47 protein-coding genes and 2 pseudogenes (1 of these 49 running past the window's edge) are annotated in these 57,671 nt (G+C 73.8%); 23 read left to right on the top strand and 26 right to left on the bottom strand.

The annotated features are described in order from the left end of the window. From AB0F77_RS34945 to AB0F77_RS34915, 7 genes are all read right to left on the bottom strand, one after another. Nucleotides 1-143 carry the start of a GntR family transcriptional regulator gene (locus tag AB0F77_RS34945; protein ID WP_361956049.1) on the bottom strand. Its footprint begins 553 nt before the window's first position, so the window shows 143 of its 696 coding nt (coding positions 1-143); the start codon lies at nt 141-143; the stop codon falls past the left edge of the window. Between the two features lie 25 nt (nt 144-168). Continuing rightward, on the bottom strand, nt 169-1,170 hold the full coding sequence (locus tag AB0F77_RS34940) for a proline racemase family protein (protein ID WP_361956047.1): 1,002 nt from the start codon (nt 1,168-1,170) through the stop codon (nt 169-171). A 13-nt stretch (nt 1,171-1,183) separates the two neighbouring features. Further along, on the bottom strand, nt 1,184-2,080 hold the full coding sequence (locus AB0F77_RS34935) for a dihydrodipicolinate synthase family protein (RefSeq protein ID WP_361956045.1): 897 nt from the start codon (nt 2,078-2,080) through the stop codon (nt 1,184-1,186). Between the two features lie 91 nt (nt 2,081-2,171). Continuing rightward, a complete protein-coding gene (locus AB0F77_RS34930) occupies nt 2,172-3,572 on the bottom strand; it encodes an FAD-dependent oxidoreductase (RefSeq protein ID WP_361956043.1) in 1,401 nt (466 codons plus the stop codon). Further along, nucleotides 3,565-3,864 (bottom strand): (2Fe-2S)-binding protein, encoded by a 300-nt coding sequence (locus AB0F77_RS34925; RefSeq protein WP_361956041.1) that lies wholly within the window; start codon nt 3,862-3,864, stop codon nt 3,565-3,567. The genes AB0F77_RS34930 and AB0F77_RS34925 overlap by 8 nt, the downstream gene beginning before the upstream one ends. Beyond that, nucleotides 3,861-5,048 carry an FAD-dependent oxidoreductase gene (locus AB0F77_RS34920; RefSeq protein WP_361956039.1) on the bottom strand — a complete coding sequence of 396 codons (1,188 nt, stop codon included), beginning with the start codon at nt 5,046-5,048 and terminating at the stop codon, nt 3,861-3,863. Before AB0F77_RS34920 ends, AB0F77_RS34925 begins: the two co-directional genes overlap by 4 nt. A gap of 66 nt (nt 5,049-5,114) precedes the next feature. Next, nucleotides 5,115-5,957: a hypothetical protein gene (locus AB0F77_RS34915; RefSeq protein ID WP_361956037.1), complete on the bottom strand. Its 843-nt coding sequence runs from the start codon at nt 5,955-5,957 to the stop codon at nt 5,115-5,117. Between the two features lie 341 nt (nt 5,958-6,298). Here AB0F77_RS34915 and AB0F77_RS34910 point away from each other — a divergent pair. The 3 genes and pseudogenes from AB0F77_RS34910 to AB0F77_RS34900 form a co-directional block, all read left to right on the top strand. Continuing rightward, nucleotides 6,299-6,409 (top strand): annotated as a pseudogene (locus tag AB0F77_RS34910) (glutathione S-transferase family protein); the annotation flags it as partial. Between the two features lie 308 nt (nt 6,410-6,717). Continuing rightward, a complete protein-coding gene (locus tag AB0F77_RS34905) occupies nt 6,718-7,920 on the top strand; it encodes an LLM class flavin-dependent oxidoreductase (protein ID WP_361956035.1) in 1,203 nt (400 codons plus the stop codon). Between the two features lie 20 nt (nt 7,921-7,940). Then, nucleotides 7,941-9,314 carry an NtaA/DmoA family FMN-dependent monooxygenase gene (locus AB0F77_RS34900; RefSeq protein WP_361956033.1) on the top strand — a complete coding sequence of 458 codons (1,374 nt, stop codon included), beginning with the start codon at nt 7,941-7,943 and terminating at the stop codon, nt 9,312-9,314. 157 nt (nt 9,315-9,471) lie between these two features. On the opposite strand, the gene AB0F77_RS34895 is transcribed toward AB0F77_RS34900, so the two are convergent. Further along, nucleotides 9,472-11,016: a M1 family metallopeptidase gene (locus AB0F77_RS34895; protein ID WP_361956031.1), complete on the bottom strand. Its 1,545-nt coding sequence runs from the start codon at nt 11,014-11,016 to the stop codon at nt 9,472-9,474. Between the two features lie 198 nt (nt 11,017-11,214). Here AB0F77_RS34895 and AB0F77_RS34890 point away from each other — a divergent pair, with 198 nt between their 5' ends. Further along, nucleotides 11,215-13,434 carry an NADP-dependent isocitrate dehydrogenase gene (locus AB0F77_RS34890; RefSeq protein ID WP_361956029.1) on the top strand — a complete coding sequence of 740 codons (2,220 nt, stop codon included), beginning with the start codon at nt 11,215-11,217 and terminating at the stop codon, nt 13,432-13,434. A 285-nt stretch (nt 13,435-13,719) separates the two neighbouring features. Here the strand turns inward: AB0F77_RS34890 and AB0F77_RS34885 are convergent, their stop codons facing one another. Further along, a complete protein-coding gene (locus AB0F77_RS34885; protein WP_361956027.1) occupies nt 13,720-14,061 on the bottom strand; it encodes a DUF5713 family protein in 342 nt (113 codons plus the stop codon). Nucleotides 14,062-14,145: 84 nt separating this feature from the next. Between AB0F77_RS34885 and AB0F77_RS34880 the strand changes: the two genes are divergently transcribed. Then, complete coding sequence (locus AB0F77_RS34880; RefSeq protein WP_361956025.1) at nt 14,146-14,946, top strand: N-formylglutamate amidohydrolase; 801 nt, start codon at nt 14,146-14,148, stop codon at nt 14,944-14,946. Nucleotides 14,947-15,264: 318 nt separating this feature from the next. On the opposite strand, the gene AB0F77_RS34875 is transcribed toward AB0F77_RS34880, so the two are convergent. The 3 genes from AB0F77_RS34875 to AB0F77_RS34865 form a co-directional block, all read right to left on the bottom strand. Then, a complete protein-coding gene (locus AB0F77_RS34875) occupies nt 15,265-15,744 on the bottom strand; it encodes a hypothetical protein (protein WP_361956023.1) in 480 nt (159 codons plus the stop codon). A gap of 14 nt (nt 15,745-15,758) precedes the next feature. Next, the gene (locus AB0F77_RS34870; protein ID WP_361956021.1) at nt 15,759-16,334 is read right to left on the bottom strand and encodes a sigma-70 family RNA polymerase sigma factor; all 576 of its coding nucleotides are present in this window, start codon (nt 16,332-16,334) and stop codon (nt 15,759-15,761) included. Between the two features lie 62 nt (nt 16,335-16,396). Then, entirely contained in the window at nt 16,397-17,833 is a 1,437-nt protein-coding gene (locus tag AB0F77_RS34865) for a S8/S53 family peptidase (RefSeq protein ID WP_361956019.1), read from the bottom strand. A 124-nt stretch (nt 17,834-17,957) separates the two neighbouring features. On the opposite strand from AB0F77_RS34865, the gene AB0F77_RS34860 reads away from it, so the two are divergent. Then, nucleotides 17,958-20,561 carry a CHAT domain-containing tetratricopeptide repeat protein gene (locus AB0F77_RS34860; RefSeq protein WP_361956017.1) on the top strand — a complete coding sequence of 868 codons (2,604 nt, stop codon included), beginning with the start codon at nt 17,958-17,960 and terminating at the stop codon, nt 20,559-20,561. Between the two features lie 102 nt (nt 20,562-20,663). On the opposite strand, the gene AB0F77_RS34855 is transcribed toward AB0F77_RS34860, so the two are convergent. Continuing rightward, complete coding sequence (locus tag AB0F77_RS34855; protein WP_361956015.1) at nt 20,664-22,460, bottom strand: LuxR C-terminal-related transcriptional regulator; 1,797 nt, start codon at nt 22,458-22,460, stop codon at nt 20,664-20,666. Between the two features lie 94 nt (nt 22,461-22,554). Here AB0F77_RS34855 and AB0F77_RS34850 point away from each other — a divergent pair, with 94 nt between their 5' ends. Further along, entirely contained in the window at nt 22,555-23,640 is a 1,086-nt protein-coding gene (locus tag AB0F77_RS34850) for a M12 family metallopeptidase (RefSeq protein ID WP_361956013.1), read from the top strand. A gap of 132 nt (nt 23,641-23,772) precedes the next feature. On the opposite strand, the gene AB0F77_RS34845 is transcribed toward AB0F77_RS34850, so the two are convergent. The 3 genes and pseudogenes from AB0F77_RS34845 to AB0F77_RS34835 form a co-directional block, all read right to left on the bottom strand. Beyond that, nucleotides 23,773-24,870: a mechanosensitive ion channel family protein gene (locus AB0F77_RS34845; protein WP_361956011.1), complete on the bottom strand. Its 1,098-nt coding sequence runs from the start codon at nt 24,868-24,870 to the stop codon at nt 23,773-23,775. Nucleotides 24,871-25,191: 321 nt separating this feature from the next. Continuing rightward, nucleotides 25,192-25,281 (bottom strand): annotated as a pseudogene (locus AB0F77_RS34840) (enoyl-CoA hydratase); the annotation flags it as partial. Between the two features lie 97 nt (nt 25,282-25,378). Then, nucleotides 25,379-26,311, bottom strand: a complete 933-nt coding sequence (locus tag AB0F77_RS34835; protein ID WP_361956087.1) for a lysylphosphatidylglycerol synthase transmembrane domain-containing protein — start codon at nt 26,309-26,311, stop codon at nt 25,379-25,381. A gap of 168 nt (nt 26,312-26,479) precedes the next feature. On the opposite strand from AB0F77_RS34835, the gene AB0F77_RS34830 reads away from it, so the two are divergent. From AB0F77_RS34830 to AB0F77_RS34790, 9 genes are all read left to right on the top strand, one after another. Then, the gene (locus tag AB0F77_RS34830) at nt 26,480-28,366 is read left to right on the top strand and encodes an ABC transporter ATP-binding protein (RefSeq protein WP_361956085.1); all 1,887 of its coding nucleotides are present in this window, start codon (nt 26,480-26,482) and stop codon (nt 28,364-28,366) included. A gap of 210 nt (nt 28,367-28,576) precedes the next feature. Continuing rightward, nucleotides 28,577-29,956 carry a lectin gene (locus AB0F77_RS34825; RefSeq protein WP_361956009.1) on the top strand — a complete coding sequence of 460 codons (1,380 nt, stop codon included), beginning with the start codon at nt 28,577-28,579 and terminating at the stop codon, nt 29,954-29,956. A gap of 116 nt (nt 29,957-30,072) precedes the next feature. Beyond that, the gene (locus tag AB0F77_RS34820) at nt 30,073-32,238 is read left to right on the top strand and encodes an RICIN domain-containing protein (protein ID WP_361956083.1); all 2,166 of its coding nucleotides are present in this window, start codon (nt 30,073-30,075) and stop codon (nt 32,236-32,238) included. A gap of 328 nt (nt 32,239-32,566) precedes the next feature. Continuing rightward, nucleotides 32,567-32,758, top strand: a complete 192-nt coding sequence (locus AB0F77_RS34815) for a hypothetical protein (protein ID WP_361956007.1) — start codon at nt 32,567-32,569, stop codon at nt 32,756-32,758. Nucleotides 32,759-32,886: 128 nt separating this feature from the next. Beyond that, a complete protein-coding gene (gene lanKC, locus AB0F77_RS34810) occupies nt 32,887-35,643 on the top strand; it encodes a class III lanthionine synthetase LanKC (RefSeq protein ID WP_361956005.1) in 2,757 nt (918 codons plus the stop codon). After that, nucleotides 35,640-36,935, top strand: coding sequence for an MFS transporter (locus AB0F77_RS34805; protein WP_361956003.1), 1,296 nt, complete (start codon nt 35,640-35,642; stop codon nt 36,933-36,935). Before lanKC ends, AB0F77_RS34805 begins: the two co-directional genes overlap by 4 nt. Then, nucleotides 36,932-38,005 (top strand): MsnO8 family LLM class oxidoreductase, encoded by a 1,074-nt coding sequence (locus AB0F77_RS34800; protein ID WP_361956001.1) that lies wholly within the window; start codon nt 36,932-36,934, stop codon nt 38,003-38,005. The genes AB0F77_RS34805 and AB0F77_RS34800 overlap by 4 nt, the downstream gene beginning before the upstream one ends. Further along, nucleotides 38,002-38,502 carry a flavin reductase family protein gene (locus tag AB0F77_RS34795; RefSeq protein WP_361955999.1) on the top strand — a complete coding sequence of 167 codons (501 nt, stop codon included), beginning with the start codon at nt 38,002-38,004 and terminating at the stop codon, nt 38,500-38,502. Before AB0F77_RS34800 ends, AB0F77_RS34795 begins: the two co-directional genes overlap by 4 nt. Before the next feature lie 101 nt (nt 38,503-38,603). After that, on the top strand, nt 38,604-39,674 hold the full coding sequence (locus tag AB0F77_RS34790) for an MsnO8 family LLM class oxidoreductase (RefSeq protein WP_361955997.1): 1,071 nt from the start codon (nt 38,604-38,606) through the stop codon (nt 39,672-39,674). Between the two features lie 161 nt (nt 39,675-39,835). Here AB0F77_RS34790 and AB0F77_RS34785 read toward each other — a convergent pair whose 3' ends face one another. The 7 genes from AB0F77_RS34785 to AB0F77_RS34755 form a co-directional block, all read right to left on the bottom strand. Continuing rightward, nucleotides 39,836-40,447 carry a GAF domain-containing protein gene (locus AB0F77_RS34785; protein ID WP_361955995.1) on the bottom strand — a complete coding sequence of 204 codons (612 nt, stop codon included), beginning with the start codon at nt 40,445-40,447 and terminating at the stop codon, nt 39,836-39,838. Further along, entirely contained in the window at nt 40,444-41,289 is an 846-nt protein-coding gene (locus AB0F77_RS34780; protein ID WP_361955993.1) for a S8 family serine peptidase, read from the bottom strand. The genes AB0F77_RS34785 and AB0F77_RS34780 overlap by 4 nt, the downstream gene beginning before the upstream one ends. A gap of 1 nt (nt 41,290) precedes the next feature. Next, nucleotides 41,291-45,280: an adenylate/guanylate cyclase domain-containing protein gene (locus AB0F77_RS34775; RefSeq protein WP_361955991.1), complete on the bottom strand. Its 3,990-nt coding sequence runs from the start codon at nt 45,278-45,280 to the stop codon at nt 41,291-41,293. Nucleotides 45,281-45,321: 41 nt separating this feature from the next. Further along, a complete protein-coding gene (locus AB0F77_RS34770) occupies nt 45,322-45,546 on the bottom strand; it encodes an aroma-sacti cluster domain-containing protein (protein WP_361955989.1) in 225 nt (74 codons plus the stop codon). A gap of 5 nt (nt 45,547-45,551) precedes the next feature. Beyond that, on the bottom strand, nt 45,552-46,319 hold the full coding sequence (locus tag AB0F77_RS34765) for an iron-containing redox enzyme family protein (protein WP_361955987.1): 768 nt from the start codon (nt 46,317-46,319) through the stop codon (nt 45,552-45,554). A 257-nt stretch (nt 46,320-46,576) separates the two neighbouring features. Further along, nucleotides 46,577-47,686 (bottom strand): radical SAM protein, encoded by a 1,110-nt coding sequence (locus AB0F77_RS34760; RefSeq protein ID WP_361955985.1) that lies wholly within the window; start codon nt 47,684-47,686, stop codon nt 46,577-46,579. A gap of 164 nt (nt 47,687-47,850) precedes the next feature. Beyond that, entirely contained in the window at nt 47,851-49,995 is a 2,145-nt protein-coding gene (locus AB0F77_RS34755; protein WP_361955983.1) for a BTAD domain-containing putative transcriptional regulator, read from the bottom strand. A 208-nt stretch (nt 49,996-50,203) separates the two neighbouring features. Between AB0F77_RS34755 and AB0F77_RS34750 the strand changes: the two genes are divergently transcribed. The 5 genes from AB0F77_RS34750 (at nt 50,204) to AB0F77_RS34730 (ending at nt 53,795) form a co-directional block, all read left to right on the top strand. Continuing rightward, a complete protein-coding gene (locus AB0F77_RS34750) occupies nt 50,204-50,632 on the top strand; it encodes a helix-turn-helix domain-containing protein (RefSeq protein ID WP_361955981.1) in 429 nt (142 codons plus the stop codon). Nucleotides 50,633-50,695: 63 nt separating this feature from the next. Beyond that, nucleotides 50,696-51,250, top strand: coding sequence for a ParH-like protein (locus AB0F77_RS34745; protein ID WP_361955979.1), 555 nt, complete (start codon nt 50,696-50,698; stop codon nt 51,248-51,250). Beyond that, nucleotides 51,243-52,469 (top strand): MAB_1171c family putative transporter, encoded by a 1,227-nt coding sequence (locus AB0F77_RS34740; RefSeq protein WP_361955977.1) that lies wholly within the window; start codon nt 51,243-51,245, stop codon nt 52,467-52,469. The genes AB0F77_RS34745 and AB0F77_RS34740 overlap by 8 nt, the downstream gene beginning before the upstream one ends. 180 nt (nt 52,470-52,649) lie before the next feature. Further along, nucleotides 52,650-52,961 carry a hypothetical protein gene (locus tag AB0F77_RS34735; RefSeq protein ID WP_361955975.1) on the top strand — a complete coding sequence of 104 codons (312 nt, stop codon included), beginning with the start codon at nt 52,650-52,652 and terminating at the stop codon, nt 52,959-52,961. Nucleotides 52,962-53,360: 399 nt separating this feature from the next. Next, nucleotides 53,361-53,795, top strand: coding sequence for a VOC family protein (locus AB0F77_RS34730; RefSeq protein WP_361955973.1), 435 nt, complete (start codon nt 53,361-53,363; stop codon nt 53,793-53,795). 143 nt (nt 53,796-53,938) lie between these two features. On the opposite strand, the gene AB0F77_RS34725 is transcribed toward AB0F77_RS34730, so the two are convergent. Continuing rightward, nucleotides 53,939-54,286, bottom strand: coding sequence for an ATP-binding protein (locus AB0F77_RS34725; protein ID WP_361955971.1), 348 nt, complete (start codon nt 54,284-54,286; stop codon nt 53,939-53,941). A 6-nt stretch (nt 54,287-54,292) separates the two neighbouring features. On the opposite strand from AB0F77_RS34725, the gene AB0F77_RS34720 reads away from it, so the two are divergent. Next, nucleotides 54,293-54,790, top strand: coding sequence for a hypothetical protein (locus AB0F77_RS34720; RefSeq protein WP_361955969.1), 498 nt, complete (start codon nt 54,293-54,295; stop codon nt 54,788-54,790). Nucleotides 54,791-54,798: 8 nt separating this feature from the next. Here AB0F77_RS34720 and AB0F77_RS34715 read toward each other — a convergent pair whose 3' ends face one another. Next, nucleotides 54,799-56,061 (bottom strand): ISL3 family transposase, encoded by a 1,263-nt coding sequence (locus tag AB0F77_RS34715; RefSeq protein WP_361955967.1) that lies wholly within the window; start codon nt 56,059-56,061, stop codon nt 54,799-54,801. 29 nt (nt 56,062-56,090) lie between these two features. After that, nucleotides 56,091-56,231 (bottom strand): transposase family protein, encoded by a 141-nt coding sequence (locus AB0F77_RS34710; RefSeq protein ID WP_361955965.1) that lies wholly within the window; start codon nt 56,229-56,231, stop codon nt 56,091-56,093. Nucleotides 56,232-56,740: 509 nt separating this feature from the next. On the opposite strand from AB0F77_RS34710, the gene AB0F77_RS34705 reads away from it, so the two are divergent. After that, complete coding sequence (locus AB0F77_RS34705) at nt 56,741-57,541, top strand: hypothetical protein (RefSeq protein WP_361955963.1); 801 nt, start codon at nt 56,741-56,743, stop codon at nt 57,539-57,541. The last annotated feature ends 130 nt before the right edge of the window (nt 57,542-57,671 follow it).

Here is a 57,671-nt window from a genome sequence, read left to right as displayed (position 1 = left end):
ACCTCGCCCGGCCGCAGTTCGCCCGCGATCAGGGCCGCCCGCAACGCGTCGGCGACCCGCTCCCGGTAGCTGCTGCGGCGGCCGTCGAGCCGGGGCAGTTCCGGCCCGCCCGGCGCGGCCGTCCCCTGTGCCATGTCACGCATCGTCCGAGTGTATGCGGGTGCCGTCCTAGAGGACGAAGCCCTCGGGGAACGGATCGGTGGGGTCCAGGAGGTACTGGGCCGTGCCCGTGATCCACGCCCTGCCGGTGAAGCTCGGCAGCACGGCCGGGACGCCGGCCACCTCGGTCGTGCCGAGCAGCCGCCCGGTGAACCGCGTCCCGATGAACGACTCGTTCACGAACTCGGTGTGCAGGGGGAGTTCGCCCCGCGCGTGCAGCTGTGCCATGCGCGCGCTGGTGCCCGTGCCGCACGGCGAACGGTCGAACCAGCCGGGGTGGATGACCATGGCGTGCCGCGAGTGCCGGGCGGTGGAGCCGGGCGCGTAGAGGTGGACGTGGTGGCAGCCGCGGATCGACGGGTCCTCGGGATGCACCGGCTCCGCCTCGGAGTTGACCGCGTCCATCAGGGCCAGCCCCGCCGCCAGGATGTCGTCCTTGCGGGCCCGGTCGAAGGGCAGGCCGAACTCCTCCAGCGGCAGGACGGCGTAGAAGTTCCCGCCGTAGGCGAGGTCGTACGTCACCGTCCGCCCGTCGGCCAGCACGGCCTTGCGGTCCAACCCGGCCGAGAACGACGGCACGTTGTGCAGGGTGACGTCGCGGGCGGCGCCGTCCTCCACCGCGACCTCGGCGACGACGAGCCCGGCCGGGGTGTCCAGCCGGATGGTGGTGACGGGCTCGACGACCTCGACCATCCCGGTCTCGACCAGCACCGTCGCCACCCCGATCGTCCCGTGCCCGCACATCGGCAGATACCCGGAGACCTCGATGTAGAGCACACCCCAGTCGCAGTCGGGACGGGTCGGCGGCTGGAGGATCGCGCCGCTCATCGCGGAGTGCCCGCGCGGTTCGTTCATCAGCAACCGCTTGACGTCATCGCGGTGTTCGCGGAACCACAGCCGCCGTTCGTTCATCGTCGCGCCCGGGACGGTGCCGATGCCCCCGGTGATCACCCGGGTCGGCATGCCCTCGGTGTGCGAGTCGACGGCGTGCAGGACGAGTCTGCTGCGCACGGTCGGTCCCCTCTCAGCCCAGGCCCGCGGCGAGGGCCTTCTCGGTGGCCGCGCGGACGGCCGCCTCCTGTCCCGGCAGCAGCGCGGCGCGCGGTGGCCGCACCGGTCCGCCGTACCGCCCCGCGAGGTCCATCGACACCTTGATGGCCTGCACGAACTCGACCCGCGAGTCCCAGCGCAGCAGCGGATGCAGCTGGCGGTACAGGGGGAGCGCCGTGCCGAGGTCGCCGGCCACGGCCGCCCGGTACAGCGCGGTGCAGGAGGCGGGCAGCGCGTTCGGGTACCCCGCCACCCAGCCCTTGGCGCCCGCGACGGCCAGCTCAAGGAGTACGTCGTCGGCGCCCACCAACAGGTCCAGTTCAGGGGCGAGTTCGGCGATCCGATAGGCGCGGCGGACATCGCCGGAGAACTCCTTGACGCCCTGCACGTACCCCTCCCCGTGCAGCCGGGCGAGCAGTTCGGGCACGAGGTCGACCTTGGTGTCGATCGGGTTGTTGTACGCCACGACGGGCAGGCCCGCCCGCGCGACCTCGGCGTAGTGCGCGAGCACGGAACGCTCGTCGGCGCGGTAGGCGTTGGGCGGCAGCAGCATCACCGAGGCGCACCCGGCCCCGGCCGCCTGCTCGGCCCAGCGGCGGGCCTCCGCGGAGCCGTAGGCGGCGACGCCCGGCATCACCCGCGCCCCGCCGACGGCCGCCACGGCCGTCTCCACGACCCGGGCGCGCTCCTCGGGGGTGAGGGTCTGGTACTCGCCGAGCGAGCCGTTGGGCACGACGCCGTCACAGCCGTTCGCCACCAGCCAGGCGCAGTGCTCGGCGTACCGGTCGAAGTCCACGGTGAGGTCGTCGCGCAGGGGCAGGGCGGTGGCGACCAGGACGCCCCGCCAGGGACGGTGCTGCGGATCGGACATGGGCGGTTCCCCCATCACTACGGTGTGACACGGCACTGAATGCGCACGGCTCCGGACTCACTCCAGGGCCTCCTCGCGCCCGGCATCGGACTCACTCCAGGTGCTCCTCCCGTCCCGCGAGCACCCCCAGCGGCACCGGCCGGGCCAGCGGACGGCGGGCCGGCACGAGCGGGCAGCCGGTGACCGCGGCGACCGCGGGCCCGCACATCCGGCCCTGGCACCAGCCCATTCCGGCCCGTGTGAGCAGCTTGACGGTCCGCAGGTCCCCGGCCCCCCACTCCTCGGTGGCCGCGCGGACCTCACCGGCGGTGACCTCCTCGCAGCGGCACACCACCGTGTCGTCCGGAACCGAGCGGGCCAACCCGGCGGGCGGCGCGCACACCGCGTCGAGCGCGGTGAAGAACGCGCGCAGCCGCGTCCGGGCCCGGTCCGCCGCCACCCAGGTACGCGGGTCCGGGACGGCGCCCCGCAGCCGGGCGGCGATCGAGCGGCCGGCGATGTGCCCCTCGGCCAGCGCGAGCGCGGCGCCGCCGACACCGGTCGCCTCCCCGGCCGCCCAGACGCCGGGCACGTCGGTGCGCTGCTCGGCGTCGACCCTGACGCCCATGCCCTCCAGGGCGCAGCCCAGGGTCTCGGCGAGGTCGGTGTGCGGCAGCAGACCGTGCCCCACGGCCAGGGTGTCGCACGGAAGACGGCGTGCGCTGCCGGGCCGGGTGCGCCCGCCCGCGTCGAGCGCGGCCACGGTCACGGCCTCCAGCCGGTCGCCGCCGTACGCCTCGACCACCGCGTGCCGCACCAGCACCCGCACCCGGTGCCGCAGCAGCCCCGCCGCGTACCGCGCGCCCTCCGCGAGCTTCTCGGGCCGTGCCACGAGGGCCGCCGAATGCCTCGACAGGGCCCGGGGGTCGGCGGATTCGACCAGTGCGGCCACCCGCGCGCCCGCCGCCGCGAGCCCCGTCGCCACGGGCAGCAGCAGCGGCCCGGTCCCGGCGACGACCGCCGTACGCCCCGGCAGCACGAGCCCGCCCTTCAGCATGGCCTGCGCCCCGCCCGCGGTGACCACGCCGGGCAGCGTCCAGCCGGGGAACGGCAGCACCGTCTCGTGGCCGCCGGTGGCGAGCAGCACCGCGTCGGCGCGCACCACGACCCCGTCCTCCTGGGCGGGCCCGAGCAGCGCGTGCACGGCGAACCCGGCCCCCGCCGACTCCCGCTCCACGCCCCACACATGATGATCCGTCAGATGCCGTACCCGCCCGGCCGCGAGCTGCCGGTCGAGCCCGGCGCGCAGCCGCTCCCAGGTGCGCCACTCGTGGTGCAGGGCCCCGGGCCTGCGGGCGCCGAGCGCGGCGGCGGGCTGCCGGTAGAACTGGCCGCCCGCCTGCTCGCCCGCGTCCACCAGCGTCACCCGGACGCCCCGCGTGGCCGCCGCCAGCGCCGCGGCGAGTCCGGCCGGGCCCGCCCCGACCACGGCGAGGTGCGCTCGCTCAGCCATCGTGGCCCGTCCCCTCCTGCGTACGGATGTCGTCGCCCGGCCGCGCGAGCACCAGGCAGGCGCGCACGCCGGGGCGGCCGTTGACGGTCACCAGACAGTCGAAGCACACCCCGGTCCCGCAGAACACCCCGCGCGGGCGGCCCGCGCCGCGGGTGGTGCGCCAGGCCGTCACCCCCGCCGACCACAGCACGGCGGCGACCGTCCGGCCCGGCAGCGCCTCGACGCTCCGCCCGTCGAACGTCACGGTGAACGCGGGGCCCGGCCGCGCGCCTGCCAACTCCAGGGGATTCACGCCTGGTTCGCCTCCTGTCCCGGGAACGGGAACGGGTCCGGATCGTCGCCGAAGCGGTCCGGGCGGAACGGCGCGAGGTCGATCTCCGCCGCCTTCCCGGTCAGCGCCCGCGCGACCGACTGCCCGGTGCCGGTGGCCAGCCCGATGCCCGCGCCCTCGTGCCCGCACGCGTGGAAGAGGCCGAGGACCCGGGGGTCGGGGCCGATCGCGGGCAGGTGATCGGGCAGATAAGGCCGGAACCCGGCGTACGCGCGCAGCGCCCGCACCTGCTCCAGGAACGGGAACAGCCGGGTCGCCCCGAGCGCCAGCGCCCGTACGACGGGCAGCGCGAACGACCGGTCGAAGCCCACCCGTTCGCGGCTCGCCCCGATCAGCACGGGGCCTGCCGCCGTGCCCTCGACCACGGGCGAGGTCTGGAGCGCGGCCGAGTCGCTGGCCACGTCGGCCACGTAGTCCGCCGCGTACACCTTGTGCCGGATCAGCCGGGGCAGCGGCTCGGTGACCAGGACGAAGCCGCGCCGGGGGAGCACCGGCAGCCGGACGCCCGCCAGGGCGGCGAGTTCACCGCCCCAGGTGCCGGCCGCGTTGATCACGGCCGGGGCGTGGACGTCCCCGCCGTCGGTGCGCACGCCCCGCACCGCGCCCCGGGCCGTGCGGGGCACCCCGGTCACGGTCCGGCCCGTGCACAGCCGGGCGCCGGAGGCGCGCAGCAGCCGGGCGGCGGCCAGCGCGGGCATCACCTGCGCGTCCTGCGGATAGCGCACGCCGCCGGCCAGGCCGGGTGCCAAGTGCGGCTCCAGCGTGCGGAGTTCTCCGGCGTCCAGGGCGTCCGTGACGACACCCGCGGCGCGTTGGTCCGCCGCGAGGCGCGTGAGGGAGGCCAGCGCCCCGGGGGAGGAGGCGACCACGATGCCGCCCTTGGGCTCGTACTCGACCGCGCTTCCGAACTCCTCGGCCAGCTCCGCCCACAACCGGCCGGACAGCAGGGCCAGTTCGAGTTCGGGCCCGGGTTCCTTGTCGGAGACCAGCAGATTGCCCTCGCCCGCGCCGGTGGTGCCGCCCGCCACCGGGCCCCGGTCCACCACGACGACGTCCAGGCCCGCCCGCGCCGCGTACAGGGCACAGGCCGCGCCCACCATCCCGGCGCCGACCACCACGACATCGCAGGTCAACCGCTTGGTCACGCCAGTACTATGTCACATGGCGCTGTTCTTGGGGAGGGTGCGCGCACGGCCTCCCGCGCCCCTCCGTCAGTCGAACTCGCTCGGGTTCGACGTCGGTGTGTGGCCCGCCAGCACGTCCTGGAGACGCTGTGCGCCCTGCTGCACCGCCATCTCGGTGCTGTCGTGATCGGCGCCGGACAGACCGCCGTTGGTGACGGTGGCACCGGAGGCGCCGACCCGCAGCGCGGCCACGTCCGCGGTGAGCGTCGTCGGGTTCCCGTCCGTGGTCCCCTGCACGGTCACCGTGATGCCCTCGCGGGCGTCGCCCGCGTCGGGCAGCGAGGACTCCACGACCTGGACCGTGCGGTCGCCGCCGTCGGAGCCCTTCGCCGTGAACTGGTCGCACTTCTGCGGAAGGCTCTTGATCCAGGCCAGGGACTTGTCCAGGGACTCCTGGCCGTAGTCGCCGACCTGGTAGAGCAGCCGCGCGTCGTCGTCGGTGAACCCGGTGAGCGCGGACGCGCCCGAGGCGCGGCCCAGCAGGCTGTCCGAGTAGAGGCTGTCGAGCAGCTTCTGGCAGTCCTGGGCGTCGGTCCTGGCGTTCAGGAACGCGGCGGCGTCCACGGTGCCGATCAGCATCTTGTCCCGCCAGGACGCCGCGTCGGCGGCCTGCGTCCAGTTGTCCTCGATGTCCGCCTCGGTGATCAGCGCGGCCTTCGCCCCGGCCCCGGTGAGCGTCCGCGTCGAGGTCGGGCTCGGGGACGGACTCCCGGTGGGGCTCCCGGCCGGGTCCGGGGAGCGCTCGGCCGCGGGGGAGGCGGGCGCCGCGGCGGTGGCCTCCCCGTCGTCCGAACAGGCGGTCACGGCCAGCAGCGTCGCCGCCGCCAGGGCCGGCGCGAGAACACGCACAGGACGGGACGGACGGTTCATCGCGGTGGCCTCCTCGGAACACGGAACGTGACTCCACGCCACCACCGCCCGCCGCCCGGGACCAGCAGGGCGCGCCGTTCGGGTGAGCGGCCGTCGCGCACCGTGACCGGCCGGGCGGTGGCGCGCGGGCCGCGGTGGGCGGTGGCGCCGGGCCACGGTGGGCCCGGGGTGTCCGCCCCGCGGTACGCCCGGTGTCCCAGGCGTGGACGCCCTCTTGACGCCGTGCGGGACTCGATCGAAACTCCGGACGGGAAATCCTAGTGAAAAGGTAGGGAATCATGGGGCGCCCAGGGACCGGCACCGGCCGCACACGCCGCACGCCGCCGTCGCCCCTGCGCACCTCCCGCCGCCACCACGCCCGTTGCGCCGGTCCGGAGGCCGCGGGCGCCGCCGTCCAGATCCTGGACCGGGCCGTGCACACGACGCCCCTGCCCGACTCCCCGCGCAGGTGACGGCCATCGACACCGGTCCATCCCGCGGACGGGCTCGCGCGGCCGGGAACACACACGGCGGGCGCGGTGTTGGTGCCGGCGACGAGATGTGTGCCGCGACCGCCGTTCGGCGGGACGTGGGCCCGACGGACGGAGGTGTGGACATGGTCCGCCTCCGCCGTGCCGTCCGTCTCCACTCCCGGTCGCACATCGATCTGCTGCGCGTGGCCGGCGCGCTCTGTTGTTCCTGACGCCGCCCCAGCCGTAGGACCCGCCGCGCCGTGCGCGGGCCCGCGCTCTCGTACGGACATCCAGGAAGGCACCCACCCGTGGCCCCATCTTCTTCCGCACCCCTGCATCTCGCCGTCGCCCTGGACGGCACCGGCTGGCACCCCGCCTCCTGGCGCGAGCCGGCCGCCCGCCCCCGTGACCTGTTCACCGCCGGACACTGGGCCGGCCTGGTCGCCGAGGCCGAGAGCGGACTGCTCGACTTCGTGACCTTCGAGGACGGCCTCGGCCTCCAGTCCTCGCACCTCCTCGACCCCGACGACCGCACCGACCAGGTGCGCGGCCGACTCGACGCCGTCCTGGTCGCCGCCCGCGTGGCACCCCTCACCCGCCACATAGGTCTGGTGCCGACCGTAGTGGCCACGCACACAGAGCCGTTCCATATCTCCAAAGCGATCGCCACCCTCGACTATGTGAGCACCGGCCGCGCCGGACTGCGCGTCCGGATCGACGCCCGCCCGAACGAGGCCGCCCACTTCGGCCGCCGCACCGTCCCCCGGATCGACGCCTACGACAGCCCGGCCGCGCAGGACCTGGTCACCGACCTGTTCGACGAGGCCGCCGACCATGTCGAGGTCGTGCGCAGGCTCTGGGACAGCTGGGAGGACGACGCGGAGATCCGGGACGTCGCCACCGGCCGCTTCGTCGACCGCGGCAAACTGCACTACATCGACTTCGAGGGCCGCCACTTCAGCGTCAAGGGCCCCTCCATCACCCCCCGCCCGCCCCAGGGCCAGCCGCTCGTCACCGCCCTCGCCCACGGCACCGTGCCCTACCGGCTCGTGGCCCGGCAGGCCGACGTCGGCTACGTCACCCCGCACGACACCGGCCAGGCCCGTGCCGTCGTGGACGAGATCCGCGCCGAACAGGCCGCCGCGGGCCGCGCCGGCGAACCGCTGCACGTCTTCGGCGACCTCGTCGTGTTCCTCGACGACGACCAGGACGCGGCCGAGGAACGCCGGGCCCGGCTCAACGACCTCGCCGGGGAGCCGTACCGCAGCGACGCCCGGATCTTCGCCGGCACCCCGGCCCGACTCGCCGACCTCCTGGAGGAGTTGGCCGAGGGCGGGCTCACCGGCTTCCGGCTGCGGCCCGCCGTCCATGCGCACGACCTGCCCCGCATCACCCGCGGCCTGGTGCCCGAACTCCGGCGCCGGGAGCGCTTCCGGCACGCCTACGAGGCCGACACCCTGCGCGGACTGCTCGGGCTCGCCCGGCCCGCCAACCGCCACACCGCCGTCTGAGCCGAGGGGACCGCACCGAGATGAGCAAGCCGCAGAAGCAGATCCACCTCGCCGCGCACTTCCCCGGCGTCAACAACACCACCGTGTGGAGCGACCCGGCCGCCGGCAGCCACATCGAGTTCGGCTCGTTCGCCCACTTCGCGCGGACCGCCGAACGCGCCAAATTCGACTTCCTGTTCCTCGCCGAGGGCCTGCGCCTGCGCGAACAGGGCGGCCGGATCTACGACCTGGACGTCGTGGGCCGCCCCGACACCTTCACCGTGCTCGCCGCGCTGGCCGCCGTCACCGACCGCATCGGCCTGACCGGCACCATCAACTCGACCTTCAACGAGCCCTACGAGGTGGCCCGCCAGTTCGCCAGCCTCGACCACCTCTCGGACGGCCGCTCCGCCTGGAACGTCGTCACCTCCTGGGACGCCTTCACCGGCGAGAACTTCCGCCGCGGCGGCTTCCTCCCCCAGGACGAGCGCTACTCCCGCGCCAAGGAGTTCCTGGCCACCGCGAACGAACTCTTCGACTCCTGGCGGGGCGACGAGATCCTCGCCGACCAGGCCACCGGCACCTTCCTGCGCGACGCCAAGGCCGGCGCCTTCGTCCACCAGGGACAGCACTTCGACATCCACGGACGGTTCGACGTCCCGCGCTCCCCACAGGGCCGCCCGGTGATCTTCCAGGCCGGTGACTCCGACGAGGGCCGCGAGTTCGCCGCCTCCGACGCCGACGCCATCTTCAGCCGCTACGCCACCCCGGACGAGGGCCGCGCCTTCTACACCGACGTCAAGGGCCGCCTCGCCAAGTACGGCCGCCGCCACGACGACCTGCTCATCCTGCCCGCCGCGACCTTCGTGCTCGGCGACACCGACGAGGAGGCCGCGGAACTCGCCCACGAGGTCCGCAGGGCCCAGGTCAGCGGGGCCACCGCCATCAAGCACCTCGAATTCGTGTGGAACCGGGACCTCTCCTCGTACGACCCGGACGGACCGCTGCCCGACATCGACCCGCACGTGGGCGACGAGCACATCTCCCGGGGCCGCGCCCAGGTGCGCATGTACCGCGACCCGCTCGCCGTCGCCCGGGAGTGGCGCGAACGCGCCGCGGCCCACGGCTGGTCCATCCGCGACCTGGTCATCCAGACCGGCAACCGGCAGACCTTCGTCGGCTCCCCGGCCACCGTCGCGCGCACCATCAACGAGTTCGTGCAGGCCGGCGTCAGCGACGGCTTCATCCTCGTGCCCCACATCACGCCGGGCGGCCTCGACACCTTCGCCGACACCGTCGTCCCGCTCCTCCAGGAACGGGGCGTCTTCCGCGCCGACTACGAGGGCACCACCCTGCGCGACCACCTCGGCCTCGCCCACCCCGACGGGCCCCGCGCCGAGCGGACCGCGTCCTGACGATCCGCGCGAGCGCCCACGGCCGCCGACGGCGGCCCCGCGCGGGGCGGGAGGACGGGTCCTCCCGCCTCCCGCCCCGCGCGAGGTGTCGAGCGAGCATCCGCGCCGAACGCCCTTACAGCGTCAACGGGGTGTCGAGCATCCCCGCCGAACGTCCCTACAGCGTCGCCGAGTTGTCGCCGTGGCGGTGGGTGTCGCGCGGGCGGCGCGGCGCCGCGCCGGCGGCCGGCGGCACCACCGTCCAGTCCGGGTGCCCCGGCATCCGCGGCGTCCTCGTGCCGTACAGCCAGTCGCGCAGGAAGCCCGACAGGTCCTGCCCGCTCACCTCCGAGGCGACGGCGATGTAGTCCTCGGTCGACGCGCAGGAGTTGCGGAAGCGGTCGAGGAACGTGGTCTCCACGGCGCGGAAGGTGTCCTCGCCGATCAGCTCGCGCAGCGCGAACAGGACGAGGACACCGCCCAGGTAGCGCTGGTCGTCGAAGAGGTTCACGGCGTTCGGCGCGGCGACCGGCCCGGAGTCGCGGCGCCACTGGTCGCCGCGCGCGTAGGTGTCCCGCATCCGGGCCTCCAGGGTGGTGAGCCCCAGCGAGTCCGGCCAGCCCTTCTCGTAGCGGTACAGCAGCCCGTAGAAGTCGGCGTGGCCCTCGTTCAGCCACAGGTCGGCCCAGGTGGCGGGGGAGACCAGGTTGCCGAACCAGGAGTGCACCAGCTCGTGCATCATGTGCGAGCCGATGCTCCGCTCGGGCTGGAGCAGGAAGTTCGGCTTGTACAGGGTGAGGGTCTGGGTCTCCAGACCGGTGAAGTCGAACGCGCTCGGGTCGTCGGAGTTGCAGGGCAGCAGCCCGTACGTCTCGAACGGGAACGCGCCGAGGCGGGCCTCCAGCCAGGTGATCTGGCCGGGGGTGAGCGCGAGCGCCGGTTCCAGGGCGGCGGCGCGGGCGGCGGGGACGACGTCGCGCAGCGGCAGCCCGTGCGGGCCCTGCCGCTCCCGCACGACGTAGTCGCCGACGGTGATCTGCACGAGCTCGGTGGCCATCGGGGAACGCGACGCGTACGAGTGCGCGACCCGCCCGTCGGCCAGGGTCTCGACGCCGGTGAGCAGGCCGTTCGCCACACCCCGCAGCCCCGCCGGGACCGTGATGCGGAAGGTGAAGTCGGCCTTGTCCGACGGATGGTCGTTGCAGGGGAACACGGTGTGCGCCGACTCCGGCTGCGCGCACACCGCGAAGCCGTCCGGGGTGGACACCCAGCCCGTGTGCGGCAGGGCCCGGCGCGGGTCGGCGGTGTACGTGACGCACACCGTGGTCCGCGTCCCGGCGCGCAGCCGGCCCGCGGGCGTGATCCGCAGCTTCTCCCCGGCCTGCTCGAAGACGGCGGCCCGCCCGCCCACGGATATGGAACGTATGTCCAGGCCGAGGGCGTCGAGGGAGAACCGCGTCAGGGCGGCCGTGGTGCGGATGCGCAGGGTGGCGCTCGCCTCGACCAGGCCCGTGGCCGGGTCGTAGGAGAGGTCGAGGTGGTAGGCGTGGACGCGGTAGCCGTCGTTGCCGAGGGCCGGGTAGACGGGGTCGCCGAGGGTCTCGGGTCCCGGGCCCGCCGGGGCCCCCGTGGCGGGCAGGGCGTGGACCGCGGGGGCCGCGGCCAGGACGGCGGCGGTGCCGATCAGCGCGGCCGGGGCCGTCACTCGGGTGCGATATCTCATGGTCCGCTTTCGCTCGGGCGGTCGGCTGGTCGGGCCGGCCGTCGGTTCGGTGGACGATCACCAGACATGACCACCGGGGCGGGTGATCGGTTGTGTCCGAGCACACGCCTTTCCGAGCCACGGGCCCCTGTCGAGCCGGGGCCGGTCACGAGATATCTTGATGTCGAGCAATGTTGCAGACGTGGAGCGGAGCACCCGGTGACTGACTCGACCATCATCTACACCTACACAGACGAGGCCCCGGCCCTCGCGACGCATTCGTTCCTGCCGGTGATCCAGGCCTACGCCGCGCAGGCCGGTGTCTCCGTGGAGACCCGCGACATCTCGCTGGCCGGACGCATCATCGCCGTCTTCCCGGAGTACCTGACCGAGGACCAGCGCACCGCGGACGCCCTCCACGAGCTGGGCGAACTCGCCAAGACCCCCGCCGCCAACATCGTCAAGCTGCCGAACATCTCGGCGTCCATCCCGCAGCTGCGGGCCGCCGTCGCCGAGCTCCAGGCCAAGGGCTACGCGCTGCCGGACTACCCGGACGACCCCAAGACCGACGAGGAGCGCGACATCCGCGCCCGCTACGACAAGATCAAGGGCTCCGCGGTCAACCCGGTCCTGCGCGAGGGCAACTCCGACCGCCGCGCCCCCGCCTCGGTCAAGAACTACGCCAAGACCCACCCGCACCGCATGGGCGCCTGGTCCCCCGAGTCCAGGACCAACGTGACGACCATGGGCGACAACGACTTCCGCACCACCGAGAAGTCGGTGACCATCACCGAGGACGGCGCGCTGCGTATCGAGCTGGTCGGCGACGACGGCACCACCACCGTGCTGCGCGAGTCGGTGCCGGTGCTCGCCGGTGAGGTCGTCGACGCCTCCGTGCTCCGCGTCGCCGCGCTGCGCGAGTTCCTGACCGCGCAGATCGCCCGCGCCAAGGAGGAGGGCGTCCTGTTCTCCGTGCACCTGAAGGCCACGATGATGAAGGTCTCCGACCCGATCATCTTCGGTCACGTGGTGCGCGCCTTCTTCCCGAAGACGTTCGCGAAGTACGCCGAGAGCTTCGCCGCGGCCGGCCTGACCCCGAACGACGGCCTGGGCGGCATCTTCAAGGGCCTGGAGAGCCTGCCCGAGGGCGCCGAGATCAAGGCGTCCTTCGACGCCGAGCTGGCCGAGGGCCCGGCCCTCGCCATGGTCGACTCCGACAAGGGCATCACCAACCTGCACGTCCCCTCCGACGTGATCGTCGACGCCTCCATGCCGGCCATGATCCGCACCTCCGGCCACATGTGGGGCCCCGACGGCCAGGAGGCGGACACCCTCGCGGTGATCCCGGACTCCTCCTACGCCGGTGTCTACCAGGCCGTCATCGAGGACTGCCGGGCCCACGGCGCCTACGACCCGTCCACCATGGGCTCGGTGCCGAACGTCGGCCTCATGGCGCAGAAGGCCGAGGAGTACGGCTCCCACGACAAGACCTTCGAGATCCCGGTGACCGGCACGGTCCGCCTGGTCGACGCGTCCGGCGAGGCCGTGCTGGAGCAGACCGTCTCCGCCGGCGACATCTTCCGCGCCTGCCAGACCAAGGACGCCCCGATCCGCGACTGGGTCAAGCTGGCCGTCACCCGCGCCCGCGCCACCGGCGACCCGGCCGTCTTCTGGCTGGACGAGACCCGCGCGCACGACGCCGCCCTGATCGCCAAGGTCCGCCAGTACCTGCCGGAGCACGACACCGAGGGCCTGGACATCCGCGTCCTGTCCCCGGACGAGGCGGCGCAGCTGTCCGTGGAGCGCATCCGCCGCGGCGAGAACACCATCTCCGTCACCGGCAACGTGCTGCGCGACTACCTCACCGACCTCTTCCCCATCCTGGAGCTGGGCACCAGCGCCAAGATGCTCTCGGTCGTCCCGCTGATGGCGGGCGGCGGCCTCTTCGAGACCGGCGCCGGCGGTTCCGCGCCCAAGCACGTCCAGCAGCTGGTCAAGGAGAACTACCTGCGCTGGGACTCGCTCGGTGAGTTCTTCGCCCTGGTGCCCTCCCTGGAGCAGTACGCCGAGACCACCGGCAACACCCGCGCCAAGGTCCTCGCCGACGCCCTGGACCGCGCCACGGCGACCTTCCTCGACGAGGACAAGTCCCCGACCCGCCGGGTGGGCGGCATCGACAACCGCGGCAGCCACTTCTACCTGTCCCTGTACTGGGCGCGTGAGCTGGCCGCGCAGACCGACGACGCCGACCTCGCCAAGGCGTTCGGCCCGCTCGCCGAGACGCTGTCCGAGAACGAGGGGCGGATCGTCGACGAGCTGCTCGCCGTGCAGGGCTCCCCGGCCGACATCGGCGGCTACTACCGTCCGGAGAAGGACAGGGCCGACGCGGTGATGCGCCCGTCGACCACCTGGAACGAGACGCTCGCGTCCCTGAACTGACGCACCCCGCACCGCTCCTCACACCGCGCCCCGCCCGGGACCACCCCGGCCGGGGCGCGGTCGCGTCAACGGGTCTCGGCGAACGGCGCGAACGGCGCGGACGAGGCGGGCCGTTCGGGCCCGCAGTGCCTGCGCCCGCCGTGCCTGCGTCGGCGGCGGACGGACGCCGGACGCGTCCGGACCCCCGGCCGGGCCCCTTCCGCGTACGGCGGGCGCGCCGCCGACCCCCGTGCGCACCCCGGCCCGTCGGCCCGTGTTTTCGCCCCCCTCGCCGGGAGGCGGCCGTCACCAGTCCCGCGTGGCTATCAGTTGCTCCACGTCCGCCTCCGGGAAGCCGTACGCCGATGCGATGAACCAGAAGTCCTCGGCTATCTCCTCCCGGGCCACCGTCTCGATCTCGCTGCCCGCCGCCACGAACACCTCCTGGAGGTCGTTGAACTCGTCGGTGGCCTCCTGCGTCAGGACGTAGAGCGAGGCGAGGTCGGCGGGCCGCTCCTCCTCGATCCGCTCGCACAGGCGCAGCAGGACGTCCCGGCCCCGGTCCACCACGTGGTCCGGGTAGTACGAGGAGCGGTACAGGGCGTGCAGGAACGGCCGGTCGGCCGCCTGCCGGTTGCTCACGGGCATGCTGTTCCCCCCACGGGAACTCGTTGATCGATGTGGCACCTTTGATCCTGCACCACGCCACTGACAACGCCCCCGGAGCAGCCCATGGCCCCCGCCGCCACCCCCTCCTTCGAGCTGCTGCCGGGCGACGCCGACAGCCCCGTGATCCTCCACGTGCCGCACTCCTCGCGCAACATACCGGCCGCCGTGCGCGCGGACATCGTCCTCGACGACGCCGCGCTGGAGGAGGAGCTGGACCACATCACGGACGCCCACACGGCACGGATCGCCGAGGTCGCCGCCGCGCTCGCCGACCGCACGCCCTGGCGGTTCGTGAACCGGCTGTCGCGGCTGGTGGTCGACCCGGAGCGGTTCCCGGACGAGCGGGAGGAGATGCGCGCCGTCGGCATGGGCGCGGTCTACACGCGCACCACCCACGGCGCCCGGCTGCGCGCGGCGGAGACCGCCGAGGAGCCGCTGGTCGAGCGCTACTTCCGGCCGTACGCGCGGGCGATGACCGAGGCGGTCCGCGACCGCCTCGCGGCCACCGGACGGGCCGTCGTCGTCGACGTCCACTCCTACCCCGCCCGCCGGCTGCCCTACGAACTGCACGGCGAGGGCCCGCGGCCGGCGGTCTGCCTGGGCACCGACGCCTTCCACACCCCGCCCGAGCTGACCCGGTCGGCCCGGGAGGCGTTCGCCGGGTGCGGCGGGACCGGACTCGACAGCCCCTTCGCCGGGGCCTACGTCCCGCTGGAGTTCCACGGCACCGAACCCCGGGTCGCCGCCCTCATGGTGGAGATCCGCCGGGACACGTACATGACCGAGCCGGGCGGCCCGCCCGGCCCCGGACCGACCCGGCTCGCCACCGCCCTGGCGGCCCTCGCCGACGCCGCCGCCCGCTGACCGCCGCCCGGAGCACTCCCGCAGGAGCGGACGGGACGCGCGAGGGCACGGGATGCGCGACGGCCCGCCGGCCCTCCCGCACGGCTGCCCCGTCTCGCGCGAGACATCGGCGGCTCGCGCACGGCGATCACGCCCGCGCCCCACCCGGCCTCCGTGGACCCGGGCCGCCGTACACCCCGGCGCCGCGGCATCGGCGTGTACGACGCGGCGTCCGGCCCCCCACAGCCGGGCCTCACGCACCCCGGGCGGGACGTCGTCGGCCCCGGGCCGGTCGCCCGGGAGCGCCGAGCCGCGCGCTCCCCGGTGTTCGGCGGTGGATCAGGCCCGCAGCCACTCCGTGACGATGACGTCCCCGCCGGTCCGCAGCCGCAGGGCGAACGGCCCGGAGGGCGGTGTGTCGCTGGTGAACCGGCCCAGGTCGTCGACCGCGACCGGCGAGGCCGCCTGCGGACCGCCGAGCACCTCGATCCGGGCCCGGCTCGGCGGCAGCACCTGCCCCATCAGACCGTCCACGGTGACCTCGACGTCGACGGTCACCCCGCCCGCGCGGAAGGTCAGCATCCGCGGCACGTCCGTCGCGCCGCGCACCGGCAGCGCGTCCACCAGGGAGTCGAAGGTCAGCTCGGCGATCCGCGCGTCCAGGTCGTGCAACGCGTAGGCCGCCACGGCCAGTTGGTGCAGATCGGCCGGGACCGGGTCCAGGACCGCCGCCGCCCGGCGCAGCTCCTCCTCCAGGAGCCCGGCGTCGAACTCCGCGTCGTCGAAGGCCCCTTCGTCGGGGGACCGGTCGTCGCTCATGTCGTCCATGCCCCTCACACCGCTCCCCGTGCGTCCAGTCGAGCCCTCAGCCGACGCAGACAGCGCTGGCGCAGTGGTCCGATGCTGCCCACCGCGATGCCCAGCGCCGCGGACACCTCCACATAGCTCGGCGGCGGCGTGGACATCAGGACGCGCAGCAACTGGCGGCAGCGCTCGCCCAGTTTCTCGAACTCCTGCCACAGCCGCCGGATCCGCTCGGCCTCGGCCGCGGCCTCCTCCGAGTCGATCAGCGTCTGTTCCGGCGTACGGTCCTCGCTGACCCGGTCGAGGAGCTGCGGATCGTCCGTCGGCATCAGCCGGGTGAGCCCCTTGATGACCTTCAGGCACTCGTGCCGCGCCGTGCTCGCCAGCCACGACCCGGCCTTCTCCGGCTCGCGGATCCGGCCGAGGTGCTGCGCGAAGCGGAACCACACGGTCTGGTACACCTCGTGCCCGTCGGCGTCCGAGAGCCGGTGCGCGCGCACCACCGACCACACCAGCGGGCTCAGCCCCTCCACCAGCGCTTTCCAGGCCGCCGCGTCACCGTCGACAGCTGCCCGGACCAACACGCCGACCTCTGTTCGGTCCACGGCCGCCCCACTCCTCGTGTACGGCATGTCATCGTACGCCGTGACGAGGGCCGTTCCCGCCCTCATGCCGGCGGGGCCAGGCGCACGACCGGCACCGGGCGCCAGCCGGCCGGCCTGAGCGCCGGCACGTGCGCCCCGCGCACCTCGGCGTACTCGGTGTTCGTCTCCAGCAGTTGCCTGCGGGCCGCGCGCGGGTCGGACTCCTTGTGCGCGCTCATGTGGGCGGCGACGAGACCGGCCACGACCGGGGCGGCGAACGAGGTGCCGCTCCACTGCGCCAGACCCGTGAAGCTCACCTCGTCGGGCCGGGTGCCCGTGGTCTCCCGCGTCTCGCTCAACACCCCGGTGTGGTGCGGCGACTGGCAGGTGCAGGCGTAGGTGAAGCCGAACCGGCAGGCGTCGTACGTGGAGTGCTGGTACACGTACGGCACCGGGGTGCCGAAGCCGGTGAGGGCGCTGGTGAGGCGCTCGCCGGGGGCGTACGCGGTCACCCAGGGGCCGTGGTTGGTGAAGCAGGCCCCGAACTCGCCGTCGCCGCGCAGGGCGCCCACCGACAGCACCGCGTCCTCCCAGCCGGGCAGCGCCGCGTAGGCGGCGGGCCAGAACGGGGTGGCGCTGGAGTTGTTGCCGGCCGCGGCCACCAGCAGCGTGCCCTGGTCGCGCAGTTCGCGCATGAAGGCGTCGATGCCCAGCAGTCCGTCGGTGCGGCCGTTGGAGGTGCCCGCGGAGAGGCTGATGATGTCGGGCCAGCCGTCGCGGTCGACGGCCTCGAACAGCTTGGCGCCGAACTCCGACTCCAGGATCGCGCCCGCGTCGTTGAGGGTGTTGCGCACGGTGACGTCGGTGTTGGGCGCGACGGCGGCGAGCACGCCGGCGATGAACGTGCCGTGGCCGACGTACTGCTGGAGGACACCGCTGTCGTCGGTCTCCCGCAGCTGCGGATCGCCCTGGGTGTGGGCGAGCTGCGGGTAGGAGCGGTAGTCGTGCATCAGACCGGTGTCCACGACGAGGACGCCGATCGCCGTGTCCGGGTCGTGCGGGGTGCCGTCGGCCGCCGGGTTGGCCGTCTCGCCGGCCGCGGCCGGCACGGGCTCGTCGCCGGGGCAGGCGTTGACCGCGATCGACACCACGTGGTTGCGGCTGACGAGACGCCGCCCCTGACGGCCCTCCGCCTCCCGCAGGGCGCGCAGCGCGTGCGCCACGGTCCGGTCGCCGCCGCGGTCGCCCTCGCCCGGGTCGCCGACCCGGATACGGGTGATGCCGGTGCGGTTGGTCTCCGGGCCGGCCCGCCGCACATGGTCGGCCACCAGGTCGGGGGCCTCGGTGAAGTGGGCGCGCACGGTGTCCTCGACCACCCGTGCCTCCTCGCCGTCGCGCGCGAGGACGACCCCCTTCTCGTAGAGGAACTCGCCCGAGTCGTCGGGGCCCATCGCCAGGGGGACGTCGGGCAGGGAGCGCTGGATCTGGTCGAACTGCTCGTGGAATCTCTGCGGTGCCATGGAAGGTCCTCCCACTGAGGCGGCGGTCGTCAATTCAGAGTCGCTGGACGCCTCGTTGATACAGCCGGGGCGGACCATGCCAAACGTGTATGACGGGCATCGCGGGACCACTACTATCCGAGGGGTGACAGCGGGAAGCGACTCGGTTCTCGAACTGCTGCCGATGGTGTTCGCCGCCCCCAACGACGCGCTGGCGCGGGCGGAGCGGGTACTGGAGACCGGTCCGCCCCCGTTGCACGCCTCCGTGGCCCATCAGGTGATCGGCATCTGGCAGCGTGACTTCGGCGACCTGCGGATCGCCCTGGGCCATCTGCGGCGGGCCCGCGCCCTGGCGGCGCACGCGGACTCGGCGGAACGCGAGGCGGACGTCCTGGCCACGCTCGGCGTCGCCCTGGTGCACGCGGGCCGCACCCGGGAGGGGCTGACCGCGTTCGAGCGGGGGGTGGCGCGGGTCACCGGCCACACCCGGGCCCGGGTGCTGTACCGGCGGGCGTACGTGTGGTGGGTGCTGGGGCACCACCGGGAGGCGCTGGAGGACGTACGGCGGGCGATCCCGGTGCTGCGCCAGGCCGACGACGTGATCTGGACGGCGCGGGCGCTGACGCTGCGGGCGACGGTGCACCTGGCGCTGGGCGCGGTGGAGCGGGCGGACGCCGACTTCGCGGCGGCCGAGCGGCTGTGGGAGACCACGGGCCAGGAGCACGACAAGGCCGACTCGGTGGAGAGCCGGGGGCTCGCCGCGTTCCGCTCGGGCGACATACCGGCGGCCCTGCGGCTCCTCGACGAGGCCGCGGAGCGGTACGCGAAGCTCGGCACGCCCACGTTCATGCTGTCCGTGCGGCGCTGCGAGGTGCTGATGGCGGCCGGGCTCGCGCCGGAGGCCCTGGCGGAGGCGGACGCGGCGATCGCCCTGCTCGACCGCATCGGCGGCCAGTCCACCCGCAAGGCCGAACTGCTGCTGGCCGCGGCGCGCGCGGCCCGCTCCGCGGGCGACCCGCACACCGCGATCGCCCGCGCCGCCGTCGCCGTACGGCTGTTCACGGGCCAGCGGCGCACCTGGTGGGAGACGCACGCGCGGCTGGTCCTCATCGAGGCGCGGGTGGCGACCGGCCGCTCCTCGGGGCGGCTCGTCGGGGACGCGGCATCACTCGCCGACCGGCTGGCGGCCTTCGGTTCGCCGTCCGCGCCGGAGGCGTCGCTGCTGGCCGGCCGGATCGCGCTCGACCTGGGCTGGACGGCGGACGCGGAGCGGCACCTCGCCGTGGCCGCGCGCAGCCGCTCGGGCGGGCCGCCGCTGGCCCGGATGACGGGCTGGGCGGCGCAGGCGCTGCGGGCGCGGGCGGCCGGTTCGGGACGCGGTGTGCTGGAGGCGTGCCGGCGCGGCCTCGATGTGCTCGACGACCACCGTACGACGCTCGGCGCCTCGGAACTGCGGGCCCGCGCGACCGCGCAGGGCGCCGAACTGGCGGCGCTGGCCCAGCAGGCGAGCCTCGCCCGGGGCGGGCCGCGGCGGCTGCTGGAGTGGAGCGAGCGCTGGCGGGCCACCGTGCTGTCCGCGCCGCCCACCCGGCCGCCCGCCGATCCGGCGCTGCTGAGCGGCCTCACCGCCTTCCGGGAGATCGCCGCCCGCGCGGAGGCCGCCCGGATGGACGGCCGTCCGGTGCCCGCCCTCGAGCGTGAACAGCGGCGCCTGGAACGGGAGATCCGCTCCCGCACCCACCACATGCGCGGCGACTCCCCGGGCGACGGCAGCCGGTTCGACACCGGTCGGCTGCTGGAGCGGCTGGGCGACGCCCGGCTGGTCGAACTCGCGGTGCTGGACGGGCGCGTGCACGTGCTGCTGTGCGGGCAGGGCCGGGTGCGGAGGTTCGTGGGCGGCGCGCTCGCGGACGCGGTGGCCGAGGCCGAGCACGTGCAGGCGGGACTGCGGCGGCTGGCGCATCCGGGGGCGGAGGCCCGGCTGCCGCTGGTGGAGGCGGCGGGACGGCGCCTGGAGGAACTGCTGCTCGGCGACGCGGCCTCCCAACTGGGCGGCGGGCCGGTCGTGGTGGTGCCGCCGGGCGCGCTGCACCGGGTCCCGTGGGCGCTGCTGCCCTCGCTGCGCGAGCGGGTGCTCAGTGTGTCGCCGTCGGCGAACAGCTGGCTGCGGGCGCGGGAGACCGAGCCGCCGCCGGGCGGACGCCATGTCCTCGTGCGCGGTCCCGGGCTGGCGACCGGCGGGGCCGAGGTGCCCGAACTCGCGGGCCGGCACGGCGCGGCCACCGTCCTCTCGCACGAGGAGGCCCGGGTGCCGAGGGTGCTGGAGGAACTGGACGGGGCGGAGCTGGCGCACATCGCGGCGCACGGCACGTTCCGCGCGGACAGCCCGCTGTTCTCCTCGCTGCGGATGGCCGACGGCCCGCTGATCGTGCACGACTTCGAGCGCCTGGACCGCAGCCCGTACCGCATCATCCTCTCCAGCTGCGACACCGCCCGGCTCGCCTCCGTCGGGGCGGACGAACTCCTCGGCCTGGTCACGGCGTTGCTCCCGCTGGGCACGGCCGGGGTGGTGGCGAGCAGTGCCCCGGTGAACGACGAGGCGGTCGTTCCCTTGATGCTCGCGCTGCACGAGGGCCTGGAGCGGGGGCTGGGGCTGGCCGAGGCCCTGCGGGACGCACGTGCGACGTTGCCGGGGGACGTGGTGCACCGGGCGACGGGGTGGGCCTTCGCGGCGTTCGGAGCGGCGTGACGTTTCGCTGGGGAGCCCTTTGACTCCGTCTGCCGTGTGTCGTCTGCTGCGCCGTTGTGGCTGGTCGCGCAGTTCCCCGCCCCCCTTCAGGGTCCGCTGTGCTCAGGCCGTTGCCGTGTCCGGGAAGTCCACCAGGAGAGGTAGGGCGCCTCGGTCGGCCGCGCCCAGGCGGGTGTAGGCGCCGTAGAGGTGGTTGCCCACCGTGCGGACGGACAGGGTGAGTTCCCGGGCGATCTCGCGGTTGCTCAGCCCGGCCGCGGCCAGGGTGACGACCTGGCGCTGGCGGGCGGTGAGTTCACCGAGGACCAGACCGGCCAGGGCCGGGGTGCGGGCGCCCTGGCAGCGGCGGGCCAGCGCCAGGGAGCGGGTGCGGGACACGCGCGCGGCACGCGGGTCCCGGTGCGCCCGTACGGCCTGGGCGTGCGCCTCGGCCGCGAAGAGCAGGAAGCCGCGGTCCGCCAGGTCCCGCGCGGCCCGGTCGAGACCGGGGCCGTCCTCGCGGGCGAGGGCGTCGGCGTGCCGGGCCAGCACACCGCCCTCCGGGAGCCGCCCGAGGGCCGGTCCCGGAGCGCCGAGGCGCACCGCGTCGTACCGGGTGTACGGGTCGTCGCCCGCGAGCGCCCGGACCGCGCCGTCCAGGTCGCCCCGCGCGGCCGCAGCCCAGGCCGCCGCGTCCCCCTGCGCGGCGGCCCGGCCCCCCGACTGCGCGGCGGCGAGGGCGCGTTCGCGGCGGCACGCGGCGTCGTCCGGCGCCGTGCGCAGCCCCTCCCTCGCCCACGCCGCCGCTTCCCGCAGCTCCCCCCTCAGCCGCGAGAACCTGGCCCGCACCGCCGCGTAACCGGCCGGCACGGGCTCGGCCTCCTCCGCCAGCCGGTCGCCCACCGGCGCCGGCAGGGCGCGTACGTCCGCCTCCTCGATCCGCCCCTCCAGCGCCCGCCGTTCGGCCGCCAGGGCCGGTGCGCAGCGCTCGGGGTCGCCGGTCAGCCGCCGGGCCCGCAGCCGGCCGGCCGCGGCGCGCAGCACCGGGCCGTGCAGGGGATGGGCGAGGCGGACGTCCCCGTGGTCGTCGACGTGCAGCAGACCGTCGGCCTCCAGGCCCTCCAGGACGTCGAGGTCGAGGCCGTCCGGGCGCAGCGGGAGGGGCTCGGCGAAGGCCAGGCGCTCCAGGACGTCACGCGCGGGTCCGGAGCGCTCCAGGACCGCCGCCGTGCGCTCGCGGACGGCGGCGGTCACCGGCAGCGGGCCGCGCCACTCCCACTCGTCCGTGTCCGGTACGCGGGTGAGGCGGCCGGAGCCGTGCAGGGCGCCCACCAGGTCGCGCAGCAGCCGCAGATCGCCCCCGCACAGCCGGTGCAGCCGGCGCACGGTCAGCGGCTCCGTCGGGCCGCCCGGGGCGAGCAGCCGGGCCGTCTCCGCGCGGGGCAGCGGCTCCAGGGCGAGCCGGGGCAGGAGTTCACCGGTCCACAGCCGGGACACCGCGCCGGGCACCGGTGCGCCGTCGTCGGCGACCACCACCAGCCGGGTGCGGCCGTGCACGGCGAGCTGGTGCACCAGGGCGGCGGACGCCTCGTCGAGCAGATGGGCGTCGTCGACGACCAGGAGCCGTACGCCGGACAGGAGTTGGACGGCGCGGTGCAGGGAGACGGTCTCCGGCAGCAGGTGCGCGAACGCGGCGAAGGGCAGGTCCCGGGCCTCGGGCGTCGCGGTGACCCGGGCGCAGTCGGTGCCGCGCACGGCCTCCGTGACCAGCCGGGTCTTGCCGCGGCCTGCGGGTCCCGTCACCGCGATGCCGGGCCGGCCCGCGCTCAGGCAGCGGCGCACCAGCTCCAGTTCGGCCTCCCGGCCGGTGAACGGCCAGGGGAGTTCGAGGGTCCCGGTCTGCGGTGGGTAAGTCGTCACACGAGAAGGAGCCCGCCTACTCACGTTTGATACAGGGCGACTTGAGTAGCCCCCGACTCAGGCACGAGGGCGGGCCGGGCGGCAGGCTTGGGCCATGACTCACCGCTACTGCTCGCTCCCGCGGCAGTCGGCCCCCTCGTATCCACCGGGGCTGACCGCAGAACGGCTGAGCGCGCTGCTGGGCGGGCGGCGGATGTGGGTCAACGGCACGGTGCTGCACTACTGCTTCCTCGACGCCGACACCGACGGCTCCGTGATCCCCGTCCCGGGGACCGGGGAGACCCGCTGGGTGCCGTGGGCCGGGGCCAAGGAGCAGCAGGACGTGGTCCGGGAGTGCTTCCGCGAGTGGCAGGAGCTGGGCATCGGCGTGCGGTTCGCCGAGGTCGGCGACCGCCGCGAGGCGGAGCTGCGCATCGGCTTCCAGGCCGGTGACGGCTCCTGGTCGGCGGTGGGCCGCGACGCGCTCGCGGTCGGTCTGAACGAGCGCACGATGAACCTGGGGTGGGACCTGACCGTGCCGGGCCGGCGCGGTTCGGCACTGCACACGATCGGACACGCGCTGGGGCTGCTGCACGAGCACCAGAGCCCGTTCGCCGGCATCCACTGGGACGACGAGGCCGTGTACGCCGAGCTGGCGGGGCCGCCGAACTTCTGGAGCCGGGAGCGGACGCACTTCAACGTCCTGCGCGAGCTGGACCCGTCCGAGGTGAACGGCACGGTGTGGGACCCGCAGTCGATCATGGAGTATCCGTTCGCCCCGGGGCTGATCCTGGAACCGGAGCAGTACCGCGGAGGGGTGTTTCCGCCGGGCACGCTGTCGCCGGCGGACAAGGAGGTCGTCCTGCGCTGGTACCCGCCCGGCTGTCCGGCCCGTCCGGACGCGCTGGTGCCGTTCCGTTCGGCGCCGCTGCTGCTGGGGCCGGGCGGACAGGCCGACTTCACGGTCGAGCCGCCGGAGACCCGCCCCTACCGGGTGGGCACCTTCGGGGACGCCGACCGGGTGCTCGTGGTCTTCGAGGAGCGCGACGGGGAACCGCGCTACCTCGCGGGCCGGGACGACGGGGGAGCACCGCACGACGCCACGCTGGACGTACGGCTCGTCAAGGGCCGCCGCTACTTCGTCCGCGTCCGCCTGTACTCCACGTGGGGTTCGGGCGAGACGGCCGTCATGTGCTGGTGACAGCACGGGCCGCGACGCGGGCGCCCAGACCAACGGTCCGGCACCGGGGGAGCGGCCGGGGACGTCGCCTTCGGGGGAGGGAGACGTCCTCGGCCACGCCGGTGCTCCTGCGGGCCGGCGGGCCCGCAGGGGTCAGTCGAGCCGGCCCGCGGGCGTGGTGTCCTGCTCGGACGCGCCCGAGCGCTGCTGCGGTATGACCACCGCGCCCTGCTGGATGGCCACCGTGCGGGCGGGGGCCGGGATGCTGATGCCCTCCGCGCGGTAGCGCCGGTGCAGGCGCTTGATGAACTCGTGCTTGATCCGGTACTGGTCGCTGAACTCGCCCACGCCCAGGATCACCGTGAAGCCGATCCGGGAGTCGCCGAACGTGTGGAAGCGGATGGCCGGTTCGTGTTCCGGCACCGCGCCGGTGATCTCCGTCATGACCTCGGTGACCACGTCCGAGGTGACGCGCTCCACCTCGTCCAGGTCGCTGTCGTAGCTCACGCCGACCTGCACCAGGATCGTCAACTGCTGCTCGGGACGCGTGAAGTTGGTCATGTTGGTCTTCGCCAGCTCACCGTTGGGGATGACCACCAGGTTGTTGGAGAGCTGACGGACCGTCGTCTGACGCCAGTTGATGTCGACGACGTATCCCTCCTCGCCGCTGCTCAGCCGGATGTAGTCGCCCGGCTGCACGGTCTTGGAGGCGAGGATGTGGATGCCGGCGAACAGGTTGGCGAGGGTGTCCTGGAGGGCGAGGGCCACGGCGAGACCGCCGACGCCCAGGGCGGTCAGCAGGGGCGCGATGGAGATCCCCAGGGTCTGGAGCACCACCAGGAAGCCGATGGCCATGACCAGCACCCGGGTGATGTTCACGAAGATCGTGGCCGACCCCGCGACGCCGGAGCGGGACTGGGTGACGCCCTGCACCAGACCGGCGATCACCCGGGCCGCGGACACCGTCACCGCGAAGATCAGCAGGACCTGGAGGGTCTGGTTGGTGGTGTGCTGGACGGTCCGGTTCAGCGGCAGCACCGCCGCCGCTGCCGCCCCGCCGGCCACCAGCGCCGCCCACGGCACGACCGTGCGCAGCGCGTCCACGAGGACGTCGTCGCCGCTCCAGCGGGTGCGCTTGGCGTGCTTGGCCAGCCAGCGCAGCAGGGTCCGCGACATGAAGGCCACCAGCAGGCCCGCGGCCACCGCGATGCCGGCGAGGATCAGGTCGTTCAGGGTCAGCGCGCGGGTCACCGGCCACCTCCGGGCGGACGGACGGCGGCGCCGGGAGGCGCCGGGGGCCGGACGGTCAGAGTCGTCACGTGGTTCACCTGCTCGCTAGCGGGACATGCCGGGAGCACCGGCCCCGTCGCACGTCAGGGACCGGCACGACCTCTCATCCTGCCGTATCCCAGGGGGAGTTCGAACCGCCTCGAACACGCTGCGGGCCGGAGCGGGGAGCGTGCCGTGGTCCCGCCGGCGGGCCGGGACGGCGGCTCACAGGTCCGTGAAGGAGCCGTGCCGGCCCGCGCCCGCCGCGAAGCGGGCCGCGCCCTCCAGGCCCCGCGCCGGCACGGCCGTGGGACCGTCCACGGCGTTGCGGACCGCGGGCCGCGAGAGGACGACCGTCGTGACGTGCCCCCGGCGCTCCAGCCGTACCGCCATCGTGGACTCCTCCTGCTCGCACCCGACGGGACGCCAGCAGGTTGCTCCGCGGTCACTTCGGGGCGGCCGGGCTCGCCGAACGGCCCGCGCGGAGGCGTCAGATGACCTTCAGCCGTACCAGCGCGCCCAGCGTCACCGCGCCCGGCAGCAGCGGCGCCCACACCGTGATGATCCGGTAGGCCAGCACCACCGCCGTGGCCACCGCCACCGGACTGCCGGCCGCCACCAGCGCCACGATCAGCGCCGCCTCCACCGAACCGAGCCCGCCGGGGGTCGGTATCAGCGCCACCGCGACCGTCGCCGCCAGATAGGCCACCGCCATGTGCGCGGGCGGCACCGGCAGCCCCAGGGCGATCCCCACCAGGACCAGCCCGGCCGCCTGGAGCGCCGGGAAGGCCAGCGAGCCGCCCCACAGCGCGAGGGCCCGGGTCGGCCGGGTGTGCACCAGCCGCGCCTCGCCCAGCGCGGTGCGCACGAAGGAGAACACCGCCGTGCGCAGCCGCCGTACGAGCAGCAGCACGCCCACCGCCAGCACCGCGGCCGCGCCGACCGCGAACAGCAGCGGACCGGTCGCGCCGTCGGGCAGCAGGGTGCCGAGGCGCAGCGCGTGCGGGAACACCGTGAGCAGCACGGCCAGCATGCCCACCCGGGCCACGGACTCCGCGAGCAGGAACAGCGCGAGCGCGGCCGAGGAGCGGGCCAGCGGCACCCCGCACACCGTCATGAACCGCAGGTTGACGGCGCCCGCGCCCAGCCCGGTCGGCAGCAGGTGGTTGGCCGCGCCCGCCGCGAGCTGGGTGGCCAGCAGCCGGCGCCGGGGCAGCCGCTCCATGACCGCGCCCTGCCGGGTGAAGGCGGCGGCCACCCACGTCAGACAGGTCGCCGCGGCGGCGGCCAGCAGCCACGGCCACTCCGCCCTCCGCAACTGGCGCAGGCCCTCGGCCAGCACGGACCAGTGCTGCGCCGCGATCACCGCGACGAGCACGACCGGGAGCAGCACCAGGATCTGCCGCACGGGGACACGTCGCAGGAGGCCACGGGGGCCGGAGCCGGGAACTCGAACCGCTGTCACGTTCGGAGAGGTTTTCCGCGCCGTGCCAACGGAGGGTTGCGGAAGCCGGGCCACCGGTTGACGGATCGGAAGCGGTCGCACGTTGACCTCAACGACGCTTGAGGTCCTACGTTCTGTCCCATGAGCATGGAGACCACCGCGTGGACCCAGTTGCAGGGCGTGCTGAACGCCCGGAGCGACCACCGCCCCCTCGCCCGCGCGACCCTGCGTCGCGTCGCCGCCTTCGCCCGCCCGCACCGGGCCCGGATCGTACGGTTCGTCCTGCTCGGGGTGGTGACCGCGCTGTTCGCGGTCGCGGCCCCGGTGCTGGCCGGGCGCGTCGTGGACACGATCGTGTCGCACGGCGACCCGGACACCGTGGTCCGGCTCGCCCTGCTGATCGCCGTGCTCGCGCTCCTGGAGGCGGCCCTGGGCGTCCTCGCGCGCCGCCTCTCGGCGACGCTCGGGGAGGGACTCATCCTCGATCTGAGGACGGCGGTGTTCGATCATGTGCAGCGGATGCCGGTCGCGTTCTTCACACGTACCCGTACGGGAGCGCTCGTCTCCCGACTCAACAACGACGTCATCGGCGCCCAGCGCGCCTTCAGCAACACCCTCTCCGGTGTCGTCGGCAACGTCGTCACCCTCGTGCTCACGCTCGCCGTGATGCTCACCCTGTCCTGGCAGGTCACCCTGCTCGCGCTCGTGCTGCTCCCGGTGTTCGTGGTCCCGGCCCGCCGGATGGGCGGCCGGATGGCCCGGATGCAGCGGGAGGCGGCCACGCTGAACGCGGCCATGGGCACCCGCATGACCGAGCGCTTCTCCGCCCCCGGCGCCACCCTGGTCAAGCTGTTCGGCCGCCCCGACGAGGAGTCGGCCCAGTTCGCCGAACGGGCCGCGCGCGTCCGGGACATCGGTGTGCGCACCGCCACCGCCCAGTCCGTGTTCATCACCGCGCTCACCCTGGTCTCCGCCCTGGCCCTCGCCCTGGTCTACGGACTCGGCGGCCGGCTCGCCCTGAACGGCGCCCTGGAGCCCGGCGCCGTCGTCTCGCTCGCCCTGCTGCTGACCCGCCTGTACGCGCCGCTGACCTCGCTCGCCGGGGCCCGTGTCGAGGTGATGAGCGCCCTGGTCAGCTTCGAGCGGGTCTTCGAGGTGCTCGACCTGGAACCGCTGGTCGTGGAACGCCCCGGCGCGCGCGAGGTGCCCGAGGGCCCGGTCGCCGTCGAGTTCGAGGACGTGCGCTTCGGCTACCCGTCCGCCGACCGGGTCTCCCTCGCCTCCCTCGAAGAGGTCGCCGTGCTCGACACCCGGGGCGGCGCCGAGGTCCTGCACGGTGTCTCCTTCCGCGCCGAACCCGGCCGCACCGTCGCCCTCGTGGGCTCCTCCGGCGCCGGGAAGTCGACGATCGCCGCACTGCTGCCGCGCCTTTACGACGTCGACGGGGGCGCCGTCCGCATCGGCGGCGTCGACGTGCGCGACCTGACGGCGGCCTCGCTGCGGGCCACCGTCGGCATGGTCACGCAGGACGGCCACCTCTTCCACGACACCGTGCGCGCCAACCTCCTGCTCGCCCGGCCGGGAGCGGACGAGGACGAACTGTGGGACGCGCTGATCCGCGCCCGCCTCGCCGACGTCGTACGGTCCCTGCCCGACGGTCTGGACACGGTGGTCGGCGAACGTGGCTACCGGCTGTCCGGGGGCGAGCGGCAGCGGCTGACCATCGCCCGGCTGCTGCTGGCCCGGCAGCGTGTCGTCGTCCTCGACGAGGCCACCGCCCACCTGGACAACACCTCCGAGGCGGCCGTGCAGGCGGCGCTCGGCGAGGCGCTGGCCGGGCGGACCGCGGTGGTCGTCGCCCACCGGCTGTCGACCGTGCGGGGCGCCGATCTGATCCTCGTCGTCGAGGAGGGCCGTGTCGTGGAACGGGGCACGCACACACAGCTTCTTGACGCGGGCGGGCGCTACGCGGCCCTGTACCGCGCGCAGTTCGAGGCGTCCGGGGACCAGGAGGCGCCTGTGGCGGCGAGTTGAGCGGACACGGCCGGGGGAGCGTTCAACTCCTTGCGGAGGTGCGGGACTTCGTAGCGTTTGTTGCTTCACCTCTTGACCATTGGTGGTCCAGACCTTTAGGTTCACCGGTCAATCAGGCTCCACGAATGCGCTCGACGTCCAACCCGTGAACGCTGTGGTTTCGGCGTTCACCCCCCACCGGCATCCCGCATGCGAAAGGCCACCTCCCCCATGGCCAGAAGAAACCTCCCCGCGGTCCTGTCCGCGCTCTCCATAGCCGCCGTCACCGCCGGCCTCCTCACCGCATCCCCCGCACAGGCGGCGACCGGTACGATCACCGGTCTGGGCGGCAAGTGCCTCGACGTGGCCGGCGCGAGTTCCGCCGACGGCGCCGCGGTCCAGCTCTACGACTGCAACGGCACCAGTGCCCAGCAGTGGACCGTCGGCAGCGACGGTACGATCCGCGCCCTCGGCAAGTGCCTCGACATCACGGGCGGTTCCACGGCGAACGGGGCGAAGGCCCAGCTGTGGACGTGTACCGGCGCGGCCAACCAGAAGTGGTCGGTCAGCGCCGCCCGGGACATCGTCAACCCGCAGGCGAACAAGTGCCTGGACGTCACCGACCAGTCCACCGCCAACGGCGCCCGCGCCCAGATCTGGACCTGCACCGGCACCGCCAACCAGAAATGGACCGCACCCGCGGCGGACGGCGGCGGCACGACCCCGCCCCCGTCCTCGTCCGCGCCGATGGCCGTCGCGCCGTACCTCTACAACGGCTGGGGCAGCCCGCCCAACCCGGCGACCATCACCGCCGCCACCGGCGTGAAGTGGTTCACGCTCGCCTTCGTCCTCAGCAACGGCTACTGCAACCCCCAGTGGGACGGCGGCCGTCCGCTCACCGGCGGCGTGGACCAGCAGACCGTCAACACCGTGCGCGCGGGCGGCGGCGACATCATCCCGTCGTTCGGCGGCTACAGCGGCAACAAGCTGGAGAGCTCCTGCTCCAGCGCGGGCGAACTCGCCGCCGCCTACCAGAAGGTCATCAACGCCTACGGGCTCAAGGCCATCGACATCGACCTGGAGGCCGACGCCTACAGCAACGGCACGGTGCAGCAGCGCACGGTCGACGCCCTCAAGACCGTCAAGGCCAACAACCCCGGCCTGAAGGTCTACATCACCATCGGCACCGGCACCAACGGCCCCGACACCAGCCTCATCAACCGGGCCGCGAGCTCCGGCCTGACCGTCGACGCCTGGGCCATCATGCCCTTCGACTTCGGCGGCGCCGGCCAGAACATGGGCAACCTCACCGTGCAGGCGGCCGAGGGACTGAAGAACGCGCTCAAGAACGCATACCACTACAGCGACGACCAGGCGTACCGGGACATGGGCATCTCGTCCATGAACGGCATCACGGACCAGAACGAGACGGTGACGGTCAATGACTTCCGCACGATCCTTGCCTACGCCCAGCAACACCACCTGGCCCGCCTGACGTTCTGGTCGGCCAACCGCGACCGGCCCTGCACCGGCGGCCCCGCCGACAGCTGCTCGGGCGTGAGCCAGTCCGCCTGGGACTACACACGCGTCTTCGCCGGCTACACCGGCTGACCGGCCCCCCACCGGCAGCCGTTCCCTCCCCCCGGCCCCGGGCCGGGGGGACCCCCTCTCGTTCCGCTCGGCAAGGAGTACCCGTGTTCCGACTCCCGCGCCCCACCACCAGATCCATGGCCGCGGCCCTGGTCACCCTGGCGGCGGCGTCCTTCCTGACGGCGGCGCCCGCGCCCGCCGCGACCGGCCGGGCCGCCGCCGCCCTCCCCACCGGTCCCACGACCCTCGTCAACGCCGCGAGCGGCAAGTGCCTCGACGCCAAGGCCGCCGCCACCGCCAACGGCACCGTCGTGCAGCAGTACACCTGCAACGGCACGACCGCCCAGCAGTGGAGCCTCACCCCGACCAGCGACGGCTACGTCCGCATCGGCAACGGCAACAACGCCGACCAGGTCGTGGACGTCACCGACGTCTCCACCGCCGACAGCGCGCCGCTCCAGCTGTGGACGTACAGCGGCGGCCTCAACCAGCAGTGGCTGCCCGTCGACGAGGGCGGCGGCGCCTACCACTTCGTCAACCGCAACAGCGGCAAGTGCCTGGACGACCCCGGCGCCTCGGCCGCCGACAGCGTGCAGTTCGTGCAGTACACCTGCAACGGCACCGCCGCCCAGCGCTTCCAGGCGGGCCCCGCGACCCCGCCCCCCGACGGTGTGGACCTCGGCCCGAACGTGGTCGTCTTCGACCCGTCGATGTCCTCCTCCACCATCCAGAGCCGGCTCAACTCGATCTTCCAGCAGCAGGAGACGAACCAGTTCGGCTCCCAGCGCTACGCCGTGATGTTCAAGCCGGGCACCTACAGCGCCGACGTCAACGTCGGCTTCTACACCCAGGTGCTGGGCCTCGGCCTCACGCCGGACGCGGTGACCGTCAACGGCCGGGTGCACGCCGAGGCCGACTGGTTCCAGGGCAACGCCACCCAGAACTTCTGGCGCGGCGCGGAGAACCTGTCCGTCAACCCGACCGGCGGCAGCGACCGCTGGGCCGTCTCGCAGGCGGCGGCCTACCGCCGGATGCACCTGCGCGGCAACCTCGCCCTCGACGACGGCGGCTGGTCGAGCGGCGGCCTCCTCGCCGACAGCAAGGTCGACGGCCAGGTCAACTCCGGCAGCCAGCAGCAGTGGCTGACCCGCAACTCGCAGCTCGGCAGCTGGACCGGCTCCAACTGGAACATGGTCTTCGTCGGCAGCCAGGGTGTGCCCGCCACCAGCTTCCCCACCCCGCCGTACACCACGGTCGCGCAGACCCCGGTCACCCGTGAGAAGCCCTTCCTGTACGTGGACGGCTCCGGCGGCTACCAGGTGTTCGTGCCGGCCCTGCGCAACAACTCCACCGGGACCAGCTGGGCGAGCGGCAGCCCGGCCGGCAGCTCGCTGCCGCTGAGCCAGTTCTTCGTCGTGAAGCCCGGCGCCACCGCCGCGCAGATCAACGCCGCCCTGGCCGCCGGCCAGAACCTGCTGGTCACCCCCGGCGTCTACCACCTGAACCAGACGCTGAAGGTCACCCGCCCCGACACCGTGGTCCTCGGCCTCGGCCTCGCCACGTTCGTCCCCGACAACGGCATCACCGCGATGACCGTCGCCGACGTCGACGGCGTGAAGATCGCGGGCGTCCTCTTCGACGCGGGTACCACCAACTCGCCCTCGCTCCTGGAGGTCGGCCCGTCCGGCTCCGCCGCCTCCCACGCCGCCGACCCGACCTCCCTGCACGACGTGTACTTCCGCGTCGGCGGCGCGGGCGTCGGCAAGGCGACCACCAGCCTCGTGGTCAACAGCGACAACGTCATCGGCGACCACATGTGGATCTGGCGCGCGGACCACGGCAGCGGCGTCGGCTGGACCAGCAACACCGCGGACACCGGCCTGATCGTCAACGGCGACAACGTCACCATGTACGGCCTGTTCGTCGAGCACTACCAGAAGACGCAGACCGTCTGGAACGGCAACGGCGGCCGCACGTACTTCTTCCAGAACGAGATGCCGTACGACCCGCCCAACCAGGCGGCCTGGATGAACGGTTCGACCCAGGGCTACCCCGCCTACAAGGTCGCCGACTCCGTCACCAGCCACCAGGCGTTCGGCTTCGGCAGCTACTGCTTCTTCAACGTCAACCCGAGCGTCACCGCCGCGCACGCCTTCGAGGCACCCAACAACGCGGGAGTCCGCTTCACCAGCATGCTCACGGTCTCCCTCGGCGGCACGGGCACCATCTCGCACGTCATCAACAACACGGGCGGCCCGTCCAACTCCGGCACCAACGTGGCCAACCTGCGCAGCTACCCGTAACCCCCGCGCACCTCTCGCGCACCCCCTCGAAGTCCCGCCCGGCGCACCGTCCCGGGCGGGACTTCCGCGTTCCCGCGTCCGCCCGCGGCCCGGCGCACAAGAGGTTCCCCGACGGCGGTTCGATTCCGTTCCCCGGCCACCCCGGAAACGGTAAATGCCCTGCTCACAGCCGGATTTGACGGCGATCGCGGACCCTCGCGACGCGGCGAGCGGCGCACATACCGCTCGCATACCGGCGTTTCACCGATCCCGGGTCGGCCCCTCCTAGCGTCCTCCTCACCGGCCGGCGCACGCCGGTCGGTCCGACCCCATCCACCGGAGGATCACCGTGGCCGACGAAATCGAGCCCACCGCCGAGGAGTCCGTGGCGCAGACCGAGGAGACGCCCGAGGTCGAGGCGCACTCCGCGGACGAGGTACTGGGCCTCCAGGGCATCGACGAGGCGTCGTCGACCGGCGTCGTCGACCCGGGCGCCGGCGCGGGCAGCTGCAGCTCCTGCATCGGCTCCACGTGCATGTGACCCCTGCCGCCTAGCGCGGAACCGGCCGGGCCCGTGGCACTCCACGGGCCCGGCCGTCATCCGGACCCGGACCGCCGGACATGGACCGCCGGACGCGGACGAGAGTGGACGAGAGAGGAATCCGTAGGATGCAGCTGCCCTGGAACACGATGCTGCGCTACCTGAGGTACCACCCCCGCTGGTTCGAGGACCCCGGCCGGCGTCCGCCCGGCAGCGCCCATCTCGCCGAGTTCCGCGCCGCGATGCCCGCCGCCTGGGGCCTGCGCCGCCACGGACACTGGCTGGTCGCCGACCCGCCCGGCGCGCCCGAACTCGGCCAGGGCTGGAAACTCCACGTCTCCGCCACCTCGCACACCAGCGCCGACACCCTGCGCCGCAGCCTGCCCGTCCTGCGCGACGCCGGAGTGCGCTTCAAGTTCCTCGTCGACCCCGCCGAGGTGCGGGAACTGAACGGCAAGTCCTTCTCCCGCTCGGCGAGCGGCAAGTTCATCACCGTCTACCCGCCGGACGAGACCGCCTTCCACACCGTCGCCCGCGCCCTCACCGACGCCCTCCAGGGCTGCGAGGGCCCCTACGTCCTCTCCGACCGCCGCTACCCCGGCTCCCGCGTCGTCTCCTACCGCTACGGCGGGTTCACCAGCAGGTTCCGCCTCCAGCCGCTCGGCATCCGGGAGTTGCTGATCGAGTCCCCCGACGGCTCGCTCGTCCGCGACACCCGCACCCCCTACTGGACCAGACCCGACTGGACCACCGACCCCGTCACCCATGAGGGCCCGCCCGCCCCCGCGGACCCCGACGCCCCGAAGCCGAGGCGCACCCTGGCCGGACGGTACGAGATCGAGAACGCCATCGTGTTCAGCAACCGCGGCGGCATCTACCGCGCCGTCGACACCGTCACCGGCGCCGACGTCGTCCTGCGCGAGGCCCGCCCCGGTGTGGAGGTCGGCCCCGACGGCCTCGACGCGGTGGCCCTGCTGCGCCACGAGTACGACCTGCTCACCGAACTCGCCGACAGCGGCTGGTTCGTCCGCCCGCTCGACTTCTTCCAGCAGTGGGAACACTCCTACCTCGTCGAGGAATGGGTGGGCGACAGCCACCTCGGACGGATCGTCACCACCCAGAACCCCGTCTTCGAACTCGACCTCACCCCGGCCCGGCTGTCCGACTACTACCAGCGTCTTCAGGGGATCTGGCTCCAGATCGCCGACGCCATCGCGCTCTGCCACGAGCGCGGCATCGTCCTCGGCGACCTGTCGCCCACCAACATCATGGTCACCCCGGACGACCGGATCTGCGTCATCGACCTGGAGTCCGCCTTCCACGAGGGCACCGACCGGGGCGCCGGACTCATGACCCCCGGCATGGTCACCCGCCGCGCCATACGCGCCCGGCACGGCGACCGCCGCACCGACTACTACGCCCTCGGCGGCCTGATGCTGGCGACCATGCTCTCCTGCCAGCAGAACGACCTCGTCGACCACGACGTGCCGCTGCGCCTGCTGGACGAGGTCACCCGCGACCTCGCGCTCCCCGCCGAACTGGTCTCCCTGATCACCGACCTCTACAGCGAGGACACCCGGCTGCCCGACCCGGCCGAACTGCACCGCCGCATCGCCGCGCTGCCGTTCGACACCGCCTGGCACCGGCCGCCGCCGCTCGCCCACCGCCGCTCGCCCGTACCCGAGGAGAGCGCCGACCTCCACGAGCGCATCGCGCGGACGCTCGACGGCGTCGCCGACTACCTCGGCGCGACCGCGGACACCGACCGCGACGACCGCCTGTTCCCCGCCGACGTCCTCGTGTACGAGACCAATCCGCTCTCCCTCGCGCACGGCGCCTACGGCTGCCTGTACGCCCTGCACACCCTGGGCCGCGAGATCCCCGACCACCTCCTCGCCTGGGCCCTGCGCCGGCCGTCCCACCAGGACGCCCTGCCGCCCGGCCTGTACTACGGCTCGGCCGGCGCCGCCTGGGCCCTGTCCGCGCTGGGCCACCGCGACCAGGCGGTCCGGCTGCTGCGCGAGGCCGGCGGACACCCCCTGCTGCACACCGAACCCGGAGTGCTGACCGGCGCGGCCGGCCACGGCATGGCCTGCCTGCGCCTGTGGCACGACCACGGCGAGAGCGAGTTCCTGGACCGGGCCGTCGCGATCGGCGACCGGCTGGAGGCGAGCGCCCACCGCGAGGAGGGCCGGGCGCACTGGACCGACTCGGCCGACCGGATTCCCGTCGGCTACGGCTACGGCGGCTCGGGCGTCGCCCTGTTCCTGCTCGCCCTGCACGCCGCCACCGGCGAGGAACGCAGGGTCGACCTCGGCCTGGAGGCACTGGAGTTCGACCTCTCCTGCGCCGTCCACTCGCTCAGCGGGGTCGCCTCCTTCCCGTCGTTCCGGACCGACGAAGGACCCGTCGTGCGCCGCCACTACTGGGACGAGGGCACGGCCGGCGTCCTCACCACGCTGCTGCGCTACGGGGACGTCACCGGCGAGGAACGGCTGCGCAAGGAGGCCGAGCGCATCCTCCCCGACGTCCGCCGCAAGTACACCGGCCTGCCCCAGCTGTTCCACGGCATCAGCGGCCTCGGCAACACCCTGCTCGACGCCTATGAGTTCCTCGGCGACCCCGAACTCCTCGGCGACGCCGAACGGGCCGCCGAGGCGGTGCTGTGCCACGCGGTGCGCCGGCCCGAGGGCATCGTCTTCCCGGGGGAGCAGTCGCTGCGCGAGAGCGGCGACCTCGCCAGCGGCTCGGCCGGGGTCGCCCTGTTCCTGGACCGGCTCCGCCACGCCGCGCCGGGCGCCCGCACCAACCGCAACTTCGTCCTCGACGACCTGCTGCCGCGCCCCCGGTCCGCTCCCCGGTCCGTCCCCGGGCACGCGTCGTGACCACCGCGACGGCCCCGGCCGCCGGCCGGACCTCCGTACTGCGCCGCAACCGGGACTTCCGGCTGCTGTGGATGGGACAGGCCCTGTCGGGATTCGGCTCCTCGATGTCCGCGGTGGCCCTGCCGCTCGTCCTGCTGGCCGCCGGGCAGCCCGCCACCTCCGTCGCCGTGATCAGCACGGCGGTGGCGGTGACCGGGCTGGCCGTCCGCATCCCGGCCGGACTGCTGAGCGACCGCCACGACCAGCGCGGACTGCTCGTCGGCTGCGACCTCGTCCGGGTCGCGGCCGTCGGCGCGGTGGCGCTGTACGTCCTGACCCGGCCCCTGCCCCTGTGGCTCGCGCTCGCCGTCGTCGTGGTGTCGGCGGGCGCCGCCGAGGTGTTCAAGCCGGCCCAGTTCCGGCTCGTACGACGGGTCGTCAGCCCCGAGCAGATCCCCGCCGCGATGGCCATGAACCAGGCGCGCGCCTACGGCGCCGGCATGGCGGGACCCGCCGCGGGGGGACTGCTCGTCGGGGTGTGGCCCGCCCTGCCGTTCGCCGTCGACGCGGTCACCTTCCTCGCGTCCGCGCTGTGCATCACGGCCATGACACGCACCGCACGGGCACGGGCCACGGGGGCCACAGGGACCACAGGCGCCACGGAGGCCACGGGGCAGGCGCCGGGGTTCTGGGCCCGGCTCACCGCCGGGTTCCGGCATCTCGCGCACGACCGCTTCCTGCGCCGCTCCACCCTCTTCTTCAGCGGACTCACCGTCGTCTTCAGCATGTTCGGCTCCGCCCTGCTCCTCGGCGTGGGGCGGGAACCCGGCGGCGCCGCGGCCGTCGGCTGGGCCTTCAGCACCGCCGCCCTCGCCGGACTGCTCGGCTCCCTGGCCGCCCCGCGCCTCCTGCGCCTGCTGCCGCTGCCGGTCCTCGTCGCCACCGGACCGGCCGTCGCCGCCGTCCTGCTGATCGCGGCCTGGCTCGGCGGGAGCGTCCTCGTGTTCGTCGCGGCGTTCTCGGCGATGTCCCTGCTCGTCCCCGCGATCAACGCCGCCGTCGTCTCGGTCATGGCCACCTCGATCCCCGAGGAGATCTACGGCCGGGTCACCACCGCCAACGACTTCGTCGTCCAACTGCTGCAACCCCTCGCGCCGTTGGCCGCGGGGGCACTGCTGGTCACCTGCTCGCTGCCGGTGACCGCCCTGGTCCTCGGCGGCTGCCTCCTCGCGCTCGCGCTGCTGGCACTCGCCCTGCCCACGCCCGAGCCCGCCCGCACCGGCGACCCCGAGCCCACCCGGAGTGACGCATGACCACCACCTCGCACGCAGCCGCCGCGCCGCCCCCGGACCTCCCCGCGCCACCACTGCCGTACTCCGTGCTGGAACGCGGCGGCCATCCGGCACACACCAGCGGCGAACAGGCCCTGCGCGACGTGGTGGAGACGGCCCGCACCGCCGACGCGCACGGGTACCACCGCGTGTGGATCGCCGAACACCACGCGGCACGCAAGAGCGCCAGCAGCGCCCCCGCCGTCCTGATCGCCCACATCGCCGCCACGACCGAGCGGATACGCGTCGGCTCGGGCGGTGTGATGCTGCCCAACCACCCTCCCCTCACGGTCGCCGAGCAGTTCGCCACCCTCCAGGCCCTGCACCCCGGCCGGATCGACCTCGGCGTCGGCCGCTCCTCGGGCGGCACCACCGAGGCCCACCGCCTGCTGGAGGCCGCGCTGCGCCGAGACCCCCGTGCCGCGGCCGAATTCCCCGCGCAGATAGACGAGTTGCTGGGCTTCCTGCACAACCGCGGGCCCGGGCACCATCGTTTCCACGCGCTGCCGTTGACGCCGCGGGCCGCGACGCCGCCCGAGGTGCACGTCCTGGGCGCGAGCGAGAACAGCGCCCGGACCGCCGCCGAGCGCGGCCTCCCCTTCGCCTACGGCCACCACCTCAGCCGCACCATCTGCCGCCCGGTGGCCGTGGAACGCTACCGGGCGGCGTTCGCGCCCGGCGACGGCCACGCCCGGCCGTACCTCGTGGTCTCCGTCCACGTGGTGTGCGCCGAGACCGACGACCTCGCCGAGTCACTGGCGCTCGAAGCCGCCGCCTACGTCGTCCGGCACTCCGACGACCTGACGCCCGACACCCCGCTGTCCCCGGCCCGCGAGGAATACCTCGCCCGCCGGGCCCTGGAGGAGTTCCAGGTGGTGCACGGCGCACCGGAGACGGTCCGGGCCCGACTGGACACGCTGGCCATCGAGTTCGGCGCCGACGAGCTGATGATCGTGCCCTTCGAACTCACCGGGCCCGCACGCGGTCGCACCCTGCGCCTGACCGCACGGGCCCGCCTCGACCGGCCCGCGCGGCAGGCGGCCCGCTCATGAGCGCGGCCCCGCCGCTCGGCGCCGCCGAACGCGAACGGCTGCGCGGCGCGCTCGGCCGGTTTGCCACCGGCGTCACCGTGCTCACCGCCGGACGCGAGACACCACGGGGCATGACGGCCGGCTCCTTCACCTCGGTCTCGCTCGACCCGCCGCTCGTCCTCGTCTGCGTCGCCCGCACCGCCGCCGTCCACGCGACCGTCCTCGCGGAGGGCGGTTTCGCCGTCTCCGTCCTCGGCGCCCGACAGGCCCGGCTGGCCCGGCACTTCGCCGACCACCGCAGACCGCGCGACGGCCACGAGTTCGACGTCGCCGACACCTTCCCCGGCCGCTTCACCGGCGCCCCGCTGCTCCACGGCGCGCTGGCCTGGCTGGAGTGCGCGCTGACCGCCGTGCACGACGGCGGCGACCACTCCATCCTGCTCGGCGCGGTACGGGAGGCGTCCCGGGGGACGGCGGACGAACCGCTGCTCCACTTCGGCGGCGCGCTGCGGCCCTGAAGCACACCGCGCGCGCCCGTGCCCGCGATCCGGAACCCCGAGGGACCGGGCAGCACCCGAATCGTTCGAAGCACCCGAGACATCCGGAGTCCACGATGACCATGGCAGAGCAGACCGCGACGGACGTCCAGGACCCGACCGCGCGGCCCTTCCCCCTGTCGGTGCTCGAACTCGGCGCCCGCCCGCCCGGGACCGCCGCCGAGGACGCCCTGCGGGAGGTGGTGGAGACGGCCGTGACCGCCGACGCGTACGGCTGCCACCGCGTCTGGGTCGCCGAACACCACAGCGCGCGCAGGACCGCCGGCGGCGTGCCCAGTGTGCTGATCGCGCACATCGCCGCCGCGACCGAGCGGATACGCGTCGGTTCGGGCGGTGTGATGCTGCCCAACCACCCTCCCCTCACGGTCGCCGAGCAGTTCGCCACCCTCCAGGCCCTGCACCCCGGCCGGATCGACCTCGGCCTCGGCCGCTCGGTGGGCGGACCCGCCACCCCGGACGGGCTGTTGGAGGCCGCGCTGCGCCGCGACCCGCGCGCCGCGGCCGAATTCCCCGCGCAGATAGACGAGTTGCTGGGCTTCCTGTACGACCGTGGGCCCGAGCACCATCGTTTCCACGCGCTGCCGTTGACGCCGCGTGCCGCGACGCCGCCCGAGGTGCACGTCCTGGGCGCGAGCGAGAACAGCGCCCGGATCGCCGCCGAGCGCGGCCTCCCCTTCGCCTACGGCCACCATCTGGGCCGGTCCAAGTGCCGCCCGGTCGCGGCCGATCGCTACCGGTCCGCCTTCCGGCCGGCACGGGAGGACGCGGCGCCGTACCTCGTCGTCGCCGTCAACGTGGTCTGCGCCGGTACGGACGAGGAGGCGGAGGAACTGGCCCTGCGCACCTCGGCCCAGCTGGCCGGCCCGCCCGACCGGCCCGTCCCCGAGACGGTGCCCTCCACCGCCCGGGAACGCCACCTGGCCCGCCGCCTGCTGGAGGAGAACCAGGTCGCCCTCGGGGCACCGGCGACGGTGGCGGCGGAACTGGCCTCCCTCGCCGACGCGTTGGGGGCGGACGAGGTGATGGCCGTCCCGTACGAACTCAACGGCCCGGCCCGCCGCCGTACCGTGCGCCTGACGGCGGGCGCCCTCGACGGGCGCCGTCCGGTGCACACGTCCGCCGCGCGCCGCTGAACCACGGGACCGGCCACGGGGGCGCCCGACGACGTGACCGTGCGAAAGGGCCCGCCGACCGGCGGGCCCTTCCAGCGTGTCCGGGGACGCGGGCTCTTCAGGTGGTGTGTCCGGGGACGCGGGCTCCTCGGGCGTGTCCGGGGGCGCCCCCGGGCCGGCGGTCAGACCGACGTCTCCAGCAGGCGGCGCAGGTCCTCCGCCATCCGCAGCGCCGCCGCGCGGTCGTCGCTGCCCAGCACCGGGCCGTCGGTCCGCTGCCGCCGGTCGGCCACCACCCGCAGCGCGACGGCCGCCTGCCGGGCGAAGAGCGCCAGCAGGTCCAGCTCGTCGAGGCTGGACCGGGACTGGGGAGCCGGGTCCAGCACCTCCAGAACGCCCAGCACCCGGTCGCCGTGGGTCAGCGGCGCGGCCATCAGTGAGTCGGGGACGTACCGCGTGGACTCGGCGAAGTCCCGGTCGAAGTCGCTGTTGCGCGTCAGGTCGTCCACGATCATGGGCTCGCCGGACAGGGCCACCCAGCCGGCGATGCCGCTCCGCGCGGGGAACCGCCGGCCGACCAGGACGTCCTCGCCCTGACCCGAGACGGCCTGGAAGACGAGCTCGTTCCGCTCCTCGTCCAGCAGGAACACGGAACCGGCGGCGGCGCCGAAGATGGCCCGCGCCACGTCGACGACGGACTGGAGGAGCTCCCGGGAGAGCGGATCGGTCTCCGCGCCGTCCCCGGGCGTGCCGGCGGCGTCCCGCGCGTCGTTCTCGGCGCTGTTGTCGTTCACGAAGCACCTCTCATGCCGATGTGTACGTTGGCCGCGGACAGATAGAGCGCGTTCTTCAGCTGGAAGCTGGTCAGCCTGGGGTGCCGGGACAGGATGCGCGCGCACAGCCCGGTCACGTACGGGGTGGCGAAGCTGTTGCCGGTCGTACGGATCGTCTTCCCGCCCAGCCAGGCGACCTGGACGTTCTGGCCCGGGGCGAAGAACTCCACCGGGGGCCTCGGGTTGTACAGGTGCAGCTCGGGGTCGTCCTCCGCGTGGCTGCCCACCGAGATCACGGACGCGAACCGCCAGGGGAAGCTCTCCACCGGCGTGTTGTGGGCGGAGGCGACGATCACCGTCCGGCGGAAGTACGCCTCGTCCGCCAGCGCCCGCAACTCGTCGACGAACTGCGGCCGGGTCGTCGACAGGCTCAGGTTGATCACGTCGAAGCCCTCGCGGATCGCCCAGCGCAGACCGGCGAGCAGGACGTCACCCGTGCCGCCGAACGTCCTGCCCAGCACCTGCACGCTGTACAGCTCGCACTCCGGCGCGGTCCTGCGGACGATCCCCGCGCAGGCCGTGCCGTGACCGCAGTCGTCCCTGGCCTCGGTCTCGCGCACGACGATGCCGTCCGCCTCCTTCGTCACGGCCCAGGCGCCGTCGACGCGGCCGATCAGCGGATGGCCGTCCTCCACGCCGGAGTCCACGACGCACACCCGGACCCCGCGGCCCGTCGCGTCGCCCCAGTCCCAGGCGGGGGCGGGGCGTTCGCCGTCGGCGGCCACCCCGATGTCCCGCGGGTGCTTCCCGCGCAGGCTCCACACGAGATCCGTGTGGCGCGCCGGTGTCCTCGCGGTGCTCATCTCAGCGGCCCTCCGGGGTGCGGTCGGGGAGGCGGGCGGGGTCCGGCGCGAGGCGGTCCCGGAGCGCGGCGGCGCGGCGTGCGCCGGGCAGGTGCCCCTTCGCCTCGAAGCAGCGCACGGCGCGGCCGGCCGCCGTACGGGCCTCCTCCCTCCGCCCCGCCTGCCGCAGGACGTCGGCCCGGTCGAGCCAGGCGACCGCCCGGACGACGGGGGAGTCGGTCCTGGCCGCGGTGCGCACGGCACGCTCGGAGAGGTCGACGGCCCGAGTGAACTGCCCCCGCCCGGCAGCGATCCGCGCGACCAGCCCGTCAAGATCGGCACTGTCGGACGCCCCGAGCCGCGCGGACCCGCTCCCGCGTCCACCGACCACGGCAGCACGTGCCTCCGACGGCCCGCCGGCGACACCCGCCCTGCCGGACTCGCCCCCCGGCCGACCCGACCCGGCACCCGGCCCACTCGCTCTGGCGTCCGGGACACTCGGTTTGGCGTGCGGTTGTCCCGCTGGGGCGTCGGGCCCACTCGTCCCGGTGTCCGGCGCACCGGGTCCGGTGTGCGGTGCACCGGGTCCGGTGTGCGGTGCTCCCGCTGGGGCGTCGGGTCCGCTCGTCCCGGTGTACGGGTCGGCCCGGCCGGTGTCGGGCCCGTTCAGGGACGTGTTCGGTGTGTTCGGTCCGTCGTACAGGTCTCCCGATTCGGTCAGCCGGGCCACGGCCTCGTCGATGCGGGACGTGTCGACCAGGAGCCGGGCCGACTCGCGGGCCACCGTGCTCAGGAGGCCGTTCGCCTTCAGCGCGCGGGCCGCGGCACCGGCCTCGTCCAGCAGGGCGAGGGCGCGTTCCGTGCGGCCCGCGAGGGCCTCCACCGTCGCGCCGAACAGCGGCAACACCACGGCGCCCTCGGCGTACCCGAGTCCGTCGGCGAGCCGCCGCGCCCGCGCGAGACAGGTCTCCGCCTCCTCCGGGCGCTCCTGGAGGGCGAGCAGGACGGCCAGCGGGCAGTTCAGCGTCAGCCGGACCGTCGGCCGCCGCTCGCCGTGCCGGTCGAGCAGGTCACGTCCGCGGGAGACGGCCACGGCGACCGGTTCGGGCCCCCGCCACAGGGAGATCCCGATGGCGCCGAGCGCGAGCGCGCGTTCCGGCTCGGCCCCCGAACGCCGGGCGTGTCCGAGTCCTCGGGTCAGCAGGGCGTCGGCCGCGAGGTGCCGGCCCTGGAACTGCCGCTCCTGGGCGAGCCGGATGCACGCCCTGGCCTGCCCCAACTCGTCCCCGGCATGCTCGAAGACCCCCAGCACGGCTTCGGCGACCTCCGCGACACCCCCGCTCCCGGCCCCCGCGGCCACCCCGGCCAACACGAGCCGCGCATGGGCGACTTCGACGTCCCGCGCGGCGTCCCGCCCGACGTCTCGGCCGTCCACCGGGTCCTGCGCCGACAGGCCGTCGCCCGCCGCCGCGGCCCGCACCGACACGCCGTCGCCCGCTAGGACTCCGGCCCCGGAGAACGCCCCGGACCCTGCCGCCGCCGTACCGCCGGCCTCGCCCGCCGGCCGCTCGCCGCTGCTGCCGACGCCGAGGCTGAGGCCGTCGCCGTCGCCGTCACCGGAGCCGACACCGACGTCCGTCCGTGTTCCGTGACGGGCGTCGCCGGGCGTGCCCCCGCGCTCGCCGCCCCTGTGCTCACGGTCCCCGCGCTCGCCGCCCCCGCCCGCCGCTGCTTCCGTCCGGTGCCCGGCCATGGGCCGCGTCGGGGTCAGTACCGCTTCCAGGAGGGCCCGGCCCTCGTCGGTGCGGCCCGTGGCCAGGTGGACCTCGGCCAGTCGGCGGGCGGCGGTGGTCCACTCCGGTTCGTGTGCGTGGGCCAGTTCGAGGGCGCGGCCGAGGAGGTTCCCGGCCCAGGCGAGGTCCGAGCGGGCCAGCGCCTGCGCCCCGCTGTCGACCAGCCGGCGCACGGCGGCCCGGCGCAGCCGGTCGGTCCGGGGCTCGGTGATGCCCAGTTCCGCCCGGCACCGGTACGCGTTCTCCAGATGCCCCGCCACCGCCGCACCCGTCTCCACCGCCCGGCCCTCCCCTCGTACGGCCGGGTCCGGCAGCCGCTCCGCGAGCAGCGCCGCCGCCCGCTCGTGCCGCTCGGCCCGTGAACGCTTGGCCATGGACCGGTACGTGACCTCGTGCACCAGACCACTGCTGAACCGCAGCGCGGACTCCGCGCCGTCGGCCCCCTCCGCCGTACCGACGAGCCGGTGCCGGCCCAGACGTGCGACGGCGGCGCCGACCCGCTGCCCCAGCGACACCCCACCGGCGCCCCCGGCCACCGCCCCGTCACCGTGCAGCGCACCCCCGGGTGCGCTCTCCCGGTCGCTCCCGGCGAGTTCGGCCACGTCGTCCGCCGTGAACTCCCGCCCCAGCACCGCGGCGAGGTCCAGCGTGACCCGCTCGGCCCGGCCCAGCGCCCCGATCCGCGCCCCCAGCAGCGCCTGGAGCGTCGTCGGCAGCTCGCCCGCCCCGCCGTCCGCCCGGTACCCCGCCCCGCCGTCCTCCGCCAGGGCGGCCAGCAGGTGCTCCAGATGCAGCGGGTTGCCGCCCGCCGCCTCCAGCACATGGCCGGGCACGCCACCCCCGCCCCCGGGTTCCGCCCCGCCGCCCCACCGCGCACCGGACCCCATCAGCGCGTCGGCCACCGCACCGGCCTCCGCCGCGGTCAGCCCGGACAGCGCCAGCAACCTCGCCGCGGACGGCCCGGCCGCCCAGCCGGGCCTGCGGTCGAAGAGGTCAGGACGGGCCACACACACGAACAGCACGGGCGAGGCGGCCAGTTCCGCGACCAGCTTGTCCAGCACGTCGAGCAGCAGATCGCCGGCCCACTGGCAGTCGTCCACCACCAGCACGACCGGCCGGCCGCGCGCGAGCGCACGCAGCACCTCCACGACGGCCGCGCACGTGTCGTCCACCGAGGGGTTGGGCGTGCCGTCCTCCAACAGCCCGTCCGCCAGCACCGCGAGCGCCTGCCCGACGGCCGCCCTCTCGTCCGCCGTGTCCCCCAGGTCCGGGTTCTGTCGCAGGAGTTGGCGCAGGGCGTCCGCGAGCGGCGCCAGGCTGCCGCGTTCCCCGTACGGGCGGCAGCGCCCCGCGCCCCGCGCGCACCCGGGGTCCGCCGACCCGTACCACTCGTGCACCAGACGCGTCTTGCCCATCCCCGCCTCCCCGTGCACGACCAGGATGCCGGGACCGTCCCGCCCCGCCACGGAGTCCGCCAACGCCCGGTCCAGCTCGGCGAGTTCACGGGTACGGCCGACGAACGGCACGTCGAAGCGGCGCGAGGTCTCGGGGTCGTCCTCGGCCACCCCCAGCAGCCGGTACGCGGTCACCGGCGCGGACTTCCCCTTCAGTCGCAGCGGGCCGACGAGTTCGGTACGGGCGGCGGCCCCGGCGGCCTGCCGGGTCCCGGGGCCGATCAGCACCTCGCCCTCCCCGGCGTTCTGCTCCAGCCGCGCCGCGATGTTCACCGTCTCCCCGGCGACCAGCGCCTGACGGGTCGACACGTCCGTACTGGTCACAGCGGGACCGGTGTTGACACCGATCCGCACGCCCAGCCGGATGCCGAAGACGGGACCCAGTTCGCGTTCGTTGAGCTCCCGGACCGCGTCCAGCATGGCGAGCGCCGCCGCCAGCGCGCGGCGGGCGTCGTCCTCGTGTGTCACCGGCACGCCGAACACGGCCATGACGGCGTCCCCGATGAACTTCTCGACCGTGCCCCCGAACTCCTCCAGCGCCGCCCGCATGCGGTCGAAGTACCGCAGGACCACGGTCCGCAGGGTCTCCGGGTCCAGCACGCCCGACAGCGCCGTCGAACCCACGAGGTCGCAGAAGACCACCGTCACGACCTTGCGCTCCTCGACGGGGGCCGCCGCAGGGGCGGCGGGGCCGACCGGCACCCCGCAGAACGCGCAGAACCGGGCGTTCGCCGGCAGTGCCCCGTCGCACGCGGCACACCGCATGACCGACTCCTCTCCTCCGTGACGCGTCGGGTACGGCCCGGTCAGAAGAGTGCTCCGCCGGCGATCTCGCTGTGCGCCTGCACCTCGGGGCCCGCCTCGTCCAGGCGGTACTTGATGTCGAGGACGAGATCGAGCTCCTCCCGGCTCAGCCCGCGCAGCACCTGGCGCTGCTCGTCCGTGAGCCCGGCCAGCCCGATGCCGTGCTCCTCCAGGACGGCGAGCACATCGTCCTCAGGCCCACCGTTCTCCGTCGTGCGGTCGCTCATGACGGCTACGTCCCTCCCCGAGTGCGGTCGTACGGGCGCGGTGTGCGTCCGATCCGGGCGAACAGCTCCGTGAGGCCGTCCACGGTGTGCAGGGCGCTCGCGGTGACGGCGTACCGCAGGGCGGGGGTCAGGGGGAGCGCGTCCAGCAGGTCGTGGAGCACGGCGACGTGGTCCCCGTCCAGCTCGGCGTGGTCGCGGACCGTCCGCACGGCGGCCCGGGGGACCCCCGCCGCGATGATCCGCTCCGCGAGCCGGGGCGCGGGGGCGTGGCCCTCCAGGACGGCGACGTGGCCGAGCAGGGCCACCGGGTGGTGATGCTCCACCCAGTAGTACTGGGCTCCCACCAACCGGGCGACGGAGGGCGGCGGTTGCCGGTCGACGGCGGTGGCGGCCGCGCGCTCGCCGCCGAGCGCGGTGAGGTCGGCGAGCAGCCAGTCGTCGTGGCCGCGTTCCCGTTCCGCGTGGGCGCGGAAGTACCGCTCCAGCGGGCCGGCCGACGGATCGCCCGGCCCGAGGAGCGCACACCGCTCGGCGGCCCGTTCGAGCAGCGGTACGGAGGCCCGGACCACGCCGTGCATCACCACCAGGTACTCCGCGTACCGTTCCGGCAGCCCCTCGGCCCGCCACAGCCGCTCGGTGACGGCCCGCACGGCGGGAGCGGTCAGCGCGATGCGTGCCCGCAGGCCCACTCCCGCGCCGACCTCCACACCCCCGACCGTCGGTCCCGCCCCCCGGATCGCGGCCGGGCCCGTGTTTCCCCGTGGCACGGGCACGGCCGCGTCCTTCGGTGGCGTGGGTGTGCCGGCGGCCGTCGGAGCCGTCGGCGTGTCCGCACCCCCGGACACCGCGGGTGTTCCTGCGCTCCCCTCCGCCACAGGCGCACCCTCACCCACCACCGGCGCACCTGTGTTTCCCCGCACCACAGGTACACCCCCACCCACGGCTCCCGGCACCATGTGCCCAGGCACCACCGTGGAGCCCGGCACCCTGGGCGCGGCTGCCGTGGACGGGCCCGCGCCCCACCGCTTCCTCATCGCCGGTCCCCGGGGAGCATCACCAGATCCGCGTGGGCCGGTGAGCCGTGGCGGCGCACGAACGCGGCCGGGCCCGCCGCCGTCTGGCGCCCGGTCACATGGAGGTCGAGCAGCGCCCCCGCCGGACCGCCCGCCAGCCGCTCGGCGGCGGCCAGGACCTCGGGGTGCTCCCCGAGCGTGCGGCATCCGGCGCAGTACCCGGGCCGCGGCCCGCCGTCCCCCGTCGCGTACCGGTCCCGCAGATGACCAGGCCCCGCGGCCCTGATCATCCGCAGGACCGGCGCCGACCGCACCCGACGTGCCACGTCGGCCCAGTCGTCCTCGGCGACATGGCCCACCCGCAGGTGCGCGGGGGCCGGCCGGAGGTCCACCACGTCCTGGTTGCAGCAGGCCAGGACCGTACCGTCGGCAGCCACCACCGGCCAGGCGGCCATCGCGCACGGCAGCACCCCGCCGGGCGCGGGCGGCGCCGTGTCGCGCGCCGCCGCCCAGGACGCCGCGCGCCCCACCGCGCGCAGCGAGTTGACCAGTACGGGCACCCGGTCGTCGAAGCTCCGCCGGATGTCGGCGGTCACGTCCGCGAGATACGGGTCGTCGGGCCCGTCGCCCACCACGTGGAAGCTGCACGCGATCCCCGCGTCGAGCACCTCCCGCACCGCCGCGAAGGCGTCCGCGCGGGGCACCTCGCGCTCGTGATGCACATCGACGCTCACCGAGAAGTGGTCGACCGCCTCCACCGCCCGCAGGACCGCCCGCGGAACCACCGCCCCGGCCGCGCCCGTGCGCCCGCCGCCCCGGCGCGCGGCGAAGAACGCCCCGGTGAGCAGCGCGGTACGCGTGCCCACCGCACGTGCCCGCGCGGCGAGCCGCGCCGTCAGAGCGGGCCGCAGCAGCGGCTCGCCGCCGGTCAGCATCAGCACCGACGGACGCCGCGCGGCGTCGAACGAGCCGACGAACCGCAGCAGCGCCCCGGCGTCCGGCTCCCCGGACGCCATGGTCGAACCGGTGGAGCAGTGCGCGCACCGCAGCGGGCAGCGCCCGGTGACGGTCATCAGCAGCCCGGCGGCGGGGACCGGACGAAGGGACATCAACTCGGCGAGTTCCACGGCGTGCTCACCCTCCCTCGACCTCCCTCGGCGGTCCCGATCCGCCCTCCGAAGTCTCGGAGAGCCCGGTTGGGGACTCGGCTGCAACCGGTTGGTGTTCGGTAAATCCCCAGGTCGACGGCGGTGGCGGGAGCCGTGCCGACGGCGGTCGGGGGGACGGGAGTTCAGACCGGCGCCCGTGTCGTGGCGGCCGGCAGCCCCGGCAGCCCCGGCAGTCCCGGCAGTCCCGGCAGGTCCGGCAGCCCCGGCAGGTCCGGCAGGTCCGGAGCTCCCACGGCACCGGGAGCGCCCTCGGCACCCGGGACACCTCCGGCCTCGGCACCCGGGACACCTCCGGCCGCGGCGCCCGGGACACCTGCGGCACCTGGAGCGCTCTCGGCACCCGGGGGCCCCGGGGGACTCGGGACGCCCGGGAGCCTGGGGAGGTCCGGGAAGGCCGGGACCTCCGTGCCTGCCTGGACGGACTGCTCCCGGGCGAAGACCCGGATCAGCCGCGGCAGTTCGTACAGCGCGGCGTGCGGGACGACCTCGCTGTCCGGGGCGCGCACCGCCCCCGCGTCCAGCAGGGACTCCAGCCGCCGCCGCGCGTCGTGCTGCCCGCATGCGAGGACCGCCGCCGCCTGCCCGAGGGTGAACGGCCCCTCCGGGAGCGCCGCCAGCAGACACAGCGCGGACCGGTCGGCGGGCGCCAGCTCCCGCCAGCCGCTCGCCAGGCGGGGCCGTACGTCCATGTCGCCGGCCACCAGCTCGTCGAGCACCGTCCGGCTGTCGGCCAGCCGCCGCGCGTACTCGTCCAGCGGCAGATAGCGCCGGACGGCGAGCTTCAGACCGGACACCCGGACCGCGAGCGGCAGCATCCCGGTGGCGGTGACGATGTGCTCGGCCGCCTCCCGGCCGGAGCTCAGCCGGTCCGGGCCGACGATCCTGCCGAGCAGTTCCAGGCCCTCGGAGGCGTCGAAGGGGGTGATCTCCACCCGGTGGGCCGAGGCGAGGCCGGCCAGCGGGGACCGCGCGGTGACCAGCACCGCGCTGCCTCCGCCGTCCGGGACGAGCGGCCGTACCCCGGACTCCTCCGCGCACCCGTCCAGCACCAGCAGGACCCGGCGCCGCGCGAGCCAGGCACGCCAGGCGGCCGCGGTCCGCTCCGGCTCCGGCGTGCCCGCCGTCGTCCGGGCGGCCGACGGGGAGCGCAGCCCGGCCAGTTCGGCGAGTTCGGTCAGCACCGACGCGGCCGGCCGCGCCCGTCCCGTCGCGTCCCGCATCCGGATCAGCACCCTGCCGTCGGGGAACTCCGCGCCGAGCCGGTGCGCGGCGTGGACGGCCAGCGCGGTCTTGCCGGTGCCGGCCGGACCGCTGAGCACGGTCAGCCGCCGGTCTCCGCCACCCTGCCCCAAGCGGGCGATGAGGGAGTCCAGTTGACGCCGTCGCCCGGTGAAGTCGGACAGGTCGGGCGGCAGCAGGGTGCCCAGCCGCGGACCCGCACCGCCCCGGGGCCCGCTCCCGCCGGGACCGAGCGGCCCCGCCGGGCCGCCGCGGCCGCCGGAGAGCATCGACCGGTAGAGCGCCTCCAGCGCCGGGCTCGGCTGCAACCCGTACTCGGCGGCGAGCAGTTGGCGCAGCGCCTCGTAGACCGCGAGCGCCTCGGTCTGGCGGCCCTGGTCGAACAGGGCGTTCATCTGCGCGGCCCGCAGCCGCTCGCGTTCGGGATGGCGCTCCACCAGCTCGCCGATGGTCTCGGCGACCTCGTGGGCGTTCCCGAGCCGCAACTCGGCCTCGGCCCAGTCCTCGTACGCCTGGAGGTGGCGGCCGTCCAGCCGCTCCGCCTCGTACCGCAGCGCCGGGGAGAAGCGCAGGTCGTGCAGGGCCGGGCCGCGCCACAGGCCGAGCGCCTCCCGCAGCATCCGGGAGGCCGTGGCGTAGGCGCCCTGGCACGACGCCTCCCGCGCGGCGCGGACCAGCCGCTGGAAGCGCAGCGTGTCCAACTCCTCGTGTCCGACGCGCAGCAGATAGCCGCCCGGCTGGTGCGCGAGCCGGTCGCCCGCGCCGACCGGGTCCAGGAGCCGGCGCAGAGCCGACACGTAGACCTGGATGTTCTTGCGTGCCGTGCGCGGCGGTTCGCCGTCCCACAGCGTGTCCGTGAGCAGTTCGAGCGACACCGGCGTGGAGGGGCGGCACAGCAGCATGGCGAGGAGCAGGCGCTGCTTGAGCGGCCCGAGCGGGAGGACGCTCCCGCCGGTTCCGTCCGGGGCCTGTACGGACAGCGGGCCCAGGACGGAGAACCGTAAGCCGGTGGAGGGGGGTTCGGCCATGTCCGGTTCACCCTTCTGAATCTGTCATGAGCTGAGATGAATGACCGGAGTCGGTCGACGTATATCAGATGTTCCCCGCTGAGGAGAACAGTCAGTGTCGGCCAGACTGCGTGCGGTGACCGGCGGACGCCTGTCGAGGCGGTTGGGCGTCAGCTACGATGAACGGGACCGCCCAACTGGCTTGACCCGATGGGACGGAGGGCAGGAGATGGGCGAGACCGGATCCGGGGCGACGCTGGCGGACCGCATCGACGCACTGTTCAGAGTGGTGCGCCGGCCCAACCGCGAGCAGTACAGCCACGAAGAGGTCGCCCGGGCCTGTCGCGAGGCGACGGGCGAGAGCTTCTCCGCCACCTATCTGTGGCAGCTGCGGACGGGACGCCGCGGCAACCCCACCAAGCGCCATCTGGAAGCCCTGGCGCAGTTCTTCGACGTACCCGTCGTCTACTTCTTCGACGACGAACAGGGCGCCGCCATCGCGAGGGAACTGGAACTGCTCGGCGCGCTGCGCGACGCCGAGGTGCGCAGCGTGGCCCTGCGCGCGGTCAACCTCTCGCCGGAGGGCGTCGGCACGATCAGCGACATGATCGACGTCATCGCGCGCCGGGAGAGCGCGGTGAACGGCGGGGAACCGTAACCGGACCGTTCGCTCGTGCTCGGCCGAGCTCGCGGGTCCCGGCGGTGTTTGAGGAGACGGCTTGTGAGTACTGACCGGCGAAGGCGGCAGTGGCGGCGCTGTCGGCGCATCGTGGACGGCCTCGTCCTGCCCAGCCCCTTCGACGTCACCGAGTTCATCAGCTCGCTCGCGCACGCCCGCGGCCGCCCGATCGAACTGGTCCCGGTCTCCTCCCGGATGGACACCCCGTGCGGCCTGGTGGTCACCACCGACCGCGCGGACTACATCGTGTACGCCGAGGACACGACACCGCTGCACCAGCAGCACATCCTGCTGCACGAGGCCGCCCACGTCATCTGCGGCCACTACGAGACGGCCGCCGCCGCGTCCGCCGCCGCCCGCGTCCTCCTGCCCAACCTGCCCCCGGCCCTGGTCCAGCGCGTCCTCGGCCGCAGCGTCTACACCGAACCGCAGGAACAGGAGGCCGAGTTGGTCGCCTCACTCATCCTCACCCGAGCGGCCCACCTCGCCCGCACCGGCCCGCCGGAACCGGAGGGCTCCCGATTACGCACCCTCTTCGGAAGACCCAGAGGACCGGAGGACGACCGGGACCCGGACGACGGCGCCGCGGATGACTGACACCGGCACGCTCCTCGCCGCGGCCCTCTTCCTCGCCTTCGCCGCCCACCGCGCCGTGACCGTCTGGCGAGGCGCCGACACCGCCCAGCGCTACATCGCCGGCTTCGCCGGCTGCATGGGGACCGCGATGCTGTTCCGCGCCCCCGTGGTGGTCTCCGCCCTGCACCACGTGCCGCCGCTGGACACCGTGATCATGCTGATCACCCACGAACTGAAGACCTGCGCCCACGCCCTGCTCCTCTTCGTCGCGCTCTCCCTCAAACCCCGTGGCCCCGCCCGCGGTTCGGTACGACGGCAGACCGCGCTCGCGATCACCGTCCTGCTCGCCTCGGGCGCGATCCTGCTCGCCGCCGGCGTCCGGGTCGAGTCGGGCCTCGCCGCCGCCCCCGAGGACAGACGCTGGCTCCTCGCCTCGTACAACGTCCTCTTCGCGGCGTACGGCTCCTGGTGCCTGCTCGTCCTCGTGCGCGAACTCCTGGGCCACGCACGCCAGGTGACGGCCGGAGCGCTGCGCACGGGACTGCGGCTGATGACGCTCGCCGCCCTCGTCGGCACGGTCTGGACCCTCTGGGTGCTCACCTACGTCCCCACCAACCTCACGCAGGGGTACCAACTCCCCAGCGAGGACGGGGTGTGCGGCGCGCTCGGCGCGCTCACCGCCGTCCTGGCCGTCGCCGGAGCCACCGCGACCTGGTGGGCGGCCCTGCCCGAGGGCCCCCTCGGAGCGCCCGGCCGCTGGCTGTTCGCCTACCGCACCCACCGGGCGCTGGAACCGCTGTGGACGGCGCTGCGCACCGAACTCCCGCAGATCGCCCTGGACCCCTTCGACGCCGGCCGCCGACCGCCCCTGCGCAGGGCCGAGTTCGCCCTCTACCGCCGTGTCATCGAGATCCGCGACGGCCACCTCGCACTGCGCCCGTACATCCCCACCGACGTACCCGGCTGGGCCGCCGGGACCACGGACCGCGGCGCCGACCACCGCGCGGTCCTGGAGGCCGCCATCATCGCCGCGGCCCTGGAGAGCAAACGCGCCGGCCACCGCCACACCGGCCCGCACCTCCCCGACCCCCAGCCGCACCCGGTGGCGGGAACGCTCGCCGCCGAGGCCGCGTGGCTCCTCCAGGTCACCACGGCCTTCGTCTCGTCCCCCACGGTGGCCGCGGTCCGCCACCGCGCCCGCACGGCCTGCGCCGCCGCCCACGAACACCACCCCACCTGACCACCCGCCCGCGCCCAACCGCGGAGCGCCGCCGCACACAGTTTTCGCCCACATCGCCGTGCCTACGCCGACCTGGCCTTCTGTCCCGCAGGTGCGGGAGCACGCCATGGCGTCGTCCTGACCGGGGCGAGGTTCGCCGACGACCTGCGTTCTCGCGTCGGGACCCTCTACGCGCGGCTCGTGAAGGCGTACGACGACTCGATCCGGCCGCCCTGGGCCGACGACGAGATAGCGTCTGCCCACACGGCGTACCTGGCAGAGGCGGAGCTGCTGGCGTCCGCATGGACAGACATTCAGGGCCTGCCTCCCATGCCCGCAGCCTGGTTCGCCGAGCCGCCCGCCGAGGAACTCCCGCCCGGCAGTGGCGGCGTCCACGACAAGGCCGGCCGCGTGTATGGGCGGGTCGCCCAGGCTGGTGAGCCCCACGCGGTGTTTGTGACAGGTTGTTTTGGCTCCACTTCGACACTGGAAGTGGCTCCACTTGGGGTGTGACGGGGGCTGGGTGAGGGGCGTCAACCTGGCTCCGGCAAGTTGTTTTGGCTCCACCCCGTTCGGGTGGGTTGTCTGGCGGTGGTGGGGGGCCGGGGCGGTAGCGTGAAACGCATCGGATCCGGACCGGACGGAGGGCCCCCGACAGGCTCGACGGACCGCAGGATCTCGACCCGTGTTCGATCCGGGACCGTCGGGTTCTCCGATCCGCGGTGGACGACGGATGCGGGCATTGGCTCGGGCGGCGGAGAACGTCCCGGCTGAGCAAAGTTGCGGCCGGCAGCTCGCGTAGGGCTGTCGGCCACAGCGCGTCTGGCAGGGTCCGACCAGTCACGGCGTATGAGCAGTCGTCTCTCCTCCGGCTCAGCCGCGACTGTCAGAGGCGCGCACTACGGTCCTGCTATGGCAGCCAGAATCGATCTGACCCTTGATTGCACAGACGCGAAGCTCCTCGCCGAGTTCTGGAAGACGGCCCTGGGGTATGTGGACGAGCCGCCGCCCGCTCCCTTCAGAACCCGCGAGGAGTGGCTCGCGCAGTTCGACCTTCCGGAGGACGACTCCGCAGACGACGGCGCATGGCTCTGCGATCCTGACGGCGCCGGCCCCCGGCTCAGCATCCTCAAGGTCCCCGAGCCGAAGACCGCGAAGAACCGGCTTCATATTGACATCCGGGTGCCGGGACACGGCAGCCCCGATGAGAAGTGGGCACGGATCAGGGCGGAGTCCGAACGGCTGGTCAAGGCGGGCGGCGTCGTTCTGGAGGAGTTTGAGGGGCACCATATGGTGATGGCCGACCCGGAGGGCAATGAGTTCTGCGTTGCCGCCGCCTCGGCTTGACGTTGACCGGGTGCGGGATCACCCCGCCGCCGACCGGCACGATCCGCTCATCGCCCAGTAGCCGACTCTGAACGGCCAGGGGCGGCCGGACTATTTGATCATTCGCTGGCCGCCCTGGCCGATCTTCGCTTGCCTTTCGCTGATCAGGTCCTGCGGCGCCGCTTTTCCTGGGTCTGGGCCAGGCGGAAGCTGTCGGTGCCGGTCTCGATGATGTGCGCGTTGAACGTGACCCGGTCCACGATCGCCGAGCAGAGCCGCGGGTCGGTGAAGGTCTGCTTCCACTCCGAGAACGGAGCGTTGGAGGCGACGGCGATCGCCCGTCGTTCCTTGCGCTCGGTGAACACCTGGAACAGCAGCTTCGCACCGGTCTTGTCCAGATCGAGGTATCCGAACCCGGGTTCTGGTCCAACTTCTGTGGAGATCTCACGCTCTGTAACCAGCCGGGGCTGGGTGGCCCTTCGTGACTCGTTGACAGACCTGTTTGGGATCATGCCCACATGGACTTCGACCTCGCCCCACCGACCGGCGTTGGCCCGTTGCGGATCGGTATGACTCGGCACGCGGCCAACACGGCGCTGGATTCGCTCCGCGATCTCTCCGCGGTCTCGGAGTCTGATCGGCCGGGGCAGTACGTCTTCCGTCCCAGCGGACTGATGATCAGCATCCACTGCATGCGAGACATGCTTGAAGCCATCGAGTTGGGAAGGCCGTCGTCCCAGACGGACCGAGTGTTGTTTCAGGGTGTGGACGTGTTCGCGCTTCCGGCCCGCGAGGTTGTCCAGCGCATGGGCCAGTTCACCTCGATTGAGGAAGATCCTGACGACGATGCTTCATTCATTGCCCCGGACTTGCTGCTGAGCTTCTGGCGTCCGTTCGCGGCCGACGATGAGCCCGAGGAAGAGCAGGGCTACCACTTCAGCTCGGTCCTGCTGGCACGGCCTGGCTACTACGACACCCCTGCTCAGGCTGCGGAGCGACTCCAGCAGAGCTCGTGACGGGCCCGTCAGGACGCCAGCAGGACTCGTTTCCGCAAGAGGCCGAAGCCAGCCCGGCCGTACATCTGGCGCTTGATCATTTTGATCCGGTTGACGTGGCCTTCGACGACGCCGGAGCTCCACGGCAGTGTGAGGCCGGCGGTGACGGCTACGAGATCGCGTTCGAGGCCGTTGACGAAGGTGTGGAGGCTGGGCAGGTCGTCGGCGCGGACCGCCTTGATCCATTGCGGGAGCTGGTCGCCCTGCAGCTGGGTGAGCATTTTCCCGAACGCGCGGACGTGCTCAGTGAGGGCATCCAGTTCGGGGCAGCCGGCGAGGACGGCTTTGAGCTTCAGGCGCTCGCTCTCCGGCAGGGTATCGGGGTGGGTCAGGATCCAGCTGGTGACCGTGCGTGGGGACGGCGGGCGGGCTGCTGGTGCGGTCGGGGCTGTGCGGAACGGCTGGAGGTAGGCGCGGACGGCTCCGTAGCTGCCGGTGTAGCCGTGAGCCTTGATCTCTTCCCAGAGGGTCCAGGCGTTCGTGCAGCCTTCGGCCCATCGCTCGTGCAGGTAGGGCTTGAAGTCGTCGAGCTTGGTCGGGCGGTTCTGCCACTGCCCCTGGAACAGGTCTTCCGGCCTGGCGGCGTCGGCCAGCCGTTGGACGGTTCGGTAGGTCATGCCGAGCTGGCGCTGGATCGAGCGTCGGCTGTGGCCGGCAGTCAGCAGCGCGTGGACGGTGGCGTGCTTGGCCCGGGTGCGATCGGCGAAACGGTGCCCGGTCGGCCATGGCGACCCGCTCTCGGCCGGGACCGGCGCCTTCTCCGGCACCGACTCTACGAAGGTCGCACGTAGGCACGGGCGGTGGCGGGAGACACACCGCTCGGCCGCTTCGCCGAGGTTGCGCCACAAGTGGAACCGGTCGGCGACCTGGACCGCAGTGGGCGCCCCGATCCTGGCCCCCTCGGCGAAGAACGGAGCACGGTCACGGCAGACGACCTCGATCCCCGGGCGTTCGGCCAGCCAGGCCGCGACAGTGCCCGCCTCACGATCCGGCAGCAGGCCAATCGGCCTGCGAGTCTCGACATCGACCAGCACAGTCCCGTAGACACGGCCCTTTCGCATCGCGTACTCGTCGACGCCGACCACCCGCGGGACCTGTGGCTGGGGTTCCGGGAGGGCGTCGACCAGCCGCAGGACCGTATTCCGGCTGATCCTCACTCCGAAGACGTCGGCCAGCCTGGCACCGGCACGGCCGGCTAATGCGAGGCCGACCTGGGCCAGGACTGACCGCATGCGTTCGGTCCGCTGGCTGTATCGCCGAGTCAGGCCCGCGACCTGCCCGACGACGTCCGGCGCCCGCAGGAGACGTCCTCGCACGTGAAGCGCCGGACACGAAGCCGCAGCACCACCCGCCGTCCCGCCACGGGGAGGTCAGCTGGAAACCGCAGGTAGGAGCCGTGCACCCGCCCCGAGCAGCTCCCACAACCCGGGCACCGAGCCCCAGCTGTCCGGCATCTGACACCGACCCGAATCACCTCGCCATCGTCCTGCACTGACTCCACCCTGATCCCCGGATCCGCCAGGAAGAGCAGCTCTTCCAGCCGGAGTAGTACCTCGCGCACAGCCCAGAACCATCAGCCCGGACGTCGTCGGCACCAGCAGTTTCCAGACGATCTCGCGAGATCTACCAGCAAGATCAACGGTCACAGGCAGTAGGCACACCACAGAAGTTGGACCAGAACCCAAGAATTGACATCACCTGTGTGCTCTGGCGATGGCTGCGGTGATCGCTTCCCGGCGATGGACGAGGGCGGCTCTGGCCCCACCGGTCGGATATTCGTTTCCATCCGAGATGAGTATCCCGGTAGCCTCGGTGCCGTGAGGTGATCTGCGGGGCTGCCCCCCGACCAGCGACGAGTGCCCGTGACCCACCGCCGTCCGTGGCTGTGGGCATTTCCGCTTGGAGAGCACCATGACGCGCGACCTCACTCCGCCCTCTGTTCCGGCATCTTCCCCAGACCCGGGCACGGCGGCACAGACCGACCTCGACTCCTTCGTGGCTCTGGCGGCAACCGACCCAACGGTGGTGGGTCTCGTCCTGAGCGGGTCCCAGGCCCGTGTGGGCATGCCGACCATCCACTCCGACTACGACATCTACGTAGTCACCCAAGACTGCTCGCCGACGGCCCTGGACCAACTGCGCGCGCTGCAGTCCAGTCATCTCGACCTGGCCATCATGCCGCTGGCGGACTTCCGTGCCCACGCGCTTCCGGGGAATCCCCACGACTGGGATCGGTATGCTTTCGTGCACTGCCGAGTGCTGTTCGACCGGCTCGGTGGCCTGGTCACCGACCTGGTCCGCGAGAAGGCCAGCTTGCGTCCGGACGAGGCGTGGGAGATGGCAGACCGTCTTCTGGACGCATACCTCAACGCCTACTACCGGTCGATGAAGAGCCATCGCGACGCACGCCCCGAGGCCGCCCACCTCGACGCGGCCGAGGGCCTGCCCTACCTGCTCACGCTGATCTTCGCGCTGCACGAGCGAGTACGCCCCTATAACAAGTACCTGCGGTGGGAACTGGAGAGGTACCCGCTGGGCCCGCCCCAGTGGGCAGCCGACCGGCTGATGCCACAGATCCAGCGCATCGCCGCCGACGGCGACCCGCACACCCAGAAGACACTGTTCGCTGACCTGATGCAGGCCGCCCGACAGGGCGGCCACACATCAATGCTCGACTCTTGGGAGAGCCACCTGGAACAGCTCGGTGGCTGATGTGAGCCGGTCCGGAGCAATCCGGGCAAGCGAACTACTGAGCTTGAACTCGGGTTGTCGTGGGTGTGAGTGATAGCCCGGTTCCGGCAAGGCATCCGTCGATCAGGTCGGGGCGGTACTGGATCGCTCT

The organism is Streptomyces sp. NPDC026672, from assembly GCF_040638185.1.
GTDB lineage: Bacteria > Actinomycetota > Actinomycetes > Streptomycetales > Streptomycetaceae > Streptomyces.
Note: the sequence above shows the minus strand (reverse complement) of the source record. Positions and strands in the feature narration are given on the sequence as shown.

Excerpts from the sequence above, each read along its gene's own strand:
- lanKC (WP_361956005.1), top strand. The coding sequence starts at position 32,887 with ATGCAGCTGCCCTGGAACACGATGCTGCGCTACCTGAGGTACCACCCC.
- AB0F77_RS34850 (WP_361956013.1), top strand. The coding sequence starts at position 22,555 with ATGACTCACCGCTACTGCTCGCTCCCGCGGCAGTCGGCCCCCTCGTAT.
- AB0F77_RS34720 (WP_361955969.1), top strand. The coding sequence starts at position 54,293 with ATGGACTTCGACCTCGCCCCACCGACCGGCGTTGGCCCGTTGCGGATC.
- AB0F77_RS34770 (WP_361955989.1), bottom strand. The coding sequence starts at position 45,546 with ATGAGCGACCGCACGACGGAGAACGGTGGGCCTGAGGACGATGTGCTC.
- AB0F77_RS34880 (WP_361956025.1), top strand. The coding sequence starts at position 14,146 with ATGGCCCCCGCCGCCACCCCCTCCTTCGAGCTGCTGCCGGGCGACGCC.
- AB0F77_RS34730 (WP_361955973.1), top strand. The coding sequence starts at position 53,361 with ATGGCAGCCAGAATCGATCTGACCCTTGATTGCACAGACGCGAAGCTC.
- AB0F77_RS34750 (WP_361955981.1), top strand. The coding sequence starts at position 50,204 with ATGGGCGAGACCGGATCCGGGGCGACGCTGGCGGACCGCATCGACGCA.
- AB0F77_RS34930 (WP_361956043.1), bottom strand. The coding sequence starts at position 3,572 with ATGGCTGAGCGAGCGCACCTCGCCGTGGTCGGGGCGGGCCCGGCCGGA.
- AB0F77_RS34935 (WP_361956045.1), bottom strand. The coding sequence starts at position 2,080 with ATGTCCGATCCGCAGCACCGTCCCTGGCGGGGCGTCCTGGTCGCCACC.
- AB0F77_RS34915 (WP_361956037.1), bottom strand. The coding sequence starts at position 5,957 with ATGAACCGTCCGTCCCGTCCTGTGCGTGTTCTCGCGCCGGCCCTGGCG.
- AB0F77_RS34825 (WP_361956009.1), top strand. The coding sequence starts at position 28,577 with ATGGCCAGAAGAAACCTCCCCGCGGTCCTGTCCGCGCTCTCCATAGCC.
- AB0F77_RS34795 (WP_361955999.1), top strand. The coding sequence starts at position 38,002 with ATGAGCGCGGCCCCGCCGCTCGGCGCCGCCGAACGCGAACGGCTGCGC.
- AB0F77_RS34830 (WP_361956085.1), top strand. The coding sequence starts at position 26,480 with ATGGAGACCACCGCGTGGACCCAGTTGCAGGGCGTGCTGAACGCCCGG.
- AB0F77_RS34790 (WP_361955997.1), top strand. The coding sequence starts at position 38,604 with ATGGCAGAGCAGACCGCGACGGACGTCCAGGACCCGACCGCGCGGCCC.
- AB0F77_RS34895 (WP_361956031.1), bottom strand. The coding sequence starts at position 11,016 with ATGAGATATCGCACCCGAGTGACGGCCCCGGCCGCGCTGATCGGCACC.
- AB0F77_RS34705 (WP_361955963.1), top strand. The coding sequence starts at position 56,741 with ATGACGCGCGACCTCACTCCGCCCTCTGTTCCGGCATCTTCCCCAGAC.
- AB0F77_RS34755 (WP_361955983.1), bottom strand. The coding sequence starts at position 49,995 with ATGGCCGAACCCCCCTCCACCGGCTTACGGTTCTCCGTCCTGGGCCCG.
- AB0F77_RS34900 (WP_361956033.1), top strand. The coding sequence starts at position 7,941 with ATGAGCAAGCCGCAGAAGCAGATCCACCTCGCCGCGCACTTCCCCGGC.
- AB0F77_RS34780 (WP_361955993.1), bottom strand. The coding sequence starts at position 41,289 with ATGAGCACCGCGAGGACACCGGCGCGCCACACGGATCTCGTGTGGAGC.
- AB0F77_RS34885 (WP_361956027.1), bottom strand. The coding sequence starts at position 14,061 with ATGCCCGTGAGCAACCGGCAGGCGGCCGACCGGCCGTTCCTGCACGCC.
- AB0F77_RS34865 (WP_361956019.1), bottom strand. The coding sequence starts at position 17,833 with ATGGCACCGCAGAGATTCCACGAGCAGTTCGACCAGATCCAGCGCTCC.
- AB0F77_RS34800 (WP_361956001.1), top strand. The coding sequence starts at position 36,932 with ATGACCACCACCTCGCACGCAGCCGCCGCGCCGCCCCCGGACCTCCCC.
- AB0F77_RS34740 (WP_361955977.1), top strand. The coding sequence starts at position 51,243 with ATGACTGACACCGGCACGCTCCTCGCCGCGGCCCTCTTCCTCGCCTTC.
- AB0F77_RS34725 (WP_361955971.1), bottom strand. The coding sequence starts at position 54,286 with ATGATCCCAAACAGGTCTGTCAACGAGTCACGAAGGGCCACCCAGCCC.
- AB0F77_RS34875 (WP_361956023.1), bottom strand. The coding sequence starts at position 15,744 with ATGAGCGACGACCGGTCCCCCGACGAAGGGGCCTTCGACGACGCGGAG.
- AB0F77_RS34775 (WP_361955991.1), bottom strand. The coding sequence starts at position 45,280 with ATGCGGTGTGCCGCGTGCGACGGGGCACTGCCGGCGAACGCCCGGTTC.
- AB0F77_RS34715 (WP_361955967.1), bottom strand. The coding sequence starts at position 56,061 with ATGCGGTCAGTCCTGGCCCAGGTCGGCCTCGCATTAGCCGGCCGTGCC.
- AB0F77_RS34820 (WP_361956083.1), top strand. The coding sequence starts at position 30,073 with ATGGCCGCGGCCCTGGTCACCCTGGCGGCGGCGTCCTTCCTGACGGCG.